We start from the raw sequence: 56,676 nt of genomic DNA, 5'->3' as shown, positions 1-56,676 counted from the left end.
ACCATCAACCGCACACCCCTCGCCCATGCGCTCGTCATCGTCGGGGCGGAGTACGTGCTGCGCTGGCTGCCGAAGGGCACCCACACCTACGAGAAGTTCGTCACTCCAGACGAGCTCACGGCGGCCTGCGCCGCGGCGGGACTGGAGCGCACGGAGCTTCGCGGCATCCGTTTCAATCCGCTCCGCAACGTCTGGACGCCGAGCTCCGACACGGCGGTGAACTACGCGCTGGCGGCCGCGCGGCCTGGCTGAACGCCCTTCTCCTCGACCGGGACGACGTCCACGGAATGGCGCGTCTTCTGCGGGCCCGCCGTGATGAGCACCCCGTCGATCGGCGCCACGTCGGAATAGTCGCGCCCGACCGCCACCACCACGTGGTCGTTCAGCACGGTCATGGCGTTGGTCGGATCGAACCCGCGCCAGCCGAGCTCGTGCCCCAGCCAGACGTTGACCCAGGCGTGCATGGCGTCGGCGCCCGCGAGCCGCGGCTTGCCCTCGGGCGGAATGGTGCGCAGGAAGCCGCTGACATAGGCCGCCGGCACGCCGATTCCCCGCAGGCTGCCGATCATGATGTGCGCGAAATCCTGGCAGACGCCCTCGCGCGCGGCGAAGGCCTCCAGCACGGGCGTGTCGACCGTGGTCGCGCCGGGCTTGTAGGTGAAGTCTTTCCGGATCTGTTCGGCGAAGCGCAGCATCGCCGTGCCGACCGGCTCCTCCGGGTCGATCGCGGCGCGGGCGTATTCGGTCAGCGGCTCCGAGAGGCGCACGATCCGGCTGTCGCCGAGATAGTGCATCGGCCCCTGCCCGGTCGCGTCGCGCGCGACGAAGGCCGCCTCGACGACCTCGGCGACCGTCGGCGTGGCGTCGAGATCGGGAAGCTCGCGCGTGACCCTCACCCGCGCCTTCATGGTGACGGACAGCGCCTCGTGCGGCGGGAACAGCAGCACGTGGTCGAGCGCGTTGCCGAAGAAATCCTGCTCGCGCAGCGTCTCGTCGGGCCGCGGCCGGATGGCGAGCTGGGTCGAGAGCGTGTCCTGCCCGAGCTCGACGCTCGGCCGCACGCGCAGGATGTGCCGCGCGTCCTTGACCTCGGACGGGTAGTCGTAGGCGATGACGAGCTCGAGGTCGTAGATCATTCCGCCTCCAGCCGGTCGAAGCCCTGCTGCGGGGCGGCCGCGAAATAGCGTTGCGACAGCAGATCGGAGATCGCGCCGCAGTCGGAGGCGACGCGCGCCAGGAAGGCCCCCGTCACCTCGTCGGCGTCGCCGGTCGCCAGCCGCACCTGCAGCCGCGCGGTGCGTCGGAACACCGGATCGGGCGCTTCGCCGCGCCGCATCCCCGGCAGTTCGTCGAGCAGGGCCTTGAAAGCGTTGACCTGGAAGGCGACCGAACGCGGGTTCAGCGGATCGAGCACGACAAGGTCGAGCACGGTGGAGCGCGACAGGTCCACGGAGTAGCGGCGGCGGTAGGTGACGCGGCTGTCGGTGAACTCGAGCAGCGCCTCGAGACCGCCCTCGGGTATCTTGTCGGAGGCGAGCGCCGCCGCGACCAGCGCCGTGTTCTGTCCGCGCTCCACCCGCCGGCCGAACTGCAGGAAGCGCCAGCCCGTGAACTGGTACATATTGTCGTGCACGAGGCCGGCGAAGCCCGCGAGCCGCGTCAGCACGCCGCTCGCAAGCCCGGCCAGGTCGCCCGGCTCCGGCGCCGCGCGGTAGGCCTCGATCATGTCGACGACCTCGCTCAGCACCCGCCAGCCGTCGGGCGAGAACCGGTCGCGGATGCGGGAGGCCGTGGCGAAGGCCTGGCCTGCGAGCTCCAGCAGGCCGCCGGAGGCGTCGCCGACCATGGCCTCGACGCCGATCTCGGCGAGCAGCTCGCCGACCGCGGCTTCGAGCGCGCCGGCGCGCTCGCCCTCCGCGAGCCGAGCGGCATGCAGGCGCACCAGCCGGGTCGCGGCTTCGGCCCGCTCCACGTAGCGGCCAAGCCAGAACAGGTTGTCGGCGGCGCGGGCCGGCGGCGCGCTCGGCAGACGGCGCGCGAAGCCCGCGCGGCGCTCCGTCAGCAGCGAGACCTGGCGCTCCTCGCGCTCCGACGGCACCCAGACGTCGACCGAATGACCGCCGGACTGCATCGACACCGCGAGCGGGTCGCGTGAGCTCGACACCCGCGCGAAACCGCCGGGCATCACCCGCCAGCCGTCCTCGCCGCGGGCCAGGAAAACGCGCAGCGTCACGGGTCGCGCCTGCAGCTTGCCCTCGACGAAGACCGGCGCGGTCGAAAGGCCGACGATCTCCTGCCCGACGACGTTGACGCCGTCGCCGGCGAGCTCGTCGAGCAGCCGATCCGAGGCCGAGCGCCTGATGCCGAGGTCCAGCGGCTGGCGTCGCTCGCCGCCGCCCGAGGCCGGCGGAAATGCCGCCGCGAGCGACAGCCGGTCGCGGCGTTCGGAGACGTAGGCGCGCTCCGCTTCCTGCCCGCACCACCAGGTGGCGACGGTCGGAAGCTTGAGCTCTTCGCCGAGCAGCGCGCGGGCGAGCGCCGGCTGGAAGGCAAGCAGCGCGCGGGTCTCCAGTATCCCGGAGCCCAGCGCGTTCACGAGCTCGACCGCGCCGGCGCGGACGGCGCGGACGAGCCCCGGCGTGCCGATGCGCGAGCGCGGGAACAACTCCAGCGGATCGGCGAAGTCCGAATCGAGCCGCCGCCACAGCACGCGGATCGGCTTGGAGCCGTCGACGGTGCGCACCTCGACGGACGAGCCGTGCACCGCAAGGTCGCCGCCCTCGAGAAGCAGGAATCCGAGATAGCGCGCGAGGTAGGCGTGCTCGAAATAGGTCTCGTTGTGCGGCCCCGGCGTCAGCAGCGCGACGCGAAGCCCGCGGGCGTCGTCGAGCCCGTAGAGCGTCTCGCGGAACTTCTGGAAGAAGCCCGCGATGCGCTGGATCTTCAGGTCGCGGGCGAGGTCCGGGAAGGCGCGCGAGGTCGCGACCCGGTTCTCGAGCGCGAAGCCGGCGCCGGAGGGCGCCTGGGTCCGGTCGCCCAGCACCCACCAGCGCCCGTCGGGCCCGCGCCCGAGGTCGACCGCGATGAAGCGGATCAGCGGCTGGCCCGAGCGACCCTGGTCGGCGAGCGGCCGCAGGAACTCAGGGTTGCGCCCGAGGATGGCGGGCGGCAGCACGCCGTCGCGCACCAGCCGGCGCTCGCCGTAGAGGTCGCCGATCAGCCGCTCGAGGAACTCGGCGCGCTGGACGAGGCCCGCTTCGAGCTGCGCCCATTCGGAGGCGCCGATGATCAGCGGCGGGTGCGCGAGCGGCCAGTCGCGGGTGTGGCGGCCGTCGTCGGCGCCGCCATAGACTTGATAGAACACGCCGGCTTCGCGCAGATATTGCGCAGCGCTGCCGAACCGGCGCGCCCGCTCCGCCTCGCTCATGCGCGCGAGCGCCGCGATCAGCGGCCGGTAGTGAGGCCGCACCTGCCCGTCGGGGCCGCGCATCTCGTCATAGACGCCCGCAGGCGGCCCGTATCCGCGCAGCAGGTCGCCCGCAACGGCACGCGGCGGCGCTTCGAGGGTCTTGGTGTCGGGCACGGCGGTTTCGGATGCTCCAGGCGTGGCCGCATCATGGCGCCGGCGGCGGCCGATTGCGACCGTCTCCGGCGACGCCCCGCCGCTCGGGCCTGCGGCGTCAGGCCGCGAAGCGCGGCGGACGACGCAGGTCGAGCGTATGCGGGAAGCCCGGATCGGGCGCCTCGATCACCGGCTCGTAGACCCCGGCGGTGTGGCCGATGTCCTCGAACCGCGCGAGCCTCCGCGCTTCCGCCTCGTAGGCGTTGACCGGGAAGGTGTCATAGTTGCGCCCGCCGGGATGGGCGACGTGGTAGACGCAGCCGCCGATCGAGCGTTTGGACCACTTGTCGTAGATGTCGAAGGTCAGCGGCGCATGCACCGGAATCGTCGGATGCAGGCCGGATGCAGGCTGCCACGCCTTGAACCGCACGCCGGCGACCAATTCGCCGGCGCCGCTTCCCGGCCCGAGCGGCAGGGCGCGCCCGTTGCAGGTCACGATATGGCGGGCGGGATCGGCGTTGGTGAGCCGGACCTGCAGCCGCTCGACCGACGAATCGACGAACCGCACCGTGCCGCCGATCGCGCCGGTCTCGCCCATCACGTGCCAGGGCTCCAGCGCCTGCCGCAGCTCCAGCGCGACGCCCTCGCGCTCGATCCGGCCGCAGAACGGAAAGCGGAACTCGGCCTGCGCCTCGAACCACTCCGCCCGCAGCGGATAGCCCGAGCGCTTCAGGTCCTCGAGCACGTCGAGGAAATCCGCCCACACGAAGGCCGGCAGCATGAAGCGGTCGTGCAGGCGCGTGCCCCAGCGCACGAAGGAGCCCTGCGCCGGCTCGCGCCAGAACTTCGCGATCAGCGCGCGGATCAGCAGCTGCTGCGCGAGGCTCATGCGGGCGTCTGGCGGCATCTCGAAGCCGCGGAACTCGACGAGGCCGAGCCGGCCGGTCGGTCCGTCCGGCGAATAGAGCTTGTCGATGCAGATCTCGGAGCGGTGGGTGTTGCCGGTGACGTCGATCAAAAGGTTCCGGAACAGCCGGTCCACCAGCCAGGCCGGCGGCGGCCAGCCCTCGCCCGGCGCAGGCACGTTCGCCATGGCGATCTCGAGCTCGTAGAGCTGGTCGTGGCGGGCCTCGTCGATCCGCGGCGCCTGGCTCGTCGGGCCGATGAACAGGCCGGAGAACAGGTAGCTGAGCGAGGGATGGCGCTGCCAGTGCAGCACCAGCGACTTCAGCAGGTCCGGCCGGCGCAGGAACGGGCTGTCGAGCGGCGTCGCGCCGCCGACGACCACGTGGTTGCCGCCGCCGGTGCCCACATGCTTGCCGTCGATCATGAACTTGTCGGCCCCGAGGCGCGACTGGCGCGCGTCCTCGTAGACGCCGGTGGTGATCTCCACCGCCTGACGCCACGACGCGGCCGGGTGGACGTTGACCTCGATCACGCCCGGATCAGGCGCGACGCGGATCACGTTGACGCGCGGGTCGTGCGGCGGGGCGTAGCCCTCGATCTGCACCGGCAGGTCGTTCTGGTCGGCCGCGTCCTCGATCGCGGTGAGCAGGTCGAGATAGGCCTCGACCGACTCCATCGGCGGGATGAAGACGCAGAGCTTGCCGTCGCGCGGCTCGACCGACAGCGCGGTGCGGACATAGCCGACGATCTCGTTCTGCATCGTCGGCGGCGCCTGCCAGACCGGCTGGTCGGGCGTCGAGATCTGCCGCTGGCGATGGGCGATCGCGATCTCGCCCGGGTCCGGCAGCGGCTCCAGCTCGCGCACCGGATCGGTCGGGAAGAAATAGGGGAACTGGGAGCTGGTGAGATAGGGCAGCGCGCCGAGCGGCAGGCGGTAGCCGAGCGCGCTGTCGCCCGGCGACAGGAACAGCTTGCCGCGCCGCGTGCCCCAGCGCTCCGACACCCAGCGCAGCCCCTGCGCCTGCCACGCCTGGATCGGCAGCACATAGCCCGCCGGCGTGGTCAGCCCGCGGTCGAACACGCGCGCGATGCGGGCGCGCTCCTCGGCGTCGGCGAGCTTCGGGTTGGACGGATCGACGTTCTCCGGAAGCTGCGCCTCGCGCACCAGCCAGTAGGATGGGTCCTCGAACGCCGGCTGCGCGTTGTCGCGCGGCACGCCGAGCCGCGCCGCGATCTCGGTCGCGAGCGTCTCGGCGCCGGCGATGTCGGCCGCGGCCGAGGTGTTTTCCCGCGCGATGAGGTCCGGATTCTTCCAGATCGGCTTACCGTCCCGGCGCCAGTACAGCGAGAAGGTCCAGCGCGGCAGGGTCTCGCCGGGATACCATTTGCCCTGCCCGTAATGCAGGAAGCCGCCCGGCGCGAAACGGTCGCGCAGCCGGCGGATCAGGTCGTCGGCGAGCGCCCGCTTCTGCGGGCCGGTCGCGTCGGCGTTCCATTCGGCCGACTGGAAGTCGTCGATCGACACGAAGGTCGGTTCGCCGCCCATGGTCAGGCGCACGTCGTTGGCGGCGAGTTCGGCGTCGACTTTCTCGCCCAGCGCGTCGAGCGCCGCCCAGCTCTCGTCGGAGAACGGGAACGACACGCGCGGACGCTCGGCCACGCGGTCCACCGTCATGTCGAAGGCGAAATCGACCTCGGCGAAGCTCGCGGCCCCAGAGATCGGCGCGGCGGAACGGTAGTGCGGCGTGGCGGCGAGCGGCACGTGGCTTTCGCCGGTGAGCAGGCCGGAGGTGGCGTCGAGGCCGATCCAGCCGGCGCCGGGCAGATAGACCTCCGCCCAGGCGTGCAGGTCGGTGAAGTCGACCGTCGTGCCGGCCGGCCCGTCGAGCGCGACCCGGTCCGGCTTGAGCTGGATCAGGTAGCCGGAGACGAACCGCGCGGCGAAGCCCAGCCGGCGCAGCGTCTGCACCAGGAGCCAGGTGGTGTCGCGGCAGGAGCCGGAGGCGAGCTCCAGCGTCTCCTCGGGCGTCTGCACACCCGGCTCGAGCCGGATGAGGTACTTGATGCGCTGCGACAGCACGCGGTTGAAGTTCACGAGGAAGTCGACCGTCCGCGTCTCGCTGCGGTCGATCTCGGCCAGGAACGTCTCGAGCCGCGGTCCGAGCGGCTCGGCCTCGAGATAGGGCTTCAGGTCGGACTTCAGATCCGCGGCGTAGTCGAACGGCCAGCTCTGCGCGCTGTCTTCGACGAAGAAGTCGAAGGGATTGTAGACCGTCATGTCGGCCAGCAGGTCGACCTCGACCTTGAACTCGGTCGTCGGCTCCGGGAACACGAAGCGCGCGAGGTAATTGCCGAACGGATCCTGCTGCCAGTTGATGAAGTGGTTCGCCGGCGTGACCTTCAGCGAGTACGACGGGACCTTGGTGCGGGAATGCGGCGCCGGGCGGAGCCGGATCACCTGCGGGCCGAGGGTGACGGGACGGTCGTACTTGTAGTGCGTGACGTGGTGCAGGGCGGCGAGGATCGACATGGATCGGGTAGCGGACTCCGTGGGCGGGCGCGCTCATCCTAACCCTCGACCGCGCCGCAGCAAGCCGCCCAGACGGCGGGCGCCGAGGCGCCGGCGCACATATTGCAGGCGCCGGGTCGATTTCCAGGAACCGCCGCCTGGTCACGCGCATTTCAGCGTCGCGCGCGCCGCCGCGAGCGTCTCCAAGGATCGACCCTATGAAACTGTTCTCCTGCCCCTCCTGCCGGCATGTCGTGTTCTTCGAGAACGTCGTCTGCGAGCGCTGCAACCATGCGCTCGGCTACGAAGCCGGGTCGAACCAGATGCTGGCGCTCGAACATGCCGACGCCGCATGGCGCTCGGTCGGCGACAGGGCCGACGACCGGCCGTGGCGGTACTGCGCGAACTATGAGCACGGCGTCTGCAACTGGCTCGTGCCGGCGGACGGTCCGGACGCGTTCTGCCAGACCTGCCGCCACAACCTGACGGTGCCGAACGTGGCGGAGGGCAACAATCTCGCGCTCTGGCAGAAGATGGAGGTGGCGAAGCGCCGGCTGTTCTATTCGCTGCTGCGGCTCGACCTGCCGCTCCAGACCCGCGTCGAGCACCCCGAAGGTCTCGGATTCCAGTTTCTCAGCAACGATCCCAACAGCGCGCAGCACGTGATGACCGGCCATGACGATGGGCTGATCACCATCGCGCTCGCCGAAGCCGACGACGCCGAGCGCGAAATCCGCCGCACCTCTATGGGCGAGCCCTACCGCACCCTGCTCGGGCATTTCCGGCACGAGGTCGGCCACTGGTACTGGGACCGCCTGGTGCGCGACGGCGGCGCGCTCGAACAGTGCCGCGCGGTGTTCGGCGACGACAGCCAGGATTACGATCAGGCTCTGCAGGCGCATTACGCCAACGGGCCGAAGCCCGGTTGGCAGAACGAGTTCGTCTCGCATTACGCCGCGGCCCACCCGTGGGAGGACTTCGCCGAGACCTGGGCGCATTACCTCCACATCACCGACACGCTCGACACCGGTCGGTCGTGGGGCTTCAAGGTCGATCCGCGCGTCGACCGTGAGGACCTGCTGACCGCGGAGATCGACTTCAACGCCTTCTCGGCCAAGACGCCGATCCGCGAGATCAGCGAGTCCTGGCTCGCGCTGTCGTCGGCGCTGAACGCGCTCAACCGCTCGATGGGCCTCGCGGACGCCTACCCGTTCGTGCTGTCGGAGCCGGTGATCGCGAAGCTCGGCTTCATCCACGATCTGGTTCATGGCCGGGTCGGCACGGCGTCGGAGTCGACCGGCGAAGCGACCGCGGTCCCGCAGCAGCAGACCGCGCCGGAACGCCTCAGCGCGTGACCCGTCACGTCTAGGGCGACGGCCGCCTAAACGGTCCTTTCGCCTTTCGGGCGCAGCATCTTCTGCTGTGGCTCGAAGGGGGGACGGCAGGCATGAGCGCGTCGATGGCGGTCACGGCCCTGCAGGGGCTGGTTCTGGTGGTTCTCGCGGGTCTCGTCGCGCGGCGCGTTCTTCGAAAGCGTCGGCGCGGCAAGCCGGATCGTGGGGCGGACGGCGGCTATGCCGGCGGCGATTACGCGCATCGTTCTAGGGACGGCGATGGCGGCGGTGATTGCGGCGGCGACGGTGGAGGCGGCGGGGATTGACCGCCGTCGCGCCCCGCGGACCCAAAAAAAAGGCGGCCCGGAGGCCGCCTTTCGCATTTTCAGTCCCGCGGGAGCGCGAGCCTCACTCGGCCGCTTCCTCGCGACGGCGACGTCCGCCGCCGCGGCGACCGCCGCCGGAACGCTCCTCGCCGCCCTCGGAGGCGTCGGCCGGAGCCGCCTCGCCGCCCTCGGACGTCTTGCCCTCGAGGTCTTCGCCGGTGGTCTGGTCGACGACCTTCATGGAGAGGCGGGTCTTGCCGCGGTCGTCGAAGCCCATGAGCTTCACCTTGACCTTGTCGCCCTCCTTGAGGACGTCGGAGACCTTGGCGACGCGGTCGCGGCTGATCTGCGACACGTGGACCAGGCCGTCCTTGGCGCCGAAGAAGTTCACGAAGGCGCCGAACTCGACCACCTTCACGACCGTGCCGTCATAGACCACGCCGACTTCCGGATCGGAAGCGATCGACTTGATCCAGTTCAGCGCGGCGGTGATCGCCTTGCCGTCGCTGGAGGCCACCTTCACGGTGCCGTCGTCCTCGATGTTCACCTTGGCGCCGGTCTTCTCCACGATCTCGCGGATGACCTTGCCGCCGGTGCCGATCACTTCGCGGATCTTGTCGGTCGGGATCTTGATGACCTCGATGCGCGGCGCGTACTCGCCGAGCTCGGTGCGGCCGGCCGCGATCGCCTTGGACATCTCGCCGAGGATGCCGAGACGGCCGTCCTTCGCCTGGGCGAGGGCGACCTTCATGATCTCCTCGGTGATGCCGGCGATCTTGATGTCCATCTGCAGCGCGGTGACGCCCTGCTCGGTGCCGGCCACCTTGAAGTCCATGTCGCCGAGATGGTCCTCGTCGCCGAGGATGTCGGAGAGCACCGCGAACTTCTCGTCCTCTAGGATCAGGCCCATGGCGATGCCCGCCACCGGACGCTTCAGCGGCACGCCGGCGTCCATGGCCGAGAGCGAGGCGCCGCAGACCGAGGCCATCGACGACGAGCCGTTGGACTCGGTGATCTCGGACACGATGCGCAGCGTGTAGGGGAACTCGTCCGCCTTCGGCAGCATCGGGTGGATCGCCCGCCAGGCGAGCTTGCCGTGGCCGACTTCACGACGTCCGGGCGCGCCCATGCGGCCGGTCTCGCCCACCGAATAGGGCGGGAAGTTGTAGTGGAGCAGGAAGCGCTCCTTGTAGGTGCCGCCGAGCGAGTCGATGAACTGCTCGTCCTCGCCGGTGCCGAGCGTCGCGACCACGAGGGCCTGCGTCTCGCCGCGGGTGAAGATGGCCGAGCCGTGGGTGCGCGGCAGCACGCCCACTTCCGCCAGGATCGGGCGGACGGTGGTCAGGTCGCGGCCGTCGATGCGGATCTTGTCGTCCAGGATGCCCCAGCGGACGATCTTGGCCTCGAGCTCCTTGAACACCGCGCCGAGCTTCAGCGGATCGACCGGGTTCTCGGCGCCCTCGCCGGAGAAGGCGGCCAGCGCCTTCTTCTTCGCGGCGCTGACGGCGTCCTGACGGTCCTGCTTCTTCTTGATCTTGTAGGCTTCGCGGAGGTCGCCCTCGACCAGCGCGCGCAGCTTGTTCTCGAGCTCGGAGACGTCCTCGACCTGATGGTCGCGCGGCTCCTTAGCGGCCTTCTCGGCCAGGCGAATGATGGCCTCGATCACGGGCTGGAAGCCCTTGTGGCCGAACATCACGGCGCCGAGCATGACCTCTTCGGACAGCTCCTTGGCTTCCGACTCGACCATCAGCACGGCGTCCTGGGTGCCGGCGACCACGAGGTCGAGGGCCGAGCCCTCCATGCGGTCGGCGACCGGGTTCAGCACGTATTCGCCGTCGATGTAGCCGACGCGGGCGCCGCCGATCGGGCCCATGAACGGCACGCCCGAGAGCGTCAGCGCGGCGGAGGCGCCGATCATGCCGACGATGTCGGCGTCGTTCTCGAGGTCGTAGGACAGGACCGTGACGACGACCTGGGTCTCGTTCTTGTAGCCATCCGCGAACAGCGGGCGGATCGGACGGTCAATCAGGCGGGAGGTGAGCGTGTCCTTCTCGGTCGGGCCGCGCTCGCGCTTGAAGTAGCCGCCGGGGATGCGGCCCGCGGCGTAGTACTTCTCGGTGTAGTTCACCGTCAGCGGGAAGAAGTCGACGCCGGCCTTCGGCGCCTTGGCCGAGACGGCGGTGGCGAGCACGGTGGTCTCGCCATAGGTGACGAGCACGGCGCCGTCGGCCTGGCGGGCGACATGGCCCGTCTCAAGCGTCAGCGTGCGGCCGGCCCATTCGATCTTCTCGCGATGAATCTCAAACATTCTCTGTCCTAACGGTCATAGGACCGGGACAGCCGTCGGGCAGTCTGAAAGCCACGGGCAAGACGGCGCGGCGCTTGCTCCCAAGCCTCCAGGCCGGCGCGGTCCGAACGTCGGACGTCGCGTCGACCTTTCCGGCGGTGCGGCGTCCGAAACGTCGGACGTCGCAGAAGCGCCCTGCGATCCTGCCCCATGGCGTCCGGGGCCCGATGGCCTCCCGGATCCCTTTGCTTGCATGGCGCCGGCGCCCCATTGCGCCAACGGCCTTGTCTTACGATCAAGCCGCGGATCGGACCGCGGCCTCTGCGCCTACAGCGCCGTCATGCCCGCCTTCGCGGGCATCCACGACTTCGCCTCCGGCATTCCACGCTCAAGTCGTGGATACCCGGCCGAAAGGGCCGGGCATGACAGCCGCGGTTCTGCGCGATCATCGAAGCGAAGCGTCAGCGGCGGATGCCGAGACGCTCGATCAGGTTCTGGTAGCGCGCGACGTCCTTGGACTTCACGTAGTCCAGCAGCGAGCGGCGCGAGCTCACCATCTTCAGAAGGCCGCGGCGGGAGTGGTTGTCCTTGGCGTGGCTCTTGAAGTGGCCGGTCAGGTTGGCGATGCGCTCGGTGAGCACGGCGACCTGCACTTCCGGCGAGCCGGTGTCGCCGGGCTTGGTGGCGTACTGCGCCACGATTTCTTTCTTGCGTTCAGCGGTGATCGACATCGGGGTCTCTCTGGTTCGATCAACTGTCGGATCCCGGCCGGACGTCACGCCCGGTCGAGGTGGAAAATGCGTCGGGGATGGAGTTCGCCGCGTTCGATCTCGGCGAGCGCGATCAACGCGCCGCCGGCCGTCACGGAGACAGAGCCCTGATAGGTCGGGGCATCCCGTCCGCGCAGCAGCACGGGCTGCCCGTTGAGCAGCCGTGCCGCCTCCGCCTGACTGACGGCGAGCGCCGGGATGTCGTCCAGCGCCGTCTCAACCGGAAGGAGGCATTCCGCGAGCTCCCGCTCGCCGCCGGCACCCTGTCGCAAACGCTCCAGTTCGTCCAGCGAAATCGCGTCTTCTTCGGTGAAGCCGCCGACGGCGGTCCGCCGCAGCGCCGTCACGTGGCCCCGCGTGCCGAGCGCCCGTCCCATGTCGCGGGCGAGCGCGCGCACATAGGCGCCCTTGCCGGTCTCGGCCTCGAACACCGCGCGGTCGGTCTCCGCTTCGAGAAGGTCGAGCCGGTGCACCTCGATCGTGCGCGCCGCGAGCTCCACCTCCTCGCCATCGCGGGCGAGGTCGTAGGCGCGCTGGCCGTCGATCTTGATCGCAGAGAACTGGGGCGGAACCTGCTCGATCGCGCCCCGGAACGATGGCAGCAGCGCGAGGATCGCCTCGCGCGACGGCCGCGCGTCGGAGGTCGCCACCGCCTCGCCCTCGGTGTCGTCGGTGTCGGTCTCGATCCCCCAGGTCACCTCGAAGCGGTAGATCTTCCGCCCGTCCATGACGAAGGGCACCGTCTTGGTGGCCTCGCCGAAGGCGATCGGCAGGATGCCGGAGGCGAGCGGATCGAGCGTGCCGGCGTGGCCCGCCTTCTTCGCCTGGAAGATCCAGCGGCATTTGGAGACCGCCTGGGTGGAGGCGACCCCCACCGGCTTGTCGAGGACAAGCCAGCCCGAGATGTCGAGACCCTTCTTGCGGCGGCTCATCGGTCGTCGCCCTCGGACCCGCCGTCCGCGTCGAGGTCGCGAGAAACCTCCGGCGAGCGCAGCAGCGCGTCGATCCGGGCGCCTTCGGCGAAGCTCTCGTCCTCGCGGAAGCGGATGTCCGGCGCCGACTTCAGCGCGAGGCGCTGCACCACCAGCATGCGGATCTGCTTGCGGTTGGCCTCGAGCGCCTTCAGCACCTTGGCCACGTCCTTGCCGCCGAGCGGCATGACATAGGCGGTGGCGAGCTTGAGGTCCGGCGTCATGCGGACCTCGGGCACCGTGATGACGTGCTTCTCCAGCACGGGGTCCATCACCTCGCCGCGCTGGAGCACGTCGGCCAGCGCATGGCGCACGAGCTCGCCCACGCGGAGCATGCGTTGCGACGGGGCCTTGGAGCCCTGGGAAGAACGGGACATTTCTTATTCCTTCTACGCCGTTGCGGCGGCCCCGCGGGGCCGCCGTCAGGGCCGGGATCGGACCGGCCGTGAGCGGATAAACGAACGACCCGCGGCGTGAGCCGCGGGTCGCGAACGGTTCGAACGTCGGACGCGCTTAGAGCGTGCGCTGCACTTCCGTGACGCGGTAGCACTCGATGACGTCGCCGGCGCGCATGTCCTGGTAGTTCTCGAACGACATGCCGCATTCGGTGCCGGCGCGCACTTCCTGGACGTCGTCCTTGAAGCGCTTGAGCGTCGCGAGCTTGCCCTCGTGGATGACGACGTTGTCGCGGATGAGGCGAACGCTCGCGCCCTTCTGCACCACGCCCTCGGTGACGAGGCAGCCGGCGATCTTGCCGACCTTGGACACCGCGAAGATCTCGCGGATTTCGGCGTTGCCGAGGAAGTCCTCGCGCCGCTCCGGCGACAGCATCCCGGACATGGTGGATTTAATGTCGTCCACCAGATCGTAGATGATGTTGTAGTAGCGGATTTCGGTGCCGGTGCGGTCGGCGGCGTCGCGCGCGTCCTTCAACGCGCGGACATTGAAGCCGAGCACCGCCGCCTTGGAGGCCGCCGCAAGGATCACGTCGCTCTCGGTCACGCCGCCGGCGCCGGAGAGCAGTACGCGCACGCCGACCTCGTCGTTGCCGACCTTCTCGAGCGCCTGCACGATCGCCTCGACCGAGCCCTGCACGTCGCCCTTGATCACGAGCGGCAGCTCCTTGCGGCCCGCCGTCTTGATCTGCGACATCATCTCCTCGAGACCGGAGACGCGCACCGTGGCGCGCGCCGCCGCCTGCTCGCGCTTCTGGCGCGTGCGGTAGTCGGCGATCTCGCGGGCGCGGGCCTCGTTCTCGACCACCGCGAGACGGTCGCCCGCCTCCGGCGCGCCGTTGAAGCCGAGGATCTCGACCGGCGTGGACGGCCCCGCCTCGGGAACCGTGTCGCCCTGGTCGTCGATCAGCGCGCGCACGCGGCCCCATTCTGAGCCGGCGACGACGATGTCGCTCTGCTTCAGAGTGCCGCGCTGGACCAGCACGGTGGCGACCGGACCGCGGCCGCGGTCGAGCTTGGCCTCGATCACGATGCCCTCGGCCGGACGGTCCGGATTGGCCTTGAGATCGAGGATTTCGGACTGCAGCTGGATGATCTCGAGCAGCTTGTCGAGATTGAGCTTCTCCTTGGCCGAAACCTCGACCTCCAGCGTCTCGCCGCCGAGCGACTCGACCTGGATCTCGTATTGAAGCAGCTCGCTGCGCACCTTGTCCGGCTTGGCGTCCGGCTTGTCGATCTTGTTGATCGCCACGATGATCGGGACGCCGGCGGCGCGGGCGTGGTTGATGGCCTCCGCCGTCTGCGGCATGACGCCGTCGTCGGCGGCCACCACCAGCACCACGATGTCGGTCGCGCGCGCGCCGCGCTGGCGCATCGCGGTGAACGCGGCGTGGCCCGGCGTGTCGATGAAGGTGATCTTGCCGCCGAGCGGCGAGGTCACCTGATAGGCGCCGATGTGCTGGGTGATGCCGCCGGCTTCGCCCTTCACCACCGCCGTGTGGCGGATGGCGTCGAGCAGCGACGTCTTGCCGTGGTCGACATGGCCCATGATGGTGACCACCGGCGGACGCGGAACGGCCTCGCCCTCCACGTCGGCCACGTCAAACAGGCCCTCCTCGACGTCGGACTCGGCGACCCGCTTGACGGTGTGGCCGAGCTCCTCGGCGATGAGCTGCGCGGTGTCGGCGTCGATCAGCTCGTTGATCTTCTTCATGACGCCCTGCTTCATCAGCAGGCGCACCACGTCGACCGCGCGCTCCGACATGCGGTTCGCGAGTTCCTGAACGGTGATCGTCTCGGGAATAACCACTTCGCGGGCCAGCTTCTCCTTGGGCTCCTGATGCCCCTTGCCCGACATGCGCTGGACGCGGCGACGGTAGGAGGCGACGGAGCGGGTGCGGTCCTCGCCGGACGCGCCGGTGGCGGTCGCGATGGTGAGGCGGCCGCGCTCCTTGGTCGGAGCGGTCTTGGTGCGTTCGGGCTTCGCCGGAACGACGGGACGGGACGGCGCGGCGCCGAGGCGGCGCGGCGCGGCGCGCGCGGGCTCCTCGGATTCCGGAGCGCTGGTCGGGCGACGCATGCCGGGCGCGGCCGACGACGGCGCGCTCGGACGGCGCGGCGCGGACGACGGCGCGGAGACGCTCGGAGCGGACGACGACGGCGCGGAGGACGCGGAGGCCGATGCGGCCGCCTCCTCGCCGAGACGCTTCGACGCCTCGGCCTCGGCGCGGCGCCTGACCTCGTCCTCCTGCTGGCGGCGGGCGTCTTCCTCGCGCTTGCGGGCTTCGGCCGCGAGGCGCTCACGCTCCTCGTTCGCTTCCCGGATGATGCGGGCGCGGGTCTCTTCCTCGGCCTTCTTGCGGTCTTCGGCCTCGCGGACGCGGGCGCCGGCGAGCGCCTGGGCGCGGGCTCCCATCTCGTCGGAGGTCAGCGTGCGCAGCACCATGCCGGAGCCGGGACGGGCGCCGACGTTCGGGCGGGCGGGCGGGGCCGGGCGCTGGGGCGCGGCCGGAGCCGCGGGCGGCGTCGGACGGGGAGCCGCGGGCTGGGCGCTCGCGGCGGGCGCGGGCTTCGCCTCGCCGGGCCCGACCACCCGACGCTTAACCTTCTCGACCACCACGGCGTTGGTGCGCCCATGGCTGAAGCTCTGGCGCACGACGCCGGACTCCGCCGGACGCTTCAGGCTCAGCGTCTTCGGCGAGGCGGTCAGCGTCTTGTCACCGGTATTCTTCGTATCCGTCATGCCCTGTCCGTTCCTGCGGGCTCGCCCGCGCCTCGTCTCGTCGGCCCCGCGGCGTCCGCGGGGTCGGGCCCTTCGCCGTTCACGCCTCTGTAGCGCACGAGCGCGTCGCATCGTGCGAGAAAGGCGGCGCTGACCGGGCCTGCGAGCAGCGCTGCATGTACCACATTCGACCGCCCCAACGCCAAGTCCAATTGGGCGGAGCGGAACGTTCTTACGACCCTGACCTCGGACGCCTTTCCGTGGCGCGCGAGGGCCTGGCCCAGCTTGCGGACGCCGTCGGCGCCCCCGTCCTCGGCCTCGACCAGGGCGATGACGGGCTCGTCGCGGAGCGCCGCCTCGACCTTCGCGAACCCGCAGATCACCCGGCCCGCCTTCTGGGCGAAGCCGAGCATCGCGAGCGCATGGCGCTCCATCAGCTCGTCCACCCGCTCGGGAAGAGCGGGATCGACCGTCGCGGGCTCCTTGAAGCCGCGCGCGATCGCCTTGCGTTTCACCGCGAGGCGCATCGCCTCCGCGGTCGCCGTGACCCAGACGCCGCGGCCCGGAAGCTCGCGCTTCAGGTCCGGCGTCACCGCCCCGTCCGGCGCGCGGACGAAGCGGATGAGGTCGTCGGCCGGCAGCGCCCGGCGCGTCGCGACGCAGGTGCGCTCCGGCGCCTTGCGATCGTCGTCGCGCTCCGCCACCGACGACGCCGTCAGACCCGCGCGGGTTCCGACGCGGCGTCCTCGTCTTCCGCGGCGGCCTCAGGCTGCGCGAGGTCGGCCTCGTCGATCCAGCCGGCCTTCACGCGGGCCTGCATGATCATCGACTCGGCCTCGTCGCGCGACACCTCGAAGCCGTCGAGCGCGCCGGCCTCGCGGCGCGGCTCCGGGCCCGAGCGGTCGATCCAGCCGATCAGGTCGTCGGTCGCGCAGCCCGCGAGATCCTCGACCGTCTTGATGTCGTTCTCGCCGAAGGCCACCAGCATCGCGGTGGTGACGCCCGGAACTTCCCTCAGCGCGTCGTCGACGCCGAGCTCGACGCGCTTGGCGTCGTGCTCCGCCTCGATGCGGGCGAGGTAGTCCTGCGCGCGGCGCTGAATCTCGGTCGCGGTGTCCTCGTCGAAACCCTCGATCGTGGACAGCTCCGAGAGCTCCACATAGGCGATCTCCTCGACCGAGGTGAAGCCTTCCGCCGCCAGAAGCTGGCCGAGCGTCTCGTCGACGTCGAGCGCGTTCATGAAGTCCTGGGTGCGGCTCAGGAACTCCTTCTGACGCCGCTCGCTCTCCTCGGCCTCGGTCAGGATGTCGATGTCCCAGCCGGTGAGCTGCGAAGCCAGGCGGACGTTCTGGCCGCGACGGCCGATCGCGAGCGAGAGCTGGTCGTCGGGGACGACCACCTCGATCTTGTTGGTGTCCTCGTCGAGCACGACCTTGACGACCTCGGCCGGCTGCAACGCGTTGACGATGAAGGTGGCGTTGTCGAACGACCAGGGGATGATGTCGATCTTCTCGCCCTGGAGCTCCTGCACCACGGCCTGCACGCGCGAGCCGCGCATGCCGACGCAGGCGCCGACCGGATCGATCGAGCTGTCGCGCGAGATCACGGCGATCTTGGCGCGCGAGCCCGGATCGCGGGCGACCGCCTTCACCTCGATGACGCCGTCGTAGATCTCCGGCACTTCCTGGGCGAACAGCTTCGCCATGAACTGCGGATGGGTGCGCGACAGGAAGATCTGCGGCCCGCGCGGCTCGCGGCGGACGTCGTAGACATAGGCGCGGACCCGGTCGCCGGGACGGAACAGCTCGCGCGGCAGCAGCTCGTCGCGGCGCACGATCGCCTCGCCGCGGCCGAGGTCGACGATCACGTTGCCGTATTCGACGCGCTTCACCAGACCGTTGACGATGTCGCCGATGCGGTCCTTGTACTCCTGGTACTGGCGGTCGCGTTCGGCGTCGCGCACTTTCTGCACGATCACCTGCTTGGCGGACTGCGCGGCGATGCGGCCGAAATCGAACGGCGGCAGCGTGTCGGCGATGTAGTCGCCGGGCTGCGCGGCCGGGTTGCGCTTGCGGGCGTCCTCGACGGCGATCTCGATGTTGTCGTTCTCGACCTGGTCGACCACGAGCATCAGGCGCGACAGCCGGATGTCGCCCGACTTCGGGTTGATCTCGGCGCGAATCTCCGTCTCCTGGCCATAGCGCGAGCGCGCGGCCTTCTGGATCGCGTCCTCCATCGCCTCGAGCACGATGCCCTTGTCGATCACCTTCTCGCGGGCGACGGCTTCCGCGATCTGCAGAAGCTCGAGCCGGTTGGCGCTGACCGCCATTGACGTCACCTCCGTCCCTTCGAGGCGGCCTTCGGGCCGCTCCCCTTCGTGGTTCCACCCCAGCGCCGGGCCGGCTTCCCGCCGGTCGCCGCGACGTCCTGGTCCGGCGACGGCGCGCCGTCGTCGGTCTGTTCGATGCCTTCGTCGGCGTCCTCGGGCGCGCGGCCGGCGGCCTTGGCCCGGCGCAGCGCCTCGCGGATCAGCTCGTCGGTGAGTATCAGCCGCGCCTCGCCGATATCGGCGATCGGCAGCCGGGCCTGGGCCGGCTCGTCCTTGCCGGCGTCGTCGCGGCGCAGAATCGCGTCCGTCCCCTCGACGCCCTCGAGCACGCCCTTGAAACGCTTGCGGCCCTCGACCGGAACCTCCATCTCGACCTTGGCGAGATGGCCCGCCCAGCGCGCGAAGTCCGACACCCTGACCAGCGGCCGGTCGATGCCCGGCGACGACAGTTCGAGATGGTAGGCGCGGTCGATCGGGTCCTCGACGTCGAGCACCGGCGCGATCGCCTTCGACGCGACCTCGCAGTCGCCGACGGTGAAGGTGCCGTCCGGCCGCTCGGCCATGATCTGCAGCGTGTAGCCGTCGCGTCCGGACGATTTCACCCGCACGATGCGGAAGCCGAGATCGATCAGCGTCGGCCCGACGATCGCCGCCACGCGCGCGTCGACGCCCGCCTCGGTCACGAGGCGGGGTTCGTCGAGGGGGCTGTCGATCTCGGTCGCGATGCCGTCGGCCATTGATACCTGAAAACTTTAAGCGGGCGTGGAGCGGGCCCCCGTAGGGACCCACCTCGAAGGGCTCATCGAGCCAGTCGACGATGTCATTGGATGTGAGGGATATACGCGCCTCGCCGCGGAACCGCAAGGTCGCGGCCGCGCCGGGCCGATCTTTGACCCGCCGGACGCCGCCGCGCTAGACCCGGTCGCGTCGCCGCCAGCCCCGAGGTTCCCCTTATGCCCGACGTCCGCTCAATCTGCGCCATCGGCCTTCGCGGCCAGATGGGCCTCAACGGCGTGCTGCCGTGGGAGGGCGACCCCCGCGCGCCCTTCGTCGAGGACGTCGCCCGCTTCTTCGACATCACCCGCGGCCATGTGCTCGTCGCGGGCGCCAAGACCATCGAGGCCATACCGGAGTTCGCGCGCGGCGACCGCACGCTGTTCGTCACCGACCGCACGATGGACCCGCGCGACGTGCTGGCGCGCTTCCCCGACCGGGTGGTCTATGTCGGCGGCGGGCCGGTCGCCTGGGGCGCCTACGCGCCGTACATCCGGCACTGGGACATCAACCGCCTGCCCTATGACGGGCCGGCCGACCGCTGGTTCGATCCGGCCTGGCTGCTGGCCGGCGGCGCGGTTCTCTAGCGGCGGCGATCGCCGGCGAGCCCGCCCGACTTTCGCCGGGCCTTCGAGCCCCGACCATTGGCGCACGCGCGTCTTGCGCGCCGACGCTATTCTCTCGCGGGCCGTTTCGCGGTAAGGATTGAGCAGAAGCTTCGCGCGAGGAGCGACCGAAAGCCACGTGACCGACACGTCCGAATGACAGCCAGCCCGCCCAAACTGTTCGTGAAGTCCTACGGCTGTCAGATGAACGTCTACGACGCCGAGCGCATGGCCGACGCCCTTGCGCCGCAGGGCTATGTCGCGGCGGGATCGGCCGAGGACGCCGATCTCATCATCCTGAACACCTGCCACATCCGCGAGAAGGCGGCCGAAAAGGTCTATTCGGAGCTCGGCCGCATCCGGAAGATGAAGCAGGAGACCGGCCGCAGCCCGAAGGTCGCGGTCGCCGGCTGCGTCGCGCAGGCCGAAGGCGCCGAGATCCTGAAGCGCGCGCCCGTGGTCGACCTCGTGGTCGGGCCCCAGAGCTACCACCGCCTGCCCGAGCTGCTGCGCGAAGCCGCCGAGGGCCGCCGGCCCGTCGACACCGAATTCGCGGTCGAGGACAAGTTCGACCGTCTGGCCGCCCCCGCCCCCAAGGCGATCCGCGGCCGCGGCGTCACCGCCTTCGTCACCGTGCAGGAAGGCTGTGACAAGTTCTGCACCTTCTGCGTTGTGCCCTACACCCGCGGCGCGGAAAGCTCGCGCCCCGTCTCGCAGATCGTCGCCGAGACCGAGCGGCTGGTCGCGGCCGGCGTGCGCGAGGTGACGCTGCTCGGCCAGAACGTCGACGCCTATCACGGCGAGGGGCCGGACGGGCGGTCCTGGTCGCTCGCCCGGCTGATGTACGAGCTCGCCGAGATCGAGGGCCTCGCCCGGCTGCGCTACACCACCAGCCACCCGCGCGACATGGACGACGAGCTCATCGCCGCCCACCGCGATCTGGCGAAGCTGATGCCCTACCTGCACCTGCCGGTGCAGTCCGGCTCCGACCGGGTGCTCGCGGCCATGAACCGCAAGCACACGGCGGACGAGTACCTTCGGCTGATCGGGCGCATCCGCGCCGCCCGGTTGGACCTCGCGCTGTCCGGCGATTTCATCGTCGGCTTCCCCGGCGAGACCGACGCCGATTTCGAGGCGACGCTCGCGATCGCCCGCGAGGCCGGCTACGCCAGCGCCTTCACCTTCAAGTACAGCCCGCGCCCCGGAACTCCCGCGGCCGACATGGACGGCCAGGTCCCCGAGCCGGTCAAGGACGAGCGGCTGCGGCGGCTGCAGGCGCTGATCGCCGCGCAGCAGGCGGCGTTCGCCCGCTCGCTGGTCGGCCGCCGGATCGACGTGCTGCTCGACCGGCCCGGCCGCCATCCCGGCCAGCTCGCCGGCCGCTCGCCTTACCTCCAGCCGGTCCAGATCGTCGCGCCGGGCGCGGCGATCGGGGACGTGGTGAGCGCGGTCGTCACCGACGTCGGCGCCAACAGCCTGTTCGCCGCTCTGCGGACCGCCGCGGAACGGCCGGATGACATGTCCATGACTCCGGAGGCGACCGCTTGAGCGCGGAAACGACGGTGCGCGGGTTCGACCCGCTGAAGAACGTGACCTCCGCCCCCCGCAAGCCCGGCGCGCTCCGCCAGGACGCGGCGCCGGCCGACGTGACCATCGCCTTCGACGACAACCGCCACGCCTCCAGCCTGTTCGGCAGCCACGACCAGAACCTCGCCTTTCTTGAGCGGCGGCTCGGCGTCGAGGCCACAGTGCGCGGCAACCACGTCGCGCTGCGCGGCCCGGCGGAGGCCTGCGCCCAGGCCCGCAAGGTGCTCGAAGGCCTCTACGACCGGGTCAGGCGCGGCGAGGCGGTCGCGCTCGGCGACGTGGACGGCGCCATCCGCATGGCGGCGAGCCAGGGCCAGCTGTTCCCGACCGACGGCCCCGCGGGCCCCCGCCCCGGCTTCGCCCAGGTCGGCACGCGCAAGAAGACCATCGTCGCCCGCACCGCGGCGCAGGACGCGTACATCCGCTCGCTCGGCAAGCACGAGCTGGTGTTCGCCACCGGCCCCGCCGGCACCGGCAAGACCTACATCGCGGTCGCCTGGGCCGCCGCGCTGATCGAGCGCGGCGAGGCCGACCGCATCATCCTGTCCCGTCCCGCGGTCGAGGCCGGCGAGCGTCTCGGCTTCCTGCCCGGCGACATGAAGGACAAGGTCGACCCCTATCTGCGCCCGCTCTACGACGCGCTCTACGACGTGATGCCGGCCGAGAAGGTCGAACGCGGCATGACGTCCGGCGTGATCGAGATCGCGCCGCTCGCCTTCATGCGCGGCCGCACGCTGACGAACGCCGTCGTGCTGCTCGACGAGGCGCAGAACACCTCGTCGATGCAGATGAAGATGTTCCTCACGCGCCTCGGCGAGAACAGCCGCATGATCATCACCGGCGATCCGACCCAGATCGATCTTCCGCCCGGCCAGGTCTCCGGCCTCGCGGAGGCGGTGGGGCTGCTCGAGAACGTGGAGGGCATCGGCGTGACCCGCTTCAGCGCCGCCGACGTCGTCCGCCACGAGCTGGTCGCCCGGATCGTCCGCGCCTACGAGGGCGCGCACAACACGCCGGAGGTTTGACGCGAGATGAACCCGGACCGAACTAGGCGCTCGACGCGCCCTCGCGCGAAGCGCGTGGGGGAGCCGCGGACGTGAGCGCCGACCGATCTCCCCCCGTCGCGCTCGAAACCGTGCGCGACAGCGAACTCTGGGCCGCCCTGCCCGACGCCGAGGCGACCGTCGCCCGCGCGGTGGCGGCCGCCTTCGACGAGGCCGGGCTCGAAGCCCGCGCCGACGCCGAACTCGCCGTGACGCTCGCCGACGACGCGCGGGTGCGGGCGCTCAACGCCGAATGGCGCGAGAAGGACAAGCCCACCAACGTCCTGACCTTCCCGGCCTTCGAGCCGGACGAAATGGCCGACGCGCCCATGCTGGGCGACGTGGTGCTCGCGTTCGAGACTGTCGCCGCGGAGGCGCGCGACGAGGGCAAGCCGCTCGCCGACCACGTCTCGCATCTGGTCGTCCACGGCGTGCTGCACCTGTTCGGCTACGACCACATCGAAGACGAAGAGGCCGAGGAGATGGAGGCGCTGGAGACGCGCGCCCTCGCCCGACTCGGCGTCGCCGACCCCTACGCCGACCTCGCCTTGGCGCCCGAACCGCTTCTCCAACGGCCATGACCATGAACGCCCCCGCTTCATCGCCCCGCGACCGCGCCCATCACGGGCACGACGCCGAGGCCCGTCAGGACAACTGGATCGAGCGATTGCGCTCCTTCGTCGGGCTGGGCGCCGCGCCCACGCTGAGAGAGGAGTTCGCGGAGGCGCTCGAGACCGGCGACGAGGCCGACCTGTCGATCAGCGCGCTGGAGCGCGTTTTGCTGCGCAACGTGCTCGCGCTCAAGGACACGCGGGTCGACGACGTCATGGTGCCCCGCACCGACATCGACGCCGTTTCCGAGGACATGAGCTTCGCGGAGCTGCTGGCCACCTTCCAGGAGGCCGGCCATTCCCGGCTCCCGGTCCACCGCGGCTCGCTCGACGAGCCAGCGGGCATGGTGCACGTCAAGGACGCGCTGGCGCTGATCGCCCGGGCCGCCGCCGACGGCGGCTTGGACGCGGGCGGCGTCGCCTTCAAGGCGCGGATCGCCGACCTCGACCTCGTGCGCCCCGTGATTTACGCGCCGCCTTCCATGGCCGTGTCCGACCTGCTGACGCGCATGCAGTCGCTGCACATCCACCTCGCGCTGGTGGTCGACGAATATGGCGGGGTCGACGGGCTGGTCTCGATCGAGGATCTGGTCGAGACCATCGTCGGCGACATCGAGGACGAGCACGACGACGCCGAGGAGGCCCGCATCGCCCCCGACGGCGCCGGCGGCTTCGTCGCCGACGCCCGCGCCTCGCTCGAGGACGTGGTCGAGGCGGTCGGGACGGATTTCGACGTCTCCGCCTATTCCGATGACGTCGACACCATAGGCGGACTGATCGTCACCCTCGCGGGCCGTGTGCCGGCGCAGGGCGACGTGGTGCAGGGCCCTGGCGGCCGAAGGCTGGAGGTTCTCGAGGCCGACCCGCGGCGGGTGGTGTCGGTGCGGATCGCCCCGCCGGCGCCCAAGCGCGAGGACGCCGAATCGGATACGCCGGGAGGCGCCGCCGACGCGGCCTGACGCCGCGGCCCCGGCGCCCACCGGAACCCCGCCATGACGCGACGCATCGAGACCCTCGCGGCGGCCGCCGGATCGATCATGCTGACTTCCGGCTGGCGCCGGGCCCTGATCGCGTTCGCGGCCGGCGCGGCCTCGGCGCTGGCGATGCCGCCCTTTTCGCTCTGGCCGGTCCTCGCGCTGACCTTTCCCGTCGCGGTCTGGCTGGTCGACGGCGCCGCCGGCGCGACGAAGGGCCGGGCGCTGCTCTCGGCCGCCGGCGCGGGCTGGTGCTTCGGCTTCGGCTACTTCCTCGCCGGCCTCTGGTGGATCGGCTCCGCCTTCCTCGTCGACGCCGACGTGTTCGGCTGGCTCCTGCCCTTCGCGGTCGCAGGCCTGCCGGCCGGGCTCGCGCTGTTCCACGCGCTCGGCTTCGCGCTCGCGCGGGCGCTCTGGAGCGGAGGCCCCGCCCGCGTGCTGGCCTTCGCGTTCGCGGTCGGCCTCGCCGAGACCGCGCGCGGCCACGTCCTGACCGGCTTTCCCTGGAACGCCTTCGGCTACGCGCTCGCGGACCAGGCCTGGCTCGGCCAGTTCGCGTCCGTCGTTGGCGTCGAGGGGCTGACCTTCATCGCGCTGGCGATCTTCGCCGCGCCCGCGGCGCTCGCCGACGCCCGGCCGGCGAAGCGCGGCGTCGCGATCGCAGCGGCGGCGCTCGCCGCGCTCGCCGTCTTCGGCGGCGTCCGCCTGGCCCTCGCCGAGACCGGCTTCGACACGCGCGTGTCGGTGCGCGCGATCCAGCCCGAGATCCCCCAGGACATGAAATCCCAGGACGCGGCGCGCGACACCATCATGGACGCCTATGTCGCGCTGTCCGACGAGGCGCGCGGCCCCGACCGGCGCGGCTTCGCCGACGCCAACCTGCTGGTCTGGCCTGAATCCGCCTTTCCGTTCCTGCTGTCCCGCACGCCGGAGGCGCTGGCGCGGATCGCGCAGAGCCTCGAACCCGGAGCGACGCTCGTCACCGGCGCGGTCCGCGGCGAGCGCGACGCCGACGGCTCGGGCGCCACGTTCTGGAACGCCGTACATCTCGTCGGCGACGACGGCGCCATCGCGGACACCTACGACAAGCTCCACCTCGTTCCGTTCGGAGAGTACCTGCCGTTCCAGAGCCTGCTCGAGGCGATCGGACTGGAGCAGCTCACCCGGCTGCAGGGCGGCTTCGCGTACGGAACGCGGGCGAACCTGATCGCCCTGCCCCAGGGGCCGCGCTTCCGGCCGCTGATCTGCTACGAGGCGATCTTTCCATGGGAGATCGTTGCGGGCGAGCGTCCCGACTTTTTGCTGAACGTCACCAACGACGCGTGGTTCGGCCGCACGCCCGGCCCCTACCAGCATGCCGCCCAGGCCCGCGTCCGCGCCGTGGAGCAAGGTCTTCCGCTCGTCCGTTCCGCAAATGGCGGTATCTCGATGGTGGTCGACGCGTATGGACGTACAATTTCTTCGCTTCCGCTGGGCGAACGCGGCGTGGTCGACGCGCAGCTGCCCCTTCCGATAGGTTCAACCGCCTACTACTCTACCTCAGGTTTGTTGTTTCTCATCTTTCCCGTACTTTTCATGCTGTTTGCGATACGGGCGCGACGCCGCGTTTGACATTAGAAACGCGAAGTGGCCAATTTCCGCAACGCCAGCTGGCGTCGAGAAGCCGAACGCTCGTGGACGTTCGCGCGGTCTATTTTGGGGTTGTACGGCGGGGGGTGACGCCGCACGCGAGATCTGCGAGGAGAAAGTTATGATTAAGAAGACGCCGAACCCGGTCGACAAGCATGTCGGCAGTCGGGTTCGAATGAGGCGTGTCTTGATCGGTATGAGTCAGGAAAAGCTCGGCGAAGCGCTCGGCATCACCTTCCAGCAGATCCAGAAATACGAGAAAGGCACCAACCGCATCGGGGCTAGCCGGATGCAGCAGATCGCCACGGTGATGGGCGTTCCGGTCTCCTACTTCTTCGACGACGCCCCTGGGTCGGAGCCGACCACGCCCGGCATGGCGGAAGCGCCCGGCTCGGACTACGTCGTCGACTTCCTCACCACGACCGAGGGCCTGCAGCTCAACAAGGCGTTCGTGCGCATCGGCGATTCCAAGGTGCGACGCAAAATCGTGGATCTGGTTGCGGCGCTGGCCGACGCGACCAAGCCGGCGGCCTGAGACCAGGCCGTTCGCTTGACCGGAATGTTCGCATCTGCGAAGAACGGAACGTTCGTTAGATCGAACGTTTCCGTCGTTCTTTTCGGTCAGGGAGCAAGCATTGGCCCGCGCTGACTATCTGTTCACGAGCGAATCCGTTTCCGAAGGACATCCCGACAAGGTCAGCGACCGGATTTCCGACGAGATCGTCGACATCTATCTCGGCGCCGAACCCGAGGCGCGCTGCGGCGTCGAAACCCTCTGCACCACCAACCGCGTCGTGATCGCGGGCGAGGTGCGCGGTCCCGAAAGCGTCACCAAGGACCAGCTGATCGAGGCCGCCCGGGCCGCGATCAAGGACATCGGCTACGAGCAGGACGGCTTCCACTGGAAGAACGCCGACATCGCCTGCCACCTGCACGCCCAGTCCGCCCACATCGCGCAGGGCGTCGACGCCTCCGGCAACAAGGACGAAGGCGCCGGCGACCAGGGCATCATGTTCGGCTACGCCTGCAAGGAGACGCCGAGCCTGATGCCGGCGCCCCTGCACTACGCGCATTCGATCCTGAAGCGGCTGTCGGAAGTCCGCCATTCCGGCGAGCAGCCGACGCTCGGGCCGGACGCCAAGAGCCAGGTCACCGTTCGCTACGCTAACGGCAAGCCGGTCGGCGTCACCTCGATCGTGCTCTCGACCCAGCACACCGACGAGAACCAGTCCTCGGCCGACATCCGCGCGATCGTGGAGCCCTACATCCGTGAGACCCTGCCCGAGGGCTGGATCTCCGACGAGACGGTCTGGCACGTGAACCCGACCGGCTCATTCGTGATCGGCGGTCCGGACGGCGACGCCGGCCTGACCGGCCGCAAGATCATCGTCGACACCTACGGCGGCGCGGCCCCGCATGGCGGCGGCGCCTTCTCCGGCAAGGACCCGACCAAGGTCGACCGCTCGGCCGCCTACGCCGCGCGCTACCTCGCCAAGAACGTGATCGCGGCCGACCTAGCCGACCGCGCCACCATCCAGCTGTCCTACGCGATCGGCGTGTCCGAGCCGCTGTCGATCTATGTCGATCTGCACGGCACCGGCCGAGTGGACGAGGCCAAGCTCGAGAAGGTGCTGAGCGAGATCATCTCCTTGAGCCCGCGCGGCATCCGCACGCACCTTGAGCTCAACAAGCCGATCTACGCCCGCACGGCCGCCTATGGCCATTTCGGTCGCGAGCCCGACGCCGACGGCGGCTTCTCCTGGGAGAAGACCGACCTGGCCGAGGCTCTCAAGTCGCAGTTCTGAGACTGAAGCGCCGCGTCGGGCGTCGACCAGGGTCAGCATGTCCGACGAAGAGCGTTACGAGGGCTCGTTCTTCGGCCGGCGACGGGGCAAACCGCTCCGCGCCGGCCGCGCGGCCCTGATCGCCGGCGACCTGCCGCGGCTGCGGGTCGACCCTGCGTCCGTTCCCGCCGACCTTGCGCGCCTGTTCCCGCATCCGGTCGACGACATCCGGCTCGAGATCGGCTTCGGCGGCGCCGAGCATCTGCTGCACGAGGCGTCCGCAAATCCGGCGACCGGCTTCATCGGCGTCGAACCGTTCCTCGCCGGCCTCGCCAAGGGTCTCGACGGCGTCGCCCGTCTCGGGCTCACGAACGTCCGGCTGTTCGACGACGACGCCACGCAGCTGCTCGATGCGCTGCCGGAGGCGTCGCTGTCGCGGGTCGACCTGCTCTATCCCGATCCCTGGCCCAAGACGCGGCACTGGAAGCGGCGCTTCGTCTCCGACCAGAACCTCGCCCGCATCGCTCGCGTGCTGAAGCCCGGCGCGCCGTTCCGCTTCGCCTCCGACATCGACACCTACGTCGCCTGGACGCTGGAGCACGTGCGGCGCTCGCCCGATTTCGAATGGACCGCGGAGCGCGCCGCGGACTGGCGCGAGCCCTGGGCCGGCTGGCCCGGCACGCGCTACGAGGCCAAGGCGATCCGCGAGGGCCGCAGGGGCAGCTACCTCATCTTCCGACGGACGTGACCCCCCGCCGCGCGTCGCGCGACAGGCGGAACAGCGCCAGCGTGGCGACGCCGAAGAACGCGACCGTGACCGGCAGCGGCAGCACGCCGCCTCCGAGCGTGCGCCCGAGCGCGATCCCAACCAGCGCCCCGAACGCCATCTGACAGAAACCGACGAGCGACGACGCCGCGCCCGCCCGCTCCGGAAACGGCTGCAGGGCCGAAGCCATGCTCTGCGGCATCACGAGCCCGACCCCGAACAGATAGACCATCATCGGGACGACGATCGACGCCGGCGTCGGCGGCGCGAACAGCACGAGCGCCAGCATCAGCGCCCCGCCGCAGGCGACCGCCGCGGAGCCGACGCCGATCGCGCCGTCGAGCCCCCGGGTCCGCACCAGCGGCCCGGCGGTCAGCGTGCCGCCGATGAAGCCGATCACCCCGATCGCGAAGGCCGCGCCATAGGCGATCTCCGACAGCCCGTAGACCGACTGCAGGATGAAGGACGAGGTCGAGATGTAGGCGAACAGGCCGCCGAAGGCGATCACCGTGAGCCCGAGATAGGACAGGAACCCCTTGTGCCGCAGCAACACGCCGTAGCTCGCGAGCGCGGCGCGCACGCTCAGCGACGACGCACGTACGCGCAGCGTTTCCGGCAGCAGAGCGGCGACGACCAGCATCTCGAGGCCCAGCACCACGGTCAGCAGCGCGAAGGTCGCGCGCCATCCGAACTGCGTCTCGAGCACGCCGCCGATGAGCGGGGCCGCGGCCGGCACCACCCCGAGGATGGTCGCCATGCGGGCGAGCTCGCGGGCCGCGCGCGGCCCGGAATAGAGATCGCGCACGATCGAGCGCGCCAGCACGACGGAACCCGCGCCGCCGAGCGCCTGCACGAAGCGCGCGGCGATCAGCATCTCGATCGAGGGCGCGACCGCGCAGAGCGCGCTGCCGAAGGTGAACAGGGCGAGGCTCGCGAGCAGCGTCGGCTTGCGCCCGCGGGCGTCGGACAGCGGACCGTAGACGATCTGGCCGAGCGCGAAGCCCAGCAGGAAGGCGGAGAGCGTCATCTGCCCGCCGGCCGGGCTCGCGCCGAGCGCCGCCGTCAGGTGCGGCAGCGACGGCAGATACATGTCGATCGCCAGCGGCCCGACCGCGGTCAGCAGGGCGAGCACGGCGGTCAGCGCGAGCGTGTCGGGTCGCAGGAGCATCGTGTGAGATCGAAAGGCGGGCGCGGCATGCGCCGGAGGTCGCTCACATAGCGCGCAGGCGCCGCGCTTCGAGGCGCGGGCCTCAGCCGTAGCGGTGCAGCGTCGCCCCGTGCGCCTTCAGCCAGGCCTCGGAGCGCTCGTAATCCGGCACGAGCCGGGCGACGTTCGCCCAGTAGCGCGGACCGTGGTTCATCTCCTTGCGGTGCGCGACCTCGTGCGCGGCGAGATAGTCCAGCACGTGGGCCGGCGCGAGGATCAACCGCCAGGAAAACGCGAGATCGCCCGAAACCGAGCACGAGCCCCAGCGCGTCGTTGTGTCCTTGAGCGAGATCCGCCCGACCGAGACGCCGAGCGCCGCAGCGTGGCGCGCGACGGCCGCCGCTAGATCCCGCCGCGCCTCACGCTTCAGAAAATCGGTCACCCGACGGGACATGTGCGCCGCCGCGCCGTGCACCGCGAGGATGGGCTCGTCGCCGCGCAGGCCAAGCTCCACCCGCACGACCCCGCGCACCCCTTCCCGCAACGCGATCCGGTGCGGCTGGCCGCGCAGCGGCACGGTCTCACCGGCCACGAACGGCACCCGCTCGGGCAGCCGCGCCAGCCGCTGCTCGATCCAGCCGACATGGCGCTCGACGAAGTCGCGCGCGGCGCCCAGCGGCGTCCGCGCCGGCAGGGTCAGCGTCACGTCCCGCGCCGCCGTGCGCACGCGAAGCGTCATGCGTCGCGCCTGCGCGCTGCGCCGGATGGAGACGGCGACTTGGCCCAGCCGCGTGTCGACGACCAGCGCGTCGCCGACGAGCCGCGGGTCGGGGCGCGACTGGAACGGGAGGGAGCGGAAGACGCGAAGCAGGGACATGACGACCGTCGGTAGCGGATCGCCGTCGACCACGACGGCGAATCAGGACGCTGGCGACTTTACCTGCGCCGATTCCCGCGAGGCGAGCCCCCTCAGGCCCCTGCCCCCGCGCCGTCCACGGCCGCGATCAGGCGCCCGATATCTTCATCGCGCGACAACCGATGGTCGCCGTCCTTGACCAGCGTGACCACGACGTCGTCGTCGGCCAGCAGCTCCACCAGCCGCATGGCGTGCTCCCACGGCACGTCCGGATCGCACATGCCCTGCAGGATGCGCACGGGCGCGCCGACCCGGATCGGGCCGCCCAGCAGGAGGTGGCGCCGGCCCTCCTCGATCAGCGCGCGGGTGATGGGATAGGGACCCGGCGCGTACTCCGATGGGCGCATCCAGCGGCCCGTCTCCAGAATTTCGCGACGGACCTCGTCGGAGAAGCGGGCCCACATCAGGTCTTCGGTGAAATCCACCGCCGGCGCGATCAGCACCAGCGCCGAGGGCGGCCGGGCCATCCGCCGCGCCGCGAGCAGGGCCATCCAGCCGCCCATGGACGAACCGACGAGCACCGGCGCCGGCTCCGCGAAGGCCTCGATCGCGGCGAGCGCGTCCTCGAGCCACGAGCCGATGGTGCCGTCCTCGAAGCGGCCGCTGGAGGCGCCGTGCCCCGCATAGTCGATCCGCAGCACCGCGCGGCCGGTCCGCGCGCCCCAGGCGTCGATCGCGCTGGCCTTGGTCGCGGTCATGTCGGAGCGGAAGCCGCCGAGCCACACCACGCAGGGGCCCTCCCCCGCACGATGGAGAACCGCGATCTCGCGCGCCGCCGCGCCCTGCCCCACCGTCAGCGTCCGGCGTTCCGGTTCGGCCATGACGTCTCCTCCCAGATGATGCGCGGCGCGGGGCTCAGACAAGCCCGAGCACCCAGAGCCAGCCCGACACGGTGACGACCGACAGCGCCGTCGACACCGCCACCGCGGCCGACGCCGTGCGCTCGCCGACCTTGTAGCGGGCCGCGACGAGATAGGCGTTGATGCCGCACGGCATGGCCGCGAACAGCACCGCGACGCCGGCCCAGACCGGCGGCACCGGCAGGATATGCACCGCCAGCACCCAGACCAGGAACGGGTGCAGCACCAGCTTCAGCCCGCTGATCGCCAGCACCGGCAGGCGGTCGCTCAGCATGCCGTAGCGCTTCAGCGCCACGCCCATGGCGACGAGCGCGCAGGGGCTCGCGGTGGCGGCGAGCTGGTCCACGATCGAGAGCGCGGCGCCGGTGGGCTGCACGCCCGCCGATTTCGCGGCGACGCCGGCTGCGAGCGCGAGGATGATCGGGTGGGTGACGATCGTGCGCGCGAGACCGGTCGCGATCTTGAGCTTGCGCCCCTCGGACGACGCCGCCTCGATCAGCAGCGCGGCGGTCGACATCATGATCGGCAGATGGATCGCCAGCAGCAGGAACAGCGGCGTCGCGCCCGCGTCGCCATAGGCCTGAAGGATCAGCGGCACGCCGACGAGCACGGTGTTGGACTGGCCGCTCGCGAAGCCGTGGATCGCGGCCTCGCGCCGGTCGCGCCCGAACAGCCGGGTCGCGAACAGCATGCCGAGGGTCCAGACCACCGCCACGCCCGCGAAATAGGCGACCCAGTAGCCCCAGGGGTTGTCGCCGATCGGCCCCCCGCCCACCAGCGTCCGGAAAATGAGGGCCGGCACCGCGATCAGGAACACGTAGTCCGACAAGCCGTCGCCGGCGCGATCGCCGAGCAGCTTCAGATGGGCCGCGATGAAGCCGAGCGCGATGAGCCCGAAGGTCGGCAGGACGATGGCGATGAGCTGGGACATCGAGGGCCGGACGCCGGCGAACCGGCGAGCAGTTGGGGACGGCGAAGGATCGTCCGATGCGATACGCGTTGAGGCGCTAGGGGTCAACGCAGGACGCCGCAGGCCTACCCCGCTGGGGATGAGGGGTGAAACACCATGTATTCCGCGATCGGCTTAGCCCATCCTTAAAGCCTGAACGTCACTTTCGCCGGACGACGAACGCCGCCCCCCGAAAACGAGACGCCTGCCGCATGACCGCGACCGCGAGCCTTTTCGACGACCGAGACGCGCCCGATCCGGCGCGCCGCATCGCCGTCGCGGCTCACGAAATCCGCACCCCGCTCGGCGGCATCCTCGCGCTCGCCGAACTGCTGCTGGCCGAAGAGCTCTCGGAGACCGCGCGCGGCCACGCCAGCGCGCTGAAGGCTTCGGCCGAGCACCTGCTCGGCGTCGCGAGCACCCTGCTCGGCGTCGCGGAGCGCGCGCCTAAGGCCCAGGAGCTCGACGTCGACGCCTTTCTCGCGCGCGTCGCGCCGCCGATCGCGGCGCGGGCCGCGCTGCAGGGCGTCGGCTTCCGCGTCACCCGCGGGCCGGGCGTGCCCGATCGCGTGCTCGCCGACGAGGGCGCGCTGCGCCAGATCGTGGACAATCTCGCGGACAACGCCCTGCGCGCCACCGAGCGCGGCGCGGTCGAGCTCGCGCTCGAGCGCGTCGAGGGCGACGCGGCCTCGGTGACGCTGCGTCTTTCGGTGCGCGACACCGGCCGCGGCCTCGGGGACGAGCCCCAACGCCTGTTCGAACCCTTCGTGCAGGGCGCCGAATCCCGCGGCGCCGCGGGGCTCGGGCTTGCGCTGGTCGCGGAGCTCGCGGCCTCGATGGACGGGCAGGCGGAGGCCGTGAACCGGCCCGCCGGCGGCGCGGAGGTCGGCGTCGTGCTGCGCCTCGGCGCGGCCCGGCCGGCGCCTGCGGCTCCCTCCCCCCATGTGCTGGTCGCGGAGGACAACGCGATCAACCGTCGGGTCATCGGAACGCTGCTCGACCATTTCGGACTGAGCTGCGACATGGTGACGGACGGCGAGGCGGCGGTGACCGCGGTCGCGCGCGGCGGCTACGACCTCGTGCTGATGGACGCCACCATGCCGCGGCTCGACGGCCTCGCCGCGACGCGCGCCATCCGCGCCCTCCCGGCGCCGGCGAGCGCGATCCGCATCGTCGGCGTGACGGCCCGCGCGTTCGAGGACGAGATCACGGCGTTCGAGCGCGCCGGCGTCGACGCGGTGGTGGTCAAGCCGCTCTCGGTCGCCGAACTCTGGGCCGCGATCGCGCCGGCCGCCCCGGCGCGCGCCAAAGCGGGCTGACGCCGGCTGCGTCAGCCGCGCAGGGTCGCGCCGGTGGCCTTCGCGACCTGCGCGACGATGCGGGCCGAAATCTCCTCGATCTCGGCGTCGGTCAGCGTCTTCTCGCGCGGCTGCAGCGTCACGGCGAGGCCGAGCGAGACCTTGCCCTCCGGCACGCCGGGCCCCTCGTAGCGGTCGAACAGGTCGACCCGCGTGACGAGCTTGCGCTCCGCCGCCTGCGCGGCGCGGATCAGCTCGCCGGCCGCCACGTCGCGGTCCACCACGAAGGCGAAGTCGCGCGACAGCGGCTGGAACGCCGAGCCCTCGAATGGCGGCTTGGCGCGCGTGGGCTTGGCCTTCGGCTGCGGCAGCGCGTCGAGGATCAGCTCGAAGCCGACCAGCGGACCGGAGACGCCGAGCGCCGCGAGGGTGCGGGGGTGCAGTTCGCCGAAGGCGCCGAGCACGACCTTGGGGCCGAGCTGCAGCAGCCCTGACCGGCCGGGATGGAACCAGGCCGGCGCGGACCCTTGCACGATCTGCACCGCAGAGGGTTGCAGCCCGAGATTGGCGAGCGCGGCCAGCGCGTCGCCCTTGGCGTCGAAGGCGTCGACCGGCGCGGTCGCTTCGCCCCAGTGCCGCCCGGCGCCACGCGCCTTGGCGGTGCCGCGCCGGAGGCCGGTCGCGGCGATCTTCTGGTCCTCGGGACGGTCGCCCCAGAACACCTGGCCCACCTCGAACAGCGCGGAGTCGGGCAGGCCGCGGTCGGCGTTGCGCTGGGCGGCCGCAATCAGGCCCGGCAGCAGGCTCGGCCGCATGTCGGACAGGTCGGCCGCGATCGGGTTCGCCAGCGCGAGCTCGGGCTTGCCGCCGCCGAAGGTCTCCGCCTGCGCCTTCGAGACGAAGGACCAGGTCACGGCCTCGACCATGCCGCGGGCCGCGAGCGTGCGGCGGGCGACGCGCGCGCGGCGTTGCACCGGGCTGAGCTTGGCCCCGCCCACGCTGGCGCCCGCCGGCAGGGGCGTCGCCTCGACGCGGTCGAGCCCGATGATGCGCACCACCTCCTCGACGAGGTCGGCCTTGCCCGACACGTCCGGCCGCCAGCTCGGCACGGCCACCTTGAGGTGGTCGCCCTGGCCGGTCACCCAGAAACCGAGCAGCGTCAGCGGCGCCTTCACTTCGGCCGCCGCCACGCCAAGGCCCGCGAGACGCTTCACCTCGGAGACGGGGAAATCGATGATCAGGTCGCGCTCGGGAACCTCGCCGGCGGCCGTGATCTCAGACGCCTCGCCGCCGCAGATCTCGAGGATGAGCGCCGTGGCCAAGTCGAGGCCCGGCAGCGCGAAGGCCGGATCGACGCCGCGCTCGAAGCGGTGGCGGGCGTCGGAATGGACGTTCAGCGCCCGGCCGGTGCGGGCGATGTTGAGCGCGTCCCACAGCGCGCTCTCGATCAGCACGTCGGTGGTGGCCTCGTCGCAGCCCGTGGCGGCGCCGCCCATGACGCCCGCGATCGACTGCACGCCGGCGTCGTCCGCGATCACGCACATGCTCTCGTCGAGCGCGTAGGTCTTGCCGTCGAGCGCGAGGAGGCTCTCGCCGGCGCGGGCGCGCCGCACGACGAGGTCGCCCGTCACCTTGGCGGCGTCGAACACATGCAGCGGGCGGCCGCGGTCGAAGGTCAGGTAGTTGGTGACGTCGACCAGCGCGTTGATCGGCTTCTGGCCGATGCTGCGCAGCCGGCGCTGCAGCCAGTCCGGCGACGGGCCGTTGCGGACGCCGCGCACGAGGCGGAGCGCGAAGAAGGGCGACAGCGGCTCCGTGTCGCCGAACTCGAAACGCACCGAGGTCGGGCAAGGGAACGCGCCCCGCACCGGGCGGATCGCGGGCTCGATCAGCTCGCCGATCTCCGCCGCCGCGAGGTCGCGGGCGACGCCGTGGACGCCGAGGCAGTCCGGCCGGTTCGGCGTCACGGCGATCTCGATCACCGGGTCGTCGAGACCGACGAGCGGCGCGAACGGCCGGCCGACCGGCGCATCCGCGGGCAGTTCGAGGATGCCTTCGCTCTCCTCGGAAATGCCGAGCTCCTTCGCCGAGCACAGCATGCCGCCGGACGCGACGCCGCGGATCTCGGAAGCGCCGAGCTTGACGCCGGACGAGGGGATCACCGTTCCGGGCGCGGCGAACACCACCTTCAGCCCCGCGCGGGCGTTCGGGGCGCCGCACACCACCTGCAGCGGCGCGCCCTTGCCGATGTCCACGGAGCAGACCTGCAGCTTGTCGGCGTTGGGATGGCGCTGGGCGTCCAGGATATGGCCGACGACGAAGGCCGACAGCTCTCCGGCCCTGTCCTCGACATGCTCGACCTCCAGACCGACCCGGGTCAGCGTGTCGGTCACCTCCACGAGGTCGGCGCCGCCGGAGAGATGCTCTTTCAGCCAGGAGAGGGAGAATTTCATCGGATCGGACCTAGAGCCTTGCGGCGTCATCCCGGCCAAGCGGAGCGCAGAGCCGGATTAGGATTGAACTCGTCATGGTCCGGCTTGACCGGACCATCCGCCTTGAACGCCGAGACCTGCGCCAAAGCTGGGTCCTCCGGTCAAGCCGGAGGACGACGAGCCTCACGAACTCAGCCCGCCCGCCAGCGTCGGGAAGTCGAGCGGGCGGAAGCCGTAGTGCTGCAGCCAGCGGACGTCGGCCGAGAACAGGTCGCGGAGGTCCGGCATGCCGTATTTGAGCATCGCGATGCGGTCGATCCCCATGCCCCAGGCGAAGCCCTGGTAGACGTCCGGATCGACGCCGCAGTTGCGCAGCACATTGGGGTGGACCATCCCGCAGCCGAGGATCTCGAGCCAGTCGTCGCCCTCGCCGATGCGCACCTCGTTGGGGAGCTTGCGGCAGCGGACGTCGACCTCCATCGAGGGTTCGGTGAAGGGGAAGAACGACGGGCGGAACCGGAGCTCGACCGACGGCACCTCGAAGAAGGTCTTGAGGAACTCCTCCAGCACCCAGCGCAGGTGGCCGAGATGCGCCTCCTTGTCGATGACGAGGCCCTCGACCTGATGGAACATCGGCGTGTGCGTCTGGTCCATGTCGAAGCGGTAGGTGCGGCCGGGGCAGATCACACGGATCGGCGGCTGCGTGCTCCGCATGGTGCGCACCTGCACGGGGCTGGTGTGCGTGCGCAGCAGCAGGCGTTCGCCGTCCGCCTTCTCCGGCAGGAAGAAGGTGTCGTGCATCTCCCGCGCCGGATGGCCCACGGGGAAGTTCAGCGCGGTGAAGTTGAGCTCGTCGGTCTCGATGTCCGGGCCTTCGGCGACCGAGAAGCCCATGGCGGAGAAGATCGCGGTCAGCTCGTCCATCACCTGGCTGACGGGATGGATGCGGCCGGTCTCCAGCCCGCTCTCGCGCACGGGGAGCGACACGTCGAGCCGCTCGGAGGCGAGCCTGGCCTCCAGCGCGGCGTCGGCGAGCGCCGCCTTGCGTTCGGCCAGCGCCGCGGCCACGCGGTCGCGCAGGGCGTTGAGCGCCGGACCGAAGGTCTTGCGCTCCTCCGGGCTCATGGCGCCCAGCGTCTTCAGCTTTTCGGAGACGGAGCCCTTCTTGCCGAGCGCCGCCACGCGCACGGCTTCGAGCGCGGCTTCGTCGGCGGCGCCGGCGATCTGCGCCAGCACGTCGGCTTCGAGGGCGTTGAGACTGTCGAGATCGGTCATGCGACGCCGCTTCCGTTAAGGGGTACAGCGTCTTGACGACAGCGACCCCACCCGCGGCGTCGTCCTCCGGCTTGACCGGAGGACCCATGTCGGGCCCAGAGCTCTACGCCTGAGATGGATGGTCCGGTCGAGCCGGACCATGACGAGGTTTGTCCTGACGCCGGCCGCTCGCGGTGGCCGGATCAGATCACGCCGAGGCGGCTTCCTTCGGAAGCGCGTCCTTGGCCTTGGCGGCGATCACGGCGAAGGCCGCCGGCTCGTGGATCGCGAGATCCGAGAGCACCTTGCGATCGACCTCAATGCCGGCCTTGGCGAGGCCGTCGATGAAGCGCGAATAGGTCAGGCCGTGCTCGCGGACCGCGGCGTTGATGCGCTGGATCCAGAGCGCGCGGAAGGTGCGCTTCTTGTTCTTGCGGTCGCGGTAGGCGTACTGCATCGACCGATCGACGGCCGCCTTGGCGGCCCGGATCGTGTTCTTGCGACGGCCGTAGAAGCCCTTCGCGGCCTCAAGCGTCTTCTTGTGCTTGGCGTGGGACGTGACGCCCCGTTTAACGCGAGCCATGGTCGTAAATCTCTCGTCTCAGGTGTTCGGGAAAAGCGCTTCGAAACAGCAGGGCGTCAGCCGTAGGGCAGGAACGTCCGGACGATCCGCGCGTCTTGCGGCGTCAGGATGGTCGTGCCGCGCTGATTGCGGATCTGCTTGTTGGTGCGCTTGATCATCCCGTGGCGCTTGCCGGCCTGGGCGGAGATGACCTTGCCGGTCGCGGTGAAGCGGAAGCGCTTCTTCGCCGCCGACTTGGACTTGATCTTGGGCATTTCGCTCTCCGATGAGGAGAAGCCTTCGGCGATCAGCCCGCCCCCCGCGAGGGAGGCCGGCCAGGCCCGAGGCTTCGAGCAGTTAAAAGGGCGCGCCACGGCAGCCCATAACCGGCCGGGCCCGCGCGGAAGCCGGGCTTATACGCGGGCGCCCCGCGCTTTGCAACGGACCTGTCGCAGCGCCGCGGTCACGGGCGTTCGGCGGTCACCGCGACGCCCACGGTGCGCGAGGGCGAGCCGCTGACCTGCAGCGTCGCCGGACCGTCCTTCAGCTCGAACCGCACCGACTTGCGCGCGCCCTCGCAGGTCGGGTCGCCCGAGAAGCCGAGCGGCTTCGCGGAGCGACCGTCCTGAACGACGTCGAACCAGAGGCGTTCGGTCGTCGTCACGCGCCAGACGCCGGCCCGCGCGACGAAACGCAGCGTGCCGGCGGGGGCGGCCGGCGACTGCGCCTGCTCCGGCGGCAGGGCGAAGCCCGCCTTGCCCGCGTCGACGAGCAGAAGCCGCACGGCGGTCGCGGGCGCCGGCCGAATCTCGGAGCCGCTCGGCGTCATCTCCGCCGCGGCGACCGCCGCGATGTCCGCGCGGACGTCCCAGGCGAAGCCGGAGCATGGCTCCGCGTCTCCGGCCAAGGCCGGCCCGACCGCCAGAAGCGCGGCGGCGAGGGGCAAGGCGTGACGCATCGCGGACCCTTTATTCTTCAGCGCGCGGAGACGGCGGCCCAGAAGGCGGAGCCGACGGGATGGCCGGAGTCGAACATCAGCCGCGCGGCGAGGGCAAGCGCGACGACGATGACGAGCGGCCGCACCAGCCTGACGCCATGCTTCAGCGCGAGACCGGCGCCGAGCCTCGCGCCGACGAGCGTGCCCGCCGCCATGGCGAGGCCCGCGCTCCAGACCACATGGCCCGCGAGGATGAAGACGATGAGGCCGGCGAGGTTCGAGGACAGGTTGAGCAGCTTGGTGCGCGCCACCGCCTTCACCGCGCCGAGGCCCGCGAGCGCCACCAGCGCGATCATGTAGAACGAGCCGGCGCCCGGCCCGAACACGCCGTCATAGACGCCGATCGGCGCTGCGACGCCGAGGGCGAAGGCGAGCGGCGTCATGCGGGCGCGGCCGTCGAGGTCGGCGAGCGCCGGGCCGAAGGCGAAGTAGAGCGCGACCGCGACCAGCAGGAACGGCAGCGCGGTCCGCATCGCCTCGACCGGCGCGAACGACACCAGCGCGGAGCCCAGGACGGCGCCGGCGAAGGCGAGCCCGGCCTGCAGCCACAGCGTCCGGGAGCGCATCTCGAGCATGCCGGCCTTCGCGAAGCGCGCGGTCGCCGCGGCGGTGCCGATCGTGCCCTGCAGCTTGTTGGTCGCGACCGCCGACACCGGATCGAGCCCGCCGAGCAGCAGCGCCGGCACCGTCACCAAGCCGCCGCCGCCCGCGATCGCGTCGACGACGCCCGCGAGCAGGCCGACGAGCGCGAACAGTCCGAGCGTCTCGATGGACAGGGAGATCATGGGTCGACAGGGGAGCTTGCGCCGGCGCGGCGCGGGACGGGGCCCGAGGCATAGACCCGCGACGCCGAAAACGCGACGGCCTTCATTCGCCGATCGCGACCCCCTCCCGCCGCGGGTCGGCGCCGCCTTCGAGCCCGTGCGGCCCGATCGCGATCGCATGGACGCCGGAGGTCAGGTCGTCGGTTTCGATCCCGAAGCCGAGCTGGCGCAGGGGCGCCGCCAGCGCCTCGGCGGGGGTGCCCTTCTCCAGTTCGAACGGCCCGTAGCGGTTCAGCATGTTCGGCAGCGCCGCGGCCTGCGCCACGTCCAGACCCCAGTCGAGACGGGCGATCAGCGTCTTCAGCACGTAGCCGACGATCTGGCTGCCGCCGGGCGAACCGACCGCGAGCGTCGGGCGGCCGTCGCGGAACACGATCGTCGGCGCCATCGTCGAACGCGGCCGCTTGCCCGGCTCGACGCGGTTCGCCACCGGCCGGCCGTCGCGCTCGGGAAGGAAGGAGAAGTCCGTCAGCTCGTTGTTGAGCAGGAAGCCCCGCGCCATCAGGCGCGACCCGAAGCCCGCCTCGATCGTGGTCGTCATCGAGACAACATTCCCTTGCGCGTCGACGATCGACAGGTGGCTGGTCGCCGGAACGTCGTGCGCGCGGCCGGGCGCGAGGTTGAGCGTGCGCGACCCTTTGGGCCGGCCGGGTTCGGCTGCGTCGAGCGCGCGGCCGCGCTCCAGCAGGCGGGCGCGATCCCGCAGGTACTCGCGCGCGATCAGCCCGGCGACCGGCTGCGGCGCGAAGGCCGGATCGGCGACGTAGAGCTCGCGGTCGGCGAAGGCGAGGCGCGAGGCGTCGCCGATCCGCCGCCACGCCTCGGCGCTGTCCGGTCCGAGGCGCGCGAGGTCGGTGGGCTCCAGCATGCCGAGGATCTGCGCGATCGCGATTCCGCCGGACGAGGGCGGCCCCATGCCGCAGACCTCGTAGACGCGATAGGGCGCGCAGACCGGATCGCGCTCGATCACGCGGTAGCGACTCAGGTCCTCGGCCGCGAGTGCGCCGGGCCGGGCGGCGGAGCGCGCCGCGGCGACCACGTCGTCCGCGATCGGCCCGGCGTAGAAGGCGTCCGCGCCGCCGTCCCGCAACGCCTCGAGCGTGTCGGCGTAGGCCGGATTGCGCAGCAGGTCGCCGGCCGCGACCGGGCGGCCGCCGGGAAGGAAGTAGTCCCGCGTCGCCGGCGACAACGCGAGCCGGGAGGCGTCGGCCGCGACCTGCGCGGCGAGCCGCGGCGTCACCTTGAAGCCCTCCCGCGCCAACCGGATCGCGGGCGCAAACAGCTCCGCCCATGGCCGCTTCCCGCCCTTGGCGTGCAGCGCCTCCAGCAGGCGCGGCGTTCCCGGCGCGCCGACCGAGCGGCCGCCGATCATGGCCTCCAGCCGGCCGAGCGGCTTGCCGTCGTCGTCAAGGAACAGCGCGGGCGTCGCGGCCGCCGGCGCGGTCTCGCGCCCGTCGAGCGTCGTCAGCCGCCGTTCCTGCGCGCGCCACACCAGCGCGAAGGCGCCGCCGCCAAGCCCGGAGGACTGCGCCTCGACCAGCCCCAGCACGAGCTGCGCCGCGACCGCCGCGTCGACCGCGTCGCCGCCCGCGCGCAGGATGTCGGCGGCGGCTTCGCTCGCCAACGGATGCGCCGTCACGGCCATCCAGCGCTCGGCGCGGACCAGCGGCTTCGCAGAGAAGCCGCTCGCGATCTCGGGCGGCCCATGGTCGAAGCGCGCCGTCCGCTCCTCGGCCGGCGACGGTGCGGCCAGCGCCAGAAGGAACGAAACGGCGGCGAGGCGGGCGATCGGAACGCGCACGAATCTCCTCCGGACGGAGCCCGTTAACCAGCTCTTAGGGTTAACCATTTATGACCGGGGCATGGGGTCCTGCCGGACCTTGCGACCTTAGGGGTGCCTTCGTCATGACGTCCAGCGCGCGCGCCAAGGCCGGCCGCCTAATCGCCGTGGCGACGCTCGCCGCCGCCCTCGCCGGCTGCATGGCCGATCGCGACACGACAGGATCGATCCTGCCGACCAGCGCCTCGCGCTCGGTGGCGACGCCGGCGACCAGCGAGGCGCGGCTCCGGCAGATGTCCGAGAAATACGCCGCCGCCTACCAGCGCAACCCCAATGACGCCGCGACGGCCTACGCCTATGGGGTCACGCTGCGCGCGCTCGGCCAGCGGGCGCAGGCGCTCGCGGTGCTCGAAAGCGCGAGCATCAAGCATCCGCAACAGAAGCAGATCGTCGGGGCCTACGGGCGCGCGCTGGCCGACGCCGGCCGCTATCAGGACGCGCTGAACGCGCTCGCCAACGCCCACACTCCCGAACAGCCCGACTGGCGGATCCTGAACGCGCAGGGCGCGGCGCTGGACCAGCTCGGCCGGTCCGCGGAAGCCCGCGCCTATTACGAGTCCGCGCTCAAGATCGCGCCGGGCGAGCCCTCGGTGCTGTCCAACCTCGGCCTGTCCTACGCGCTGAACAACGATCTGGCCCGCGCCGAGCAGACGCTCGCGATGGCCGCCCAGAGCCCCAAGGCCAACGAGAGCGTGCGCGCGAACCTTGCGCTCGTGCAGAGCCTGAAGGCCCGCGCAGGCGCAGGCCCCGCGAAGCCGCAGAAGGCCGTCCGGCCCGCGGCCTGACCTCTCAGGCGGCCTCGCGGCCCGCCTTCTCCTCGAGCACCGCTTCGAAACCCTCGAACTGGGGATGGCCGGCGTACATCGGCTTGTTCTGGCCGGCGTTGCGGTGCGCCGCGCGGAACGCCTCCGACCGCGTCCAGGCCTCGAAATCCTCACGCGAGCGCCAGATGGTGTGCGAGGCGTAGAGCACGGTGTCGCCGTCGGCCGCCCCCTTGAGCAGGTGGAACGCGACGAAGCCCGGCACCTCGCCGAGATGCCGGTCGCGCTCGCGCCATACGGTTTCGAACGCCTCAGCCTCGGCGGCGAAGACCTTGAAGCGGTTCATGGCGACGAACATGGCGTTCTCCCTCGAAGCGTCGGCGGCCCGATCGGCCGGACCGGGCGACAGGTCTCGCAAAATGCGAGCGTCCTCGCAAATTGCGACGCTCCATGCGAAACGCCCATGGCGGAGCGATCGATATCTGGGGCGTCGCCCACGCCCGGACGCTACTGCTAGCGTTAAGGGTGGTTCACCACGACTGGCGCGCCGCTTGCTGCGGACGTCATCGCCGGATCAGGTTTCAGCGTACCGGCATCCGATCGGACGGGAGAGGGGCGTTTTCCAACCCCGAGCGACCCTTCTCCCGCTCCGGTTCGCTTTACGGCTTCGGCCGGCTCCCGAAGATCGCGCTTCCCACCCGCACCAGCGTCGCGCCGAAGGGCACGGCGTCGGTGAAGTCCGCGCTCATGCCCATCGACAGGCCCTTCAGCCCGTTGCGGCGGGCGATCTTGTCGAGCAGCGCGAAGTAGGGCGCCGGCGGTTCGTCGAACGGCGGGATGCACATCAGCCCCTCGATCGTCAGGCCGAACTCGTCGCGGCAGCGGGCGAGGAACGCGTCGGTCTCCTCCGGCAGGACGCCGGCCTTCTGCGCCTCGCCGCCGACGTTCACCTCCACATAGAGCCGCGGCGCGCGGCCCTGCGCCGCGATCTCCTTGGCGAGCGCCTGCGCGATCTTCGGCCGGTCGACGGTGTGGATCACGTCGAACAGCGCCACCGCCTCGGCCGCCTTGTTGGACTGCAGCGGCCCGATCAGATGCAGCTCCACGCCGGGGAAGCGCTCGCGCAGCGCCGGCCACTTGGCCTTGGCCTCCTGCACGCGGTTCTCGCCGAACAGCCGCTGCCCGGCCTCGAGCACCGGCGCGACGTCTTCGGCCGGAAAGGTCTTCGACACCGCGACCAGCCCGACGTCGCCCTCCGGCCGTCCGGCCGCGCGTTCGGCCTTGGCGAGCGCGGCGCGGACCGCGGCCAGTCGTGCGGGGGCGTTCGATGCGTCGGTCATGATCGGGTTCCGTGAGCGTCCAAGGGTGGCCAATAGGACGCGACGCCGACGTTCTCAAGGCCCGCGCGGCGCGCTTCGGTTGACCCGGGACGGCCGTTCGGGCGAATGTCCGCGCGACCGTGCGCGCCCCGGCGGCCTGCGCCGTCGCATCGCGTGACCCTACGAGACCTGGCGTACATTCCCATGACCACCGAGCGCTACGACGCGCGAGAGGCCGAGCCCCGCTGGCAGAAGAGCTGGGACGAGCGCAAGCTGTTCCAGACCGACGCCGCGGACCCGCGCCCGAACTACTACGTGCTGGAGATGTTCCCCTATCCGTCGGGGCGCATCCACATGGGGCATGTGCGCAACTACGCCATGGGCGACGTCGTAGCGCGCTACAAGCGCGCCAAGGGCTTCGCGGTGATGCATCCGATGGGCTGGGACGCCTTCGGCCTGCCGGCTGAGAACGCCGCCATCGAGAAGAAGGTTCATCCCAAGGCCTGGACCTACGACAACATCGCGACCATGCGCGACCAGCTGAAGGCGATCGGCCTGTCGCTGGACTGGAGCCGCGAGATCGCGACCTGCGATCCGGACTATTACGCCCAGCAGCAGAAGCTGTTCCTGGACTTCCTGAAGGCCGGCCTCGCCTACCGCCGCAAGTCCAAGGTGAACTGGGACCCGGTGGACAACACCGTGCTCGCCAACGAGCAGGTGATCGACGGCCGCGGCTGGCGCTCGGGCGCGCCGGTGGAGCAGCGCGAGCTGACCCAGTGGTTCCTGAAGATCACCGACTTTTCCGAGGACCTGCTGTCGGCGCTCGACGGGCTGACGCGCTGGCCGGAGAAGGTCCGGACCATGCAGAAGAACTGGATCGGCCGCTCGGAAGGGCTGACGGTGCGGTTCGCCGTGGCGGGCGCCAACGACGCCTCCGAGGTCGAGGTCTACACCACGCGGCCGGACACGCTGTTCGGCGCGAGCTTCGTCGCGCTGTCGGCCGACCATCCCATCGCCCGGGCTCTGGCCGAGGGCAATCCCGCGCTCGCGAGCTTCGTCGAGGAGTGCCGCCGCGCGGGCACCAGCGTCGCCGCGCTCGAGACCGCGGAGAAGAAGGGCTACGACACCGGCCTGCGCGTCGCGCACCCGTTCGATCCGTCCTGGGAGCTGCCGGTCTACGTCGCGAACTTCGTGCTGATGGACTACGGCACGGGCGCGATCTTCGGCTGCCCGGCGCACGACCAGCGCGACCTCGACTTCGCGCGGGCCTACGGTCTGCCGGTGACCCCGGTCGTCGCGCCCGAGGGCGCCGACCCCGCCTCGGTCACGATCGAGAACGTCGCCTATGACGGCGACGGCGTGATGATCAACTCCCGCTTCCTCGACGGCCTGCGCCCGGCCGACGCGTTCCAGGAGGTCGCGCGCAGGCTGGAGGCCGCGGAGCTGAACGGCCGTCCGGTCGCCGCCCGAAAGGTGAACTGGCGCCTGCGCGACTGGGGCATCTCCCGCCAGCGCTACTGGGGCTGCCCGATCCCGGTGATCCATTGCGACGCCTGCGGCGTGGTCCCCGTGCCGGACGACCAGCTGCCGGTGCGCCTGCCCGACGACGTGACCTTCGACCAGCCGGGCAACCCGCTCGACCGGCACGACGCGTGGCGCAACGTGCCCTGCCCGCAGTGCGGCGGTCCGGCGCGGCGCGAGACCGACACCATGGACACCTTCGTGGACTCGTCCTGGTACTACGCCCGCTTCACCGACCCGAAGGCCGCCTCCCCGACCGTGAAGGCGACCGCGGATCGCTGGCTGCCGGTCGACCAGTACATCGGCGGCGTCGAGCACGCGATCCTGCACCTGCTGTACTCGCGCTTCTTCACCCGCGCTATGAAGGCGACCGGCCATGTCGGCCTCGACGAGCCGTTCGCCGGCCTGTTCACGCAAGGCATGGTCGTCCACGAGACCTACAGGGACGCGGACGGCCAGTGGATCGCGCCGGCGGACATCCGGATCTCCGAAGACGGCGGCGCCCGCGCCGCGACGCGCCTGTCGGACGGCTCCGCCGTCGAGATCGGCGCGATCGAAAAAATGTCGAAGTCGAAGAAGAACGTCGTCGACCCCAACGACATCCTCGGCTCCTACGGCGCCGACACGGCGCGCTGGTTCATGCTGTCCGACAGCCCGCCCGAGCGCGACGTGATCTGGACCGAGGCGGGCGTCGAGGGCGCGAGCCGCTTCGTGCAGCGCGTGTGGCGCCTGGTCAACGAGGCCGCCGCGCGGGGCGCGCCGTCCGGAGCTGCGGCGCCGGCGAACGTGGGTCCTGCGGCCGAAGCGCTGCGGCGCGCGGCGCACGGCGCGCTCGCCCGCGTCGAGGAGGACATCGAGCGCCTGCGGTTCAACCGCTGCGTCGCGGCCGCCTACGAACTCGCCAACGCGCTGGGACAGGCGCTGCAGGCCGACGCCTCCGACGACATGGCCTTCGCGCTGCGCGAGGCCGCGGAAATCCTTGTGCAGATCGTGGCGCCGTTCATGCCGCATCTGGCGGAGGAGGCCTGGGCGGCGCTCGGACATTCTGTTCTGGTGGCCGAGACGCCTTGGCCGAAGGCCGATCCCGCGCTGCTCGCCTCCGACGTCGTCACCCTGCCCGTGCAGGTCAACGGCAAGAAACGCGACGAGATCACCGTCGCGCGCGAGGCGGACGCCGCCTCGATCGAAAAGGCCGTGCGCCAGCTCGAAGCCGTCGCAAAGGCGGTCGGCGACAAGCCGATCCGCAAGATCATCGTCGTGCCGCAGAGGATCGTGAATGTCGTCGCCTGACATCGAGCTGCGGCCCGCGCGCCGCACCCTGATCCGCGCCGGCCTCGTCGCCGGCCTGTCGCTCGCCCTCGCCGGCTGCTTCCGTCCGGTCTACGCGCCCGAGGCGTCGTCGGCCAAGGGCGAAGCGGGCCCGGTCGCGGTCAACCTCAAGCGCGTCGACGTCACGCCGATCGAGGGCCGTGTCGGCCTGAAGATGCGCAACGAGCTGATCTTCCTGCTGCGCGGCGGCGACGCCGCGGGACCGATCGCCTACCGGCTCGACGTCGCGCTGAGCCAGCGCGGCCAGTCGCCGATCGTGGACCCGTTCACCGGCCAGCCCGAGACGCGTACGGTGTCGCTAACCGCGGACTACATCCTGAAGCCCGCCGGACGTCTCGACCCCATCATCAAGGGCCAGGAGTTCGCGACCGCGTCCTACAACTACTCGCTGCAGCGTTTCGCCGACATCCGCGCCCAGCGCGACGCCGAGGACCGGGCGGCGCAGCAGATCGCCGAGAAGATCCGGACCCGGCTGCAGGGGTACTTCGCCACCGGCCGTTGACGCCGCGGACGCCGGGCGCAGGCCCGCGCGGCGCCTTTTGTTTACCCTGTTGCGCGATCCTCCAGACGCAAGCCGGCCCCATCTCGGGCCGCCGAAGCTCTGGGAGATCCTCGCGTGGGTGACGGCAAGCTCGCAATCGCGCTGACGCTCGCGGCCGCCCTGGCCGTGGGCGAGGCGGCCGCGCAAGGCGCGCCCTTCGACGACGAGCGTCCCGTGGACGCCATCGGGGAGATGCTGTCGATCCCCGAGACCACGGGCAGCGTCGACGCCGAACCTCACCGTCTGCCGCTCGAGGGCGTGCGTCCCGCGGAGCCCGTTCCGCCCGCGGTCGCCCGCAGGCCGGCGCCGAAGCCCGCCCGTCCCGCCCCGGTCGCGGAGGCCTATCCCGTCGACCTGCTGATCGCGCTCGCGAACGACGCGGTCTATTCCGACGCGCCCTATCCGAAGGGGCAGCACGCTGACCCCCGCATGATCAAGCTGCAGGTGCTGCTCGACCGCGCCCACGCCTCGCCCGGCGTGATCGACGGCATCAACGGCGGCAACGTGGCCAAGGCGATCGCCGCCTTCGAGATGATGATCGGCCACCCTGTCGACGGCGTCATGGACGCCGAGCTCTGGGCGCGGCTCGAAAGCGTGTCGAGCGAGCCCGTGCTGACTTCCTATGAGCTCACAGAGAAGGACGTCGGAGGCCCGTTCACGCCTGTTTTGCCGGCTGACTATGCCGAGCAGGCCCAGCTGTCGGCCGCAGGCTACAGAGATCCTGTGGAGATGCTGGCTGAGCGCTTCCACATGGACGAAGGTTTCCTTCGCCGGCTAAATCCGGACATTGATTTCACCATGGCCGGTTCGGTGATCACGGTCGCCAATCCCGGCGCGCCGCAGAAGGCCAAGGTCGCGAGCATCGTCGCCGACAAGGGCCGGCGGCAGATCTTCGCCTACGACCTGGCCGGCCGCCTGGTCGCGTCCTATCCCGCCACCATCGGCAGCGCCGACCTGCCGTCGCCGACCGGCGTGCATGCGGTGAAGGCGATCGCGATCAACCCGGAATACTGGTACCGGCCCAAGGTCAACTTCCAGCAGGGCGAGAACACCAAGGCCCTGCGGCTTCCGCCGGGGCCGAACGCGCCAGTCGGCGCGGTCTGGATCGGCCTCGACAAGCCCACCTACGGCCTGCACGGCACCCCCGAGCCCTCCAAGATCGACAAGACCAACAGCCACGGCTGCGTGCGCCTGACGAACTGGGACGCGAACGAGCTCGCGCACCTGGTCGCGCCGGGCGTCCCGGTCGATTTCCGCGAGCCGGAGCTGCCGCAGACGGCGGAGACCGAGCCGCTGACCACAGGGATCACGCCCGCGCGCGCCGTGCCGTACTGACCGCGGCTCTTGTCCCGGCCTTGAGCCGGGACCCAGAACCACCATGCGTGCCTCAGACGACGCGACCAGCGGCGCGCCAAGCTCCCAACGTGCGAGGTTCTAGATCCCGGCTCAAGGCCGAGAGAAGAGGGTCTCTTCCGACCCCTTCGGCGTTGACCCCGAGCCCGCCTCCCGCGACAACTCGGCCATGGTCGCGATCAAAACCTCGGGCGTCGACGCCTTTCTCGCCAAGCCCCAGGCGGGGGTCTTCGCCGTCCTGATCTACGGCCCCGATTCCGGGCTGGTGTCCGAGCGGTGCGAGCGGCTCGCCGCGCGCGCGCTCGAAGGCTCGGACGACCCGTTCGCTCTGGTGCGCCTCGAGGGCGACGACCTCGCCTCCGATCCCGGACGGCTGGCGGACGAGGCCCGCACCATCGCCCTGTTCGGCGGCAAGCGCGTGATCCGCGTCCGCGTCGGCGGGCGCGCCATGGTCCTGGCCGCCGAGGGCCTGCTGTCGGGACCCGAGCCGGAGTCGCTCGTCATCCTGGAGGCCGGCGACCTCAAGAAGAACAACCCCTTGCGCGCCCTGTGCGAGAAGAGCCCGCGCGCCGCCGCGCTGCCGTGCTTCCCGGATGAAGCCGGCGCGCGCGACCGGCTGATCGACGAGGAGACGCGCGAGGCCGGGCTCTCGATCTCGCCGGACGCTCGCGCCCTGCTCGCCGCCCATCTCGGGCCCGACCGGCTCGCCGCGCGCGGCGAGGTGCGCAAGCTCTGCCTCTACGCCATGGACAAGGGCCGCATCGACGCCGACGACGTAGAGGCGGTGGTCGCCGACGCCGGCGACGTCGGCATGGACGTCGCGATCGACGCCGCCTTCGCCGGCCGCGCGGCCGACATGACCGCCGCGCTCAGGGCGCTGCGCGCCGGCGGCATGCCCCCATCCGTGGTGGCCGGCGGCGCGCTCCGCCATGCGCTGACGCTGCACCGGCTGCGCGGCGACGTCGACGCCGCCCGCAGCGCGCGGGCGGTGATGGAGGCCAACGGCTTTCTGTTCCATTTCCGCCGCAAGGCCGCGGTGGAGCGGGCGCTGGGCGCCTGGACCAACGAGCGGCTCGGCGAGGCGGTCACGAAGCTCGCCGACGCCGTGGCCGCCGGTCGAAAAGCCGGCGCGATCGGGGAGGCGGTCGCCGAACGCGCGCTGCTCGCGATCGCAATCGAGGCCGGACGGCTCATGCGCTGAGCCCTTTCGCGCAAGAGTTGCAATCGGCGCGCATTTTCGCGACCTGCAGGGAGAGTCACCGGCGGCGTTTTCGCACATCGCCGGGGCGATACGACCCATGGACCGGACAGGCCGCCAGCGGCCTTCTGAAAGCCACCGCGGCGCATGGGTCTGACCTCAAGCGTCCGGCGGGCTCAAATCAGCCCCTCAGACGCCGAGCCACCAGATCAAGCTGCTCGAGCGAGCGGTAACGCACCGTCACCTCGCCGCCGGCGCCGCGCGCGGTGATCGAGACGTCGAGGCCGAGCGCGTCCGACAGCGCGGCTTCGAGCGCACGGGTGTCGGCGTCCTTCGCGGGCTTCTGTTTGCGGAGCCCGTCCATCGACTTGATCTCCGGAGCGCGGGCCATGGCCTCGACCTCGCGCACGGACAGGCCCTTCGCCACCGCCTTGTTTGCGGCGGTCTCGGGATCGGGCAGCGCGAGCAGCGCGCGGGCGTGTCCGGCGCTGAGCGCGCCCTTCACAACATAGCTCTTCACCAGGTCCGGCAGCTTCAGCAGGCGGAGCGTGTTGGCGATGTGGCTGCGGCTCTTGCCGATGACGCGCGCCAAGTCCTCCTGCCGGTAGGCGAACTGGCTCATGAGCTGGTCATAGCCCGCGGCCTCGTCGATGGCGTTGAGATCGGCGCGCTGGACGTTCTCGACGATGGCGATCTCGAGCGCCTCGCGCTCGGTCACGTCCAGCACGACGATCGGCGCGTCGTGCACGCCGGCCCGCTGCGCTGCGCGCCAACGCCGCTCGCCCGCGATGATCTCGAACGCCTCGCTCTCGCCCGGCAGCCTGCGGACAAGAATCGGCTGGATCACGCCCTTCTCGCGCACCGAGGCGACGAGATCCTCGAGATGAGCCTCGTCGAAATGGCGGCGAGGATTGGCCTTCGAGGGCCGCAGATGCGCGATCGGCGCCCGCCGCTGGCCGCGTGAGCGCTCCATCACCGCCGTCTCGTCGCCGACGTCGCCGATCAGGGCGGCCAATCCGCGCCCGAGGCGCGAGCGGCTGGGTTCTTCCGACATGATGCCTCCTGGCGCGCGTCAGGCCGCGCGCAACGTACGCTCGCGCTGGATCACCTCGGAGGCGAGGCGGAGATAGGCCTGCGAACCGTGGCACTTCAGGTCGTACAGCAGCACCGGCTTGCCGTAGGACGGCGCCTCCGACACCCGCACGTTGCGAGGGATCATGGTCTCATAGACCTTTTCGCCCATGAATTCGCGCACGTCCGCCACGACCTGGCCGGAGAGGTTGTTGCGGGGATCGAACATGGTCAGCACCACGCCGTGGATGCTGAGGCCCGGGTTGAGCGACGCCCGCACCTGCTCCACCGTCTTCAGCAACTGGCTGAGGCCCTCCAGGGCGAAGAACTCGCACTGCAGCGGCACCACGATGGCGTTGGCGGCCGCCATGGCGTTGATCGTCAGCAGGTTGAGCGAGGGCGGGCAGTCCACCAGCACATAGGTGTAGCGGCGGTTCTCCACGCAGGCGTCGTGCAGCGCGTGAACCGCGTCGCGCAGGCGGAAGGCGCGGTCCTTCTCCGACGCGATCTCGAGCTCGACGCCGAGCAGGTCCATGGTCGAGGGGGCGAGGTGCAGCCGCGGCACCGCCGTCTCGTGGATGGTCTCGGCGAGCGTCGCCTCGCCCACCAGCACGTCGTAGGTCGACAGCCGCCGCGCCCTGCGGTCGATGCCGAGGCCGGTGGAGGCGTTGCCCTGTGGGTCGAGGTCGACGATCAGCACGCTTTCGCCGATCGCGGCCAGCGCCGTCCCGAGGTTGATCGCCGTCGTGGTCTTGCCGACGCCGCCCTTCTGGTTGGCGAGGGTCAGAACCCGCGGCGCGCCGGCGGGGAACTTGGTCGACAGCATGGCGGAAGCTCCGGGGCGAACATCCTTGGAACAGGATCACTCGACTCCCCGACGCTCCGCCAGCCCGTCGACGCGCACGATGCGGGCGTCCGGCTCGGTGAGGCTCGGGTGAAACGATGCGTTAATGTTCCAGGATTTCGCCGCCGCGGTCAATTCGGCCTCCGCCTTCGCGCCCTTCGGAAACAGGCCGACGGCGCCGGTTTTCAACAGCGGCGCCGCCATCGCGACGAGATCGGCGAGCGGCGCCAGCGCGCGTGCGCTGACGACGTCCGCCCGGGTCACGACCGAGCCAAGCACGGCGTCGGCCCGCGCGGCGTGGACCGTGACGGCGACGTCCATGGCGCGCGCCGCCTCGCGCAGGAACGCCGCCTTCTTGAGATTGCTCTCGACCAGATGGACCTGCGTACGGCCCGCCAGCGCGGCTGCCACAACGAGGCCGGGAAAGCCGCCGCCGGAGCCGAGATCGACCCAGGTTTGGCAGTCCTGCGGGGCGAGGGGGAGGAGCTGCGCTCCGTCGGCGACGTGGCGCGTCCACACCGTGGCGAGCGTAGTGGGCGCGACCAGGTTCGTCGTCGCTTGCCACTTGTCGAGGGCCGCGACCAGCGCCTCCCAGCGCGCCCATGTTTCACGTGAAACATGGACCAGCCGCTCCGCCGCGGCCCGGTCCGCCCTGCGCGCCGCCGGATCGACCGCCATCAGCCCGCGACCTTGCCGGCGCCGGCCCTGCGCGCCCGCGCCGCAATCAGCGTCAGCGCCGCCGGCGTCATGCCCTCGATCCGGCCGGCCTGTCCGAGCGTGCGCGGCGCGACCGCCTTGAGCTTGGCCTGAAGCTCCGCCGACAGGCCGGGCAGGTCAGCGTAGTCGATATCGGCGGGAATCGCGGCGGCTTCCTCGGAGCGGTAGCGCCGGACGTCGGTCTCCTGCCGATCGAGATAGACGGCGTAGGACGCCTCGATCTCGAGCTGCGCCAGCGTCGCGGCGTCGATCTCACGGAACGCCGGCCAGATGCGTGCGAGCACGTCCGTCCCCACGTCAGGCAGCGACAGCAGGTCGAAAGCGCTGCGCCGCCGTCCGTCGCGGTTGACCGCCACGCCGAAGCTCTCCGCCTCGTTGGGCGTCAGCGACAGCGAGCGGGCGATCGCCGTCGCGGCGGCGAGCCGGCCGGCCTTGACCGCAAAGGCGGCGGAGCGCGTTGTCCCGACGCAGCCGAGCGTCTCGCCCCGCGCCGTCAGCCGCAGGTCGGCGTTGTCGGCGCGCAGGCTCAGGCGGTACTCCGCCCGCGAAGTGAACATGCGGTAGGGCTCGGTCACGCCGCGGGTGACGAGGTCGTCGACCATGACGCCGAGATAGGCCTCGGCGCGATCGAACACGGCGCCGTCGGAGCCGCCGGCGCGCCGGGCGGCGTTGAGCCCAGCGAGCAACCCCTGCGCCGCCGCCTCCTCATAGCCGGTGGTGCCGTTGATCTGCCCCGCCAGGAACAGGCCGGAAAGCCGCTTGGCCTCCAGCGTCGGCTGCAGCTCGCGCGGATCGACATGGTCGTATTCGATGGCGTAGCCCGGCCGCAGGATCTCGACGCGCTCCAGCCCGGGGATCGACCGCACGAGGCGGAGCTGCACGTCCGCCGGCAGCGAGGTCGAAATCCCGTTCGGGTAGATCGTGGGGTCGTCGAGCCCTTCGGGCTCGAGGAAGATCTGGTGGCTCTCGCGGTCGCCGAAGCGGACCACCTTGTCCTCGATCGACGGGCAGTAGCGCGGCCCGCGGCTTTCGATCCGGCCGGAATACATCGCCGACCGGCCGATGTCGGCGCGGATGATGGCGTGGGTTTCGGCGGTGGTGCGGGTGATGTGGCACACCGTCTGCGGGGTCGTGATCGCCCGCGTCAGCGTCGAGAACGGCTCCGGCGGCTCGTCGCCGGGCTGCTCCTCAAGGCTCGCGAAGTCGATCGTGCGGCCGTCGAGCCGGGGAGGGGTCCCGGTCTTGAGCCGGCCGAGCGCGAAGCCCGCCGCCTCCAGCCGCTTCGACAGGCCGAGCGCCGGCGCCTCGCCCGCGCGGCCGGCCGGCGTCGTCTGGTCGCCGATATGGATCAGCCCGCGCAGGAAGGTGCCGGTCGTCAGCACCACCGCGCCGGCCGGCATGGATCGGCCGTCAGCGAGGAGGACGCCTGTGACGCAGCCGTCGGAGACGATCAGATCGTCGACCTCGGCCTCGACGATCGCGAGACCCTCGGTCGCGGCGAGGGCTTCCTGCATCGCGGCGGCGTAGAGCTTACGGTCGGCCTGGGCGCGGGGTCCGCGCACGGCCGGCCCCTTGCGCCGGTTCAGCATGCGGAACTGGATGCCGCCGGCGTCGGCCACCCGGCTCATCAAACCGTCGAGCGCGTCGACCTCGCGCACGAGATGGCCCTTGCCGAGCCCGCCGATCGCCGGGTTGCAGGACATGGCGCCGATGGTGTCGGCGCGGTGGGTCACGAGCGCGGTCGCGGCCCCCGTCCGCGCCGCGGCCGCGGCCGCCTCGCAGCCGGCATGGCCGCCGCCCACAACGATGACGTCGAAGGACGTCCGCATCTCATCCGATCCCTGACGCGAAAAGTTGCGCACGCATAGCGCTACCGTCGCCGGGTCGCAACGCGTCCCCGTGTTTCACGTGAAACATCGGGCGAGCCCCTTCGTCATTTGCCGATGCAGAAGCTTGCGAACAGTCGGTCCAGCACGTCCTCGACGCCGACCCGGCCGGCGATGCGCCCAAGGTCTGTCGCGGCCCGGCGCAGCCCCTCCGCGACCAGCTCGTCCGCCAGCGACGGCCAGCTTCCGAGGACCGCGTCCAGTTCATCGAGCGCCGCCCGCAGCGCCTCGCGATGCCGCGCCCGCGTCAATCCCGCATGCTCGGTGCCCCCAAGGGCGTCGCGCGCCGCCTCGGCGATCGCCGCGATCAGCGCGTCGACGCCGGCGCCGCTCGCGGTCGATACGCCGTGATCGGCGTCCGACGGCGCCGCGACCAGATCGATCTTGCTCGCCACGCGCCACAGCCACCCCCCGGTCTCGGGCGCGGGCTCAGGCACGGCCACGGAGGCGTCCCGAAGCCACAGCACGAGATCGGCCTCCCGAGCCCGGACCAGCGCGCGCCGCACGCCCTCGCGCTCTGCGGCGTCGGCGGCGTCGCGCAGGCCGGCGGTGTCCGCGACCAGCACCGGATAGCCGCCGAGGTCGAGGCGAACCTCGACCACGTCGCGCGTCGTGCCCGGCGCGTCGGTCACGATCGCCACCTCGCGGCGGGCGAGGGCGTTCAGCAGCGACGACTTGCCCGCGTTCGGCGCGCCGACGATGGCGACCCGGAACCCGTCGCGCAGCCGCTCGGCGCGGGTGTCGGCGAGCGCCGCGCGCAGCGTCTCCGCCAGCTCCGCAACGGCCTCGAAGGCCTGCTGGCGGGCGGCCGCGGGCACGTCGTCCTCGTCGACGAAATCGATGCCGGCCTCGACCAGCGCCATGGCGGCGACCAGCCGCTCGCGCCAGCCGTCCACGACCTCCGACAGCGCGCCCTCGCTCTGCCGCGCCGCCTGGCGCCGCTGGGCTTCCGTCTCCGCGTCGATCAGATCCGCGAGGCCTTCCGCCTCCGCGAGGTCGAGCTTGCCGGCGAGGAAGGCGCGGCGAGCGAACTCGCCCGGCTCCGCCGCGCGGAGGCCGGGCAGGGCGAGCGCGGCATCGAGCACGGCCGCGACGACCGCACGCCCGCCATGGACGTGCAGCTCGGCCGCGTCCTCGCCGGTGGCGCTGGCGGGCCCCGGAAACCACAGCGCCAGTCCGCGGTCGAGCAGTTCGCCCGCGGACGGGCTCCGGAGCGCGCGATAAGCCGCGACCCGCGGCGCCGGGCGTCCGCCGGCGATCGCGTCAAGCGCCGCGCCGGCCTGCGGCCCGGACAGCCGCAACACCGCGACCGCGGCCTTCCCGGGAGCCGTCGACACCGCGACGATGGTGTCTCGGGCCACGGACGTCGCGCCGTCAGAGGTGTCGTCCGCGCGCATCCCGTGCCCCATGACCCATTCGCCTGGAGCCATCCCTAGGCGTTGGGGCGGCGGAGAGGCAACCCGATGGACGGGCGGCGACCCGAGGTCACCCCACCAGGTCGCGCACGGCGAGGGGCGCGCCGGCGTCGGTCTCGATCGCCATGTCGTGCTCGCCGGCGGCGTTGCGGAAGACGCGGTAGACGATGCGCTCGTCGATCTCGTTGCCGTCGCGGAAGGTCAGCACCTTCGGGCTGATGGCGGCGACGTCCTCGAACAAGCCCCATTCGGACGAGGCGATAATCACCTCGTCGCCGATCTGGCAGGTGCGCGCCGCGGCGCCGTTGAGGATGCAGCAGCGCGAGCCGGGGTCGCCATAGAGCACGTAGGTCGAGAGCCGGGCGCCCGACATCTTGTTCCAGATCTCGACGAACTCCAGCGGCTCGAGCCCGGCGGCGCGGCAGAGCTCCGCGTCGATCGTGATCGAGCCGTGGTAGTTCAGGTCCGCGCCGGTGACGCGGAGCCCGTGCAGCTTGGCGCGGACGAAGCGCTGCATCGTCAGGCCGCGGCGGCCTTGGCGACGGCTTGGAGCGGCTCGGCCTCCATCACCTCCTCCACCGTCCGCAGGCCCGGACGCGGGGAGTTCACCAGCACCGCCATGTTTCCGGGAGCGTGCTGGTTCTTCCACATCTTGGTGTGGGCCTTCGGGATGTCGGCGAAGGTGAACACTTCCGACATGCAGGGATCGACGCGGCGGTCGAGCACAAACTTGTTCGCGGCCGAGGCCTGCTTCAGATGCGCGAAGTGCGAGCCCTGGATGCGCTTCTGCCGCATCCAGACGTAGCGGGCGTCGAAGGTGATGTTGAAGCCGGAGGTGCCGGCGCAGAACACCACCATGCCGCCGCGCTTCACCACCAGGCAGGAGACCGGGAAGGTCGCCTCGCCTGGATGCTCGAACACCATGTCGACGTCGTTGCCCTTGCCTGTGATCGCCCAGATCGCCTTGCCGAAGGCGCGCGCTTCCTTGGTCCAGGCGTGGAACTCCGGCGAGTTCACCTTCGGAAGCTGGCCCCAGCAGTCGAAGTCCTTGCGGTTGATCACGCCCTTGGCGCCGAGGCCGAGCACATAGTCGCGCTTGGACTCGTCGGAGATGACGCCGATGGCGTTCGCGCCCGAGGCCGCGATCAGCTGCACCGCGAACACGCCGAGGCCGCCGGAGGCGCCCCACACCAGCACGTTGTCGCCCGGCTTCAGGCTGTGCGGCGCGTGGCCGAACAGCATGCGGTAGGCGGTGGCCAGCGTCAGCGTGTAGCAGGCGGCCTCTTCCCAAGTGAGGTGCTTCGGCCGCGGCATGAGCTGGCGCGACTGCACCCGGCAGAACTGGGCGAAGGAGCCGTCCGGCGTCTCGTAGCCCCAGATACGCTGGGACGGAGAGAACATCGGATCGCCGCCGTTGCACTCCTCGTCGTCGCCGTCGTCCTGGTTGCAGTGAATGATGACCTCGTCGCCCACCTTCCAGCGCTTCACCTTGGAGCCGACCGCCCAGACGATGCCGGAGGCGTCTGAGCCGCCGATGTGGATCGGAAGCTTGTGGACGTCGAGCGGGGAGACGGGCTCGCCGAGCGACGCCCAGACATGGTTGTAGTTGACGCCGGCCGCCATGACGTAGACCAGCACCTCCTCCTCGCCGATCTCCCAGACGGGCACGACCTCGAGCTCGTTGGCGCTTTCGGGCGG

At 71.0% G+C, this 56,676-nt stretch carries 49 protein-coding genes (2 of these 49 running past the window's edge); 18 read left to right on the top strand and 31 right to left on the bottom strand.

The window, feature by feature from the left end:
* Nucleotides 1-252, top strand: partial view of a bifunctional 2-polyprenyl-6-hydroxyphenol methylase/3-demethylubiquinol 3-O-methyltransferase UbiG gene (gene ubiG / locus PKE78_RS16915; protein ID WP_271202101.1) — the 3' end only. 495 nt of this gene lie to the left of the window's left edge; the window shows 252 of its 747 coding nt (coding positions 496-747); the start codon falls outside the window, past its left edge; it ends in the stop codon at nt 250-252.
* On the opposite strand, the gene PKE78_RS16910 is transcribed toward ubiG, so the two are convergent.
* From PKE78_RS16910 to PKE78_RS16900, 3 genes are all read right to left on the bottom strand, one after another.
* Complete coding sequence (locus tag PKE78_RS16910) at nt 222-1,136, bottom strand: transglutaminase family protein (RefSeq protein ID WP_271202100.1); 915 nt, start codon at nt 1,134-1,136, stop codon at nt 222-224. The two genes, ubiG and PKE78_RS16910, sit on opposite strands and share 31 nt — an antisense overlap.
* Nucleotides 1,133-3,583 (bottom strand): circularly permuted type 2 ATP-grasp protein, encoded by a 2,451-nt coding sequence (locus tag PKE78_RS16905; RefSeq protein ID WP_309299120.1) that lies wholly within the window; start codon nt 3,581-3,583, stop codon nt 1,133-1,135. The genes PKE78_RS16910 and PKE78_RS16905 overlap by 4 nt, the downstream gene beginning before the upstream one ends.
* A 97-nt stretch (nt 3,584-3,680) precedes the next feature.
* A complete protein-coding gene (locus PKE78_RS16900; RefSeq protein WP_271202099.1) occupies nt 3,681-6,998 on the bottom strand; it encodes a transglutaminase family protein in 3,318 nt (1,105 codons plus the stop codon).
* A gap of 197 nt (nt 6,999-7,195) precedes the next feature.
* Here PKE78_RS16900 and PKE78_RS16895 point away from each other — a divergent pair, with 197 nt between their 5' ends.
* Together PKE78_RS16895 and PKE78_RS16890 are read left to right on the top strand one after the other, a co-directional pair.
* Entirely contained in the window at nt 7,196-8,332 is a 1,137-nt protein-coding gene (locus tag PKE78_RS16895; protein ID WP_271202098.1) for a zinc-binding metallopeptidase family protein, read from the top strand.
* 92 nt (nt 8,333-8,424) lie between these two features.
* Nucleotides 8,425-8,637: a hypothetical protein gene (locus tag PKE78_RS16890; protein WP_271202097.1), complete on the top strand. Its 213-nt coding sequence runs from the start codon at nt 8,425-8,427 to the stop codon at nt 8,635-8,637.
* A gap of 82 nt (nt 8,638-8,719) precedes the next feature.
* Here PKE78_RS16890 and pnp read toward each other — a convergent pair whose 3' ends face one another.
* The 8 genes from pnp to rimP form a co-directional block, all read right to left on the bottom strand.
* Complete coding sequence (gene pnp, locus PKE78_RS16885; RefSeq protein ID WP_271202096.1) at nt 8,720-10,945, bottom strand: polyribonucleotide nucleotidyltransferase; 2,226 nt, start codon at nt 10,943-10,945, stop codon at nt 8,720-8,722.
* Between the two features lie 440 nt (nt 10,946-11,385).
* Nucleotides 11,386-11,655 carry a 30S ribosomal protein S15 gene (gene rpsO, locus PKE78_RS16880; protein WP_271202095.1) on the bottom strand — a complete coding sequence of 90 codons (270 nt, stop codon included), beginning with the start codon at nt 11,653-11,655 and terminating at the stop codon, nt 11,386-11,388.
* A gap of 44 nt (nt 11,656-11,699) precedes the next feature.
* Nucleotides 11,700-12,626 (bottom strand): tRNA pseudouridine(55) synthase TruB, encoded by a 927-nt coding sequence (gene truB, locus PKE78_RS16875; protein ID WP_271202094.1) that lies wholly within the window; start codon nt 12,624-12,626, stop codon nt 11,700-11,702.
* Nucleotides 12,623-13,042 carry a 30S ribosome-binding factor RbfA gene (gene rbfA / locus PKE78_RS16870; RefSeq protein WP_271202093.1) on the bottom strand — a complete coding sequence of 140 codons (420 nt, stop codon included), beginning with the start codon at nt 13,040-13,042 and terminating at the stop codon, nt 12,623-12,625. The genes truB and rbfA overlap by 4 nt, the downstream gene beginning before the upstream one ends.
* Before the next feature lie 136 nt (nt 13,043-13,178).
* Complete coding sequence (gene infB, locus PKE78_RS16865) at nt 13,179-15,863, bottom strand: translation initiation factor IF-2 (protein WP_271202092.1); 2,685 nt, start codon at nt 15,861-15,863, stop codon at nt 13,179-13,181.
* Nucleotides 15,860-16,546, bottom strand: coding sequence for an RNA-binding protein (locus PKE78_RS16860; RefSeq protein ID WP_271202091.1), 687 nt, complete (start codon nt 16,544-16,546; stop codon nt 15,860-15,862). Before PKE78_RS16860 ends, infB begins: the two co-directional genes overlap by 4 nt.
* 11 nt (nt 16,547-16,557) lie before the next feature.
* Nucleotides 16,558-18,171 (bottom strand): transcription termination factor NusA, encoded by a 1,614-nt coding sequence (gene nusA, locus PKE78_RS16855; protein WP_271202090.1) that lies wholly within the window; start codon nt 18,169-18,171, stop codon nt 16,558-16,560.
* Nucleotides 18,172-18,176: 5 nt separating this feature from the next.
* Nucleotides 18,177-18,908 carry a ribosome maturation factor RimP gene (rimP, locus tag PKE78_RS16850; protein WP_271202089.1) on the bottom strand — a complete coding sequence of 244 codons (732 nt, stop codon included), beginning with the start codon at nt 18,906-18,908 and terminating at the stop codon, nt 18,177-18,179.
* Between the two features lie 216 nt (nt 18,909-19,124).
* Between rimP and PKE78_RS16845 the strand changes: the two genes are divergently transcribed.
* The 9 genes from PKE78_RS16845 to trmB all read left to right on the top strand — a co-directional run bounded on the left by PKE78_RS16845 (nt 19,125) and on the right by trmB (nt 27,926).
* A complete protein-coding gene (locus tag PKE78_RS16845) occupies nt 19,125-19,532 on the top strand; it encodes a diacylglycerol kinase (RefSeq protein ID WP_271202088.1) in 408 nt (135 codons plus the stop codon).
* Between the two features lie 174 nt (nt 19,533-19,706).
* Nucleotides 19,707-21,098, top strand: a complete 1,392-nt coding sequence (gene miaB, locus PKE78_RS16840) for a tRNA (N6-isopentenyl adenosine(37)-C2)-methylthiotransferase MiaB (protein ID WP_271202087.1) — start codon at nt 19,707-19,709, stop codon at nt 21,096-21,098.
* The gene (locus PKE78_RS16835; RefSeq protein ID WP_428981289.1) at nt 21,095-22,162 is read left to right on the top strand and encodes a PhoH family protein; all 1,068 of its coding nucleotides are present in this window, start codon (nt 21,095-21,097) and stop codon (nt 22,160-22,162) included. Before miaB ends, PKE78_RS16835 begins: the two co-directional genes overlap by 4 nt.
* Nucleotides 22,163-22,233: 71 nt before the next feature.
* Complete coding sequence (gene ybeY / locus PKE78_RS16830) at nt 22,234-22,761, top strand: rRNA maturation RNase YbeY (RefSeq protein WP_271202086.1); 528 nt, start codon at nt 22,234-22,236, stop codon at nt 22,759-22,761.
* Nucleotides 22,762-22,763: 2 nt separating this feature from the next.
* Entirely contained in the window at nt 22,764-23,750 is a 987-nt protein-coding gene (locus PKE78_RS16825; RefSeq protein ID WP_271202085.1) for a hemolysin family protein, read from the top strand.
* A 33-nt stretch (nt 23,751-23,783) separates the two neighbouring features.
* Nucleotides 23,784-25,376 (top strand): apolipoprotein N-acyltransferase, encoded by a 1,593-nt coding sequence (lnt, locus tag PKE78_RS16820; RefSeq protein ID WP_271202084.1) that lies wholly within the window; start codon nt 23,784-23,786, stop codon nt 25,374-25,376.
* A 139-nt stretch (nt 25,377-25,515) separates the two neighbouring features.
* Nucleotides 25,516-25,929, top strand: coding sequence for a helix-turn-helix domain-containing protein (locus tag PKE78_RS16815; protein ID WP_271202083.1), 414 nt, complete (start codon nt 25,516-25,518; stop codon nt 25,927-25,929).
* 100 nt (nt 25,930-26,029) lie between these two features.
* On the top strand, nt 26,030-27,199 hold the full coding sequence (metK, locus tag PKE78_RS16810) for a methionine adenosyltransferase (protein ID WP_271202082.1): 1,170 nt from the start codon (nt 26,030-26,032) through the stop codon (nt 27,197-27,199).
* Between the two features lie 37 nt (nt 27,200-27,236).
* A complete protein-coding gene (trmB, locus tag PKE78_RS16805; protein ID WP_271202081.1) occupies nt 27,237-27,926 on the top strand; it encodes a tRNA (guanine(46)-N(7))-methyltransferase TrmB in 690 nt (229 codons plus the stop codon).
* Here trmB and PKE78_RS16800 read toward each other — a convergent pair.
* The 4 genes from PKE78_RS16800 to PKE78_RS16785 all read right to left on the bottom strand — a co-directional run bounded on the left by PKE78_RS16800 (nt 27,907) and on the right by PKE78_RS16785 (nt 31,798).
* Nucleotides 27,907-29,112, bottom strand: coding sequence for a multidrug effflux MFS transporter (locus PKE78_RS16800; protein ID WP_271202080.1), 1,206 nt, complete (start codon nt 29,110-29,112; stop codon nt 27,907-27,909). The genes trmB and PKE78_RS16800 overlap by 20 nt on opposite strands.
* Nucleotides 29,113-29,194: 82 nt before the next feature.
* Nucleotides 29,195-29,968 (bottom strand): M48 family metallopeptidase, encoded by a 774-nt coding sequence (locus tag PKE78_RS16795; RefSeq protein WP_271202079.1) that lies wholly within the window; start codon nt 29,966-29,968, stop codon nt 29,195-29,197.
* A 92-nt stretch (nt 29,969-30,060) separates the two neighbouring features.
* Nucleotides 30,061-30,828: an alpha/beta hydrolase gene (locus PKE78_RS16790; protein WP_271202078.1), complete on the bottom strand. Its 768-nt coding sequence runs from the start codon at nt 30,826-30,828 to the stop codon at nt 30,061-30,063.
* A 34-nt stretch (nt 30,829-30,862) separates the two neighbouring features.
* Nucleotides 30,863-31,798 carry an AEC family transporter gene (locus tag PKE78_RS16785; RefSeq protein ID WP_271202077.1) on the bottom strand — a complete coding sequence of 312 codons (936 nt, stop codon included), beginning with the start codon at nt 31,796-31,798 and terminating at the stop codon, nt 30,863-30,865.
* Nucleotides 31,799-32,028: 230 nt separating this feature from the next.
* Between PKE78_RS16785 and PKE78_RS16780 the strand changes: the two genes are divergently transcribed.
* Complete coding sequence (locus PKE78_RS16780) at nt 32,029-33,135, top strand: response regulator (protein WP_271202076.1); 1,107 nt, start codon at nt 32,029-32,031, stop codon at nt 33,133-33,135.
* 11 nt (nt 33,136-33,146) lie between these two features.
* Here the strand turns inward: PKE78_RS16780 and pheT are convergent, their stop codons facing one another.
* The 7 genes from pheT to ggt form a co-directional block, all read right to left on the bottom strand.
* Nucleotides 33,147-35,567, bottom strand: coding sequence for a phenylalanine--tRNA ligase subunit beta (gene pheT, locus PKE78_RS16775; protein WP_271202075.1), 2,421 nt, complete (start codon nt 35,565-35,567; stop codon nt 33,147-33,149).
* Nucleotides 35,568-35,729: 162 nt separating this feature from the next.
* Nucleotides 35,730-36,821, bottom strand: a complete 1,092-nt coding sequence (gene pheS, locus PKE78_RS16770; protein ID WP_271202074.1) for a phenylalanine--tRNA ligase subunit alpha — start codon at nt 36,819-36,821, stop codon at nt 35,730-35,732.
* Between the two features lie 187 nt (nt 36,822-37,008).
* Nucleotides 37,009-37,383, bottom strand: a complete 375-nt coding sequence (rplT, locus tag PKE78_RS16765; RefSeq protein WP_271202073.1) for a 50S ribosomal protein L20 — start codon at nt 37,381-37,383, stop codon at nt 37,009-37,011.
* A 56-nt stretch (nt 37,384-37,439) separates the two neighbouring features.
* Nucleotides 37,440-37,637, bottom strand: coding sequence for a 50S ribosomal protein L35 (rpmI, locus tag PKE78_RS16760; protein WP_020187175.1), 198 nt, complete (start codon nt 37,635-37,637; stop codon nt 37,440-37,442).
* A 188-nt stretch (nt 37,638-37,825) separates the two neighbouring features.
* Nucleotides 37,826-38,308, bottom strand: a complete 483-nt coding sequence (locus PKE78_RS16755; RefSeq protein WP_271202072.1) for a hypothetical protein — start codon at nt 38,306-38,308, stop codon at nt 37,826-37,828.
* A gap of 29 nt (nt 38,309-38,337) precedes the next feature.
* Nucleotides 38,338-39,144 carry a TSUP family transporter gene (locus tag PKE78_RS16750; protein ID WP_309299119.1) on the bottom strand — a complete coding sequence of 269 codons (807 nt, stop codon included), beginning with the start codon at nt 39,142-39,144 and terminating at the stop codon, nt 38,338-38,340.
* A gap of 82 nt (nt 39,145-39,226) precedes the next feature.
* Complete coding sequence (ggt, locus tag PKE78_RS16745) at nt 39,227-41,032, bottom strand: gamma-glutamyltransferase (protein WP_428981288.1); 1,806 nt, start codon at nt 41,030-41,032, stop codon at nt 39,227-39,229.
* A 56-nt stretch (nt 41,033-41,088) separates the two neighbouring features.
* Here ggt and PKE78_RS16740 point away from each other — a divergent pair, with 56 nt between their 5' ends.
* Nucleotides 41,089-41,808, top strand: a complete 720-nt coding sequence (locus tag PKE78_RS16740) for a tetratricopeptide repeat protein (RefSeq protein ID WP_271202071.1) — start codon at nt 41,089-41,091, stop codon at nt 41,806-41,808.
* Between the two features lie 4 nt (nt 41,809-41,812).
* Here PKE78_RS16740 and hmuQ read toward each other — a convergent pair whose 3' ends face one another.
* Both hmuQ and PKE78_RS16730 read right to left on the bottom strand, forming a co-directional pair.
* Nucleotides 41,813-42,142, bottom strand: coding sequence for a heme-degrading protein HmuQ (hmuQ, locus tag PKE78_RS16735; protein ID WP_271202070.1), 330 nt, complete (start codon nt 42,140-42,142; stop codon nt 41,813-41,815).
* Nucleotides 42,143-42,443: 301 nt separating this feature from the next.
* Nucleotides 42,444-43,124: a YggS family pyridoxal phosphate-dependent enzyme gene (locus tag PKE78_RS16730; RefSeq protein ID WP_271202069.1), complete on the bottom strand. Its 681-nt coding sequence runs from the start codon at nt 43,122-43,124 to the stop codon at nt 42,444-42,446.
* A 183-nt stretch (nt 43,125-43,307) separates the two neighbouring features.
* Here PKE78_RS16730 and leuS point away from each other — a divergent pair, with 183 nt between their 5' ends.
* The 4 genes from leuS (at nt 43,308) to holA (ending at nt 49,048) form a co-directional block, all read left to right on the top strand.
* Nucleotides 43,308-45,914: a leucine--tRNA ligase gene (gene leuS, locus PKE78_RS16725; RefSeq protein WP_271202068.1), complete on the top strand. Its 2,607-nt coding sequence runs from the start codon at nt 43,308-43,310 to the stop codon at nt 45,912-45,914.
* Complete coding sequence (gene lptE, locus PKE78_RS16720) at nt 45,901-46,455, top strand: LPS assembly lipoprotein LptE (protein WP_271202067.1); 555 nt, start codon at nt 45,901-45,903, stop codon at nt 46,453-46,455. The genes leuS and lptE overlap by 14 nt, the downstream gene beginning before the upstream one ends.
* A gap of 114 nt (nt 46,456-46,569) precedes the next feature.
* Nucleotides 46,570-47,829 (top strand): L,D-transpeptidase family protein, encoded by a 1,260-nt coding sequence (locus PKE78_RS16715; protein WP_271202066.1) that lies wholly within the window; start codon nt 46,570-46,572, stop codon nt 47,827-47,829.
* Between the two features lie 187 nt (nt 47,830-48,016).
* Nucleotides 48,017-49,048, top strand: a complete 1,032-nt coding sequence (holA, locus tag PKE78_RS16710) for a DNA polymerase III subunit delta (RefSeq protein ID WP_271202065.1) — start codon at nt 48,017-48,019, stop codon at nt 49,046-49,048.
* Between the two features lie 178 nt (nt 49,049-49,226).
* On the opposite strand, the gene PKE78_RS16705 is transcribed toward holA, so the two are convergent.
* From PKE78_RS16705 to ccrA, 7 genes are all read right to left on the bottom strand, one after another.
* Nucleotides 49,227-50,099 carry a ParB/RepB/Spo0J family partition protein gene (locus PKE78_RS16705; protein WP_271202064.1) on the bottom strand — a complete coding sequence of 291 codons (873 nt, stop codon included), beginning with the start codon at nt 50,097-50,099 and terminating at the stop codon, nt 49,227-49,229.
* A gap of 18 nt (nt 50,100-50,117) precedes the next feature.
* On the bottom strand, nt 50,118-50,942 hold the full coding sequence (locus PKE78_RS16700; RefSeq protein ID WP_271202063.1) for a ParA family protein: 825 nt from the start codon (nt 50,940-50,942) through the stop codon (nt 50,118-50,120).
* Between the two features lie 36 nt (nt 50,943-50,978).
* Nucleotides 50,979-51,638, bottom strand: coding sequence for a 16S rRNA (guanine(527)-N(7))-methyltransferase RsmG (gene rsmG, locus PKE78_RS16695; protein WP_271202062.1), 660 nt, complete (start codon nt 51,636-51,638; stop codon nt 50,979-50,981).
* The gene (mnmG, locus tag PKE78_RS16690) at nt 51,638-53,506 is read right to left on the bottom strand and encodes a tRNA uridine-5-carboxymethylaminomethyl(34) synthesis enzyme MnmG (RefSeq protein WP_271202061.1); all 1,869 of its coding nucleotides are present in this window, start codon (nt 53,504-53,506) and stop codon (nt 51,638-51,640) included. Before mnmG ends, rsmG begins: the two co-directional genes overlap by 1 nt.
* Nucleotides 53,507-53,610: 104 nt before the next feature.
* The gene (gene mnmE / locus PKE78_RS16685; protein WP_271202117.1) at nt 53,611-54,960 is read right to left on the bottom strand and encodes a tRNA uridine-5-carboxymethylaminomethyl(34) synthesis GTPase MnmE; all 1,350 of its coding nucleotides are present in this window, start codon (nt 54,958-54,960) and stop codon (nt 53,611-53,613) included.
* Between the two features lie 88 nt (nt 54,961-55,048).
* Nucleotides 55,049-55,495, bottom strand: a complete 447-nt coding sequence (gene panD, locus PKE78_RS16680) for an aspartate 1-decarboxylase (protein ID WP_271202060.1) — start codon at nt 55,493-55,495, stop codon at nt 55,049-55,051.
* A gap of 2 nt (nt 55,496-55,497) precedes the next feature.
* Nucleotides 55,498-56,676 carry the 3' portion of a crotonyl-CoA carboxylase/reductase gene (ccrA, locus tag PKE78_RS16675; protein WP_271202059.1) on the bottom strand. 111 nt of this gene lie beyond the right edge of the window, so the window shows 1,179 of its 1,290 coding nt (coding positions 112-1,290); the start codon falls outside the window, past its right edge; it ends in the stop codon at nt 55,498-55,500.

The organism is Methylopila turkensis, from assembly GCF_027922325.1.
GTDB lineage: Bacteria > Pseudomonadota > Alphaproteobacteria > Rhizobiales > Methylopilaceae > Methylopila > Methylopila turkensis.
This window is presented reverse-complemented; position numbering and strand designations above follow the sequence as displayed.

What these genes read in the sequence shown, in the direction of transcription:
- PKE78_RS16910 (WP_271202100.1), bottom strand. Translation starts at nt 1,136, where the DNA reads ATGATCTACGACCTCGAGCTCGTCATCGCCTACGACTACCCGTCCGAG.
- PKE78_RS16900 (WP_271202099.1), bottom strand. Translation starts at nt 6,998, where the DNA reads ATGTCGATCCTCGCCGCCCTGCACCACGTCACGCACTACAAGTACGAC.
- PKE78_RS16895 (WP_271202098.1), top strand. Translation starts at nt 7,196, where the DNA reads ATGAAACTGTTCTCCTGCCCCTCCTGCCGGCATGTCGTGTTCTTCGAG.
- PKE78_RS16890 (WP_271202097.1), top strand. Translation starts at nt 8,425, where the DNA reads ATGAGCGCGTCGATGGCGGTCACGGCCCTGCAGGGGCTGGTTCTGGTG.
- pnp (WP_271202096.1), bottom strand. Translation starts at nt 10,945, where the DNA reads ATGTTTGAGATTCATCGCGAGAAGATCGAATGGGCCGGCCGCACGCTG.
- rpsO (WP_271202095.1), bottom strand. Translation starts at nt 11,655, where the DNA reads ATGTCGATCACCGCTGAACGCAAGAAAGAAATCGTGGCGCAGTACGCC.
- truB (WP_271202094.1), bottom strand. Translation starts at nt 12,626, where the DNA reads ATGAGCCGCCGCAAGAAGGGTCTCGACATCTCGGGCTGGCTTGTCCTC.
- rbfA (WP_271202093.1), bottom strand. Translation starts at nt 13,042, where the DNA reads ATGTCCCGTTCTTCCCAGGGCTCCAAGGCCCCGTCGCAACGCATGCTC.
- infB (WP_271202092.1), bottom strand. Translation starts at nt 15,863, where the DNA reads ATGACGGATACGAAGAATACCGGTGACAAGACGCTGACCGCCTCGCCG.
- nusA (WP_271202090.1), bottom strand. Translation starts at nt 18,171, where the DNA reads ATGGCGGTCAGCGCCAACCGGCTCGAGCTTCTGCAGATCGCGGAAGCC.
- rimP (WP_271202089.1), bottom strand. Translation starts at nt 18,908, where the DNA reads ATGGCCGACGGCATCGCGACCGAGATCGACAGCCCCCTCGACGAACCC.
- PKE78_RS16845 (WP_271202088.1), top strand. Translation starts at nt 19,125, where the DNA reads ATGCCCGACGTCCGCTCAATCTGCGCCATCGGCCTTCGCGGCCAGATG.
- miaB (WP_271202087.1), top strand. Translation starts at nt 19,707, where the DNA reads ATGACAGCCAGCCCGCCCAAACTGTTCGTGAAGTCCTACGGCTGTCAG.
- PKE78_RS16825 (WP_271202085.1), top strand. Translation starts at nt 22,764, where the DNA reads ATGAACGCCCCCGCTTCATCGCCCCGCGACCGCGCCCATCACGGGCAC.
- lnt (WP_271202084.1), top strand. Translation starts at nt 23,784, where the DNA reads ATGACGCGACGCATCGAGACCCTCGCGGCGGCCGCCGGATCGATCATG.
- PKE78_RS16815 (WP_271202083.1), top strand. Translation starts at nt 25,516, where the DNA reads ATGATTAAGAAGACGCCGAACCCGGTCGACAAGCATGTCGGCAGTCGG.
- trmB (WP_271202081.1), top strand. Translation starts at nt 27,237, where the DNA reads ATGTCCGACGAAGAGCGTTACGAGGGCTCGTTCTTCGGCCGGCGACGG.
- PKE78_RS16800 (WP_271202080.1), bottom strand. Translation starts at nt 29,112, where the DNA reads ATGCTCCTGCGACCCGACACGCTCGCGCTGACCGCCGTGCTCGCCCTG.
- PKE78_RS16795 (WP_271202079.1), bottom strand. Translation starts at nt 29,968, where the DNA reads ATGTCCCTGCTTCGCGTCTTCCGCTCCCTCCCGTTCCAGTCGCGCCCC.
- PKE78_RS16790 (WP_271202078.1), bottom strand. Translation starts at nt 30,828, where the DNA reads ATGGCCGAACCGGAACGCCGGACGCTGACGGTGGGGCAGGGCGCGGCG.
- PKE78_RS16785 (WP_271202077.1), bottom strand. Translation starts at nt 31,798, where the DNA reads ATGTCCCAGCTCATCGCCATCGTCCTGCCGACCTTCGGGCTCATCGCG.
- PKE78_RS16780 (WP_271202076.1), top strand. Translation starts at nt 32,029, where the DNA reads ATGACCGCGACCGCGAGCCTTTTCGACGACCGAGACGCGCCCGATCCG.
- pheT (WP_271202075.1), bottom strand. Translation starts at nt 35,567, where the DNA reads ATGAAATTCTCCCTCTCCTGGCTGAAAGAGCATCTCTCCGGCGGCGCC.
- pheS (WP_271202074.1), bottom strand. Translation starts at nt 36,821, where the DNA reads ATGACCGATCTCGACAGTCTCAACGCCCTCGAAGCCGACGTGCTGGCG.
- rplT (WP_271202073.1), bottom strand. Translation starts at nt 37,383, where the DNA reads ATGGCTCGCGTTAAACGGGGCGTCACGTCCCACGCCAAGCACAAGAAG.
- rpmI (WP_020187175.1), bottom strand. Translation starts at nt 37,637, where the DNA reads ATGCCCAAGATCAAGTCCAAGTCGGCGGCGAAGAAGCGCTTCCGCTTC.
- PKE78_RS16750 (WP_309299119.1), bottom strand. Translation starts at nt 39,144, where the DNA reads ATGATCTCCCTGTCCATCGAGACGCTCGGACTGTTCGCGCTCGTCGGC.
- ggt (WP_428981288.1), bottom strand. Translation starts at nt 41,032, where the DNA reads ATGGTTAACCCTAAGAGCTGGTTAACGGGCTCCGTCCGGAGGAGATTC.
- PKE78_RS16740 (WP_271202071.1), top strand. Translation starts at nt 41,089, where the DNA reads ATGACGTCCAGCGCGCGCGCCAAGGCCGGCCGCCTAATCGCCGTGGCG.
- hmuQ (WP_271202070.1), bottom strand. Translation starts at nt 42,142, where the DNA reads ATGTTCGTCGCCATGAACCGCTTCAAGGTCTTCGCCGCCGAGGCTGAG.
- PKE78_RS16730 (WP_271202069.1), bottom strand. Translation starts at nt 43,124, where the DNA reads ATGACCGACGCATCGAACGCCCCCGCACGACTGGCCGCGGTCCGCGCC.
- leuS (WP_271202068.1), top strand. Translation starts at nt 43,308, where the DNA reads ATGACCACCGAGCGCTACGACGCGCGAGAGGCCGAGCCCCGCTGGCAG.
- lptE (WP_271202067.1), top strand. Translation starts at nt 45,901, where the DNA reads ATGTCGTCGCCTGACATCGAGCTGCGGCCCGCGCGCCGCACCCTGATC.
- holA (WP_271202065.1), top strand. Translation starts at nt 48,017, where the DNA reads ATGGTCGCGATCAAAACCTCGGGCGTCGACGCCTTTCTCGCCAAGCCC.
- PKE78_RS16705 (WP_271202064.1), bottom strand. Translation starts at nt 50,099, where the DNA reads ATGTCGGAAGAACCCAGCCGCTCGCGCCTCGGGCGCGGATTGGCCGCC.
- PKE78_RS16700 (WP_271202063.1), bottom strand. Translation starts at nt 50,942, where the DNA reads ATGCTGTCGACCAAGTTCCCCGCCGGCGCGCCGCGGGTTCTGACCCTC.
- rsmG (WP_271202062.1), bottom strand. Translation starts at nt 51,638, where the DNA reads ATGGCGGTCGATCCGGCGGCGCGCAGGGCGGACCGGGCCGCGGCGGAG.
- mnmG (WP_271202061.1), bottom strand. Translation starts at nt 53,506, where the DNA reads ATGCGGACGTCCTTCGACGTCATCGTTGTGGGCGGCGGCCATGCCGGC.
- mnmE (WP_271202117.1), bottom strand. Translation starts at nt 54,960, where the DNA reads ATGCGCGCGGACGACACCTCTGACGGCGCGACGTCCGTGGCCCGAGAC.
- panD (WP_271202060.1), bottom strand. Translation starts at nt 55,495, where the DNA reads ATGCAGCGCTTCGTCCGCGCCAAGCTGCACGGGCTCCGCGTCACCGGC.